The organism is Streptomyces sp. NRRL S-1022, assembly GCF_000720135.1.
Taxonomy (GTDB): domain Bacteria; phylum Actinomycetota; class Actinomycetes; order Streptomycetales; family Streptomycetaceae; genus Streptomyces.
The window spans coordinates 1-56,487 of the sequence record NZ_JOIU01000028.1; the positions used below are offsets into that span (position 1 = coordinate 1).

Annotated in this window: 52 protein-coding genes and 3 pseudogenes (1 of these 55 only partly in view); 19 read left to right on the top strand and 36 right to left on the bottom strand. The window is 73.4% G+C overall.

The genetic code is table 11. The annotated features are described in order from the left end of the window. Positions 1-87 precede the first annotated feature (87 nt). Positions 88-648: pseudogene (locus tag IG05_RS0133280) on the top strand (helix-turn-helix domain-containing protein); the annotation flags it as partial. 10 nt (positions 649-658) lie between these two features. Here IG05_RS0133280 and pyk read toward each other — a convergent pair. Next, positions 659-2,095 (bottom strand): pyruvate kinase, encoded by a 1,437-nt coding sequence (pyk, locus tag IG05_RS0133285; RefSeq protein WP_030347784.1) that lies wholly within the window; start codon positions 2,093-2,095, stop codon positions 659-661. A gap of 218 nt (positions 2,096-2,313) precedes the next feature. Between pyk and IG05_RS0133290 the strand changes: the two genes are divergently transcribed. Further along, positions 2,314-4,119, top strand: a complete 1,806-nt coding sequence (locus IG05_RS0133290) for a bifunctional metallophosphatase/5'-nucleotidase (protein WP_030347785.1) — start codon at positions 2,314-2,316, stop codon at positions 4,117-4,119. Here the strand turns inward: IG05_RS0133290 and IG05_RS0133295 are convergent. The 7 genes and pseudogenes from IG05_RS0133295 to IG05_RS0133325 form a co-directional block, all read right to left on the bottom strand. Continuing rightward, positions 4,116-4,520, bottom strand: a pseudogene (locus IG05_RS0133295) (GDSL-type esterase/lipase family protein); the annotation flags it as partial. The gene IG05_RS0133290 and the pseudogene IG05_RS0133295 overlap by 4 nt on opposite strands. A 25-nt stretch (positions 4,521-4,545) precedes the next feature. Continuing rightward, entirely contained in the window at positions 4,546-5,958 is a 1,413-nt protein-coding gene (locus tag IG05_RS0133300; protein WP_030347787.1) for a lysine N(6)-hydroxylase/L-ornithine N(5)-oxygenase family protein, read from the bottom strand. Next, positions 5,955-7,331 carry a pyridoxal phosphate-dependent decarboxylase family protein gene (locus IG05_RS0133305; protein ID WP_030347788.1) on the bottom strand — a complete coding sequence of 459 codons (1,377 nt, stop codon included), beginning with the start codon at positions 7,329-7,331 and terminating at the stop codon, positions 5,955-5,957. The genes IG05_RS0133300 and IG05_RS0133305 overlap by 4 nt, the downstream gene beginning before the upstream one ends. 166 nt (positions 7,332-7,497) lie before the next feature. Further along, positions 7,498-8,322 carry an NAD(P)H-binding protein gene (locus IG05_RS0133310; protein WP_030347789.1) on the bottom strand — a complete coding sequence of 275 codons (825 nt, stop codon included), beginning with the start codon at positions 8,320-8,322 and terminating at the stop codon, positions 7,498-7,500. Positions 8,323-8,427: 105 nt separating this feature from the next. Then, complete coding sequence (pepN, locus tag IG05_RS0133315; protein WP_030347790.1) at positions 8,428-10,938, bottom strand: aminopeptidase N; 2,511 nt, start codon at positions 10,936-10,938, stop codon at positions 8,428-8,430. A gap of 162 nt (positions 10,939-11,100) precedes the next feature. Continuing rightward, positions 11,101-11,451 (bottom strand): chorismate mutase, encoded by a 351-nt coding sequence (locus IG05_RS0133320; RefSeq protein ID WP_030347791.1) that lies wholly within the window; start codon positions 11,449-11,451, stop codon positions 11,101-11,103. A gap of 34 nt (positions 11,452-11,485) precedes the next feature. Beyond that, complete coding sequence (locus IG05_RS0133325) at positions 11,486-12,376, bottom strand: helix-turn-helix domain-containing protein (RefSeq protein WP_030347792.1); 891 nt, start codon at positions 12,374-12,376, stop codon at positions 11,486-11,488. Positions 12,377-12,501: 125 nt separating this feature from the next. Between IG05_RS0133325 and IG05_RS0133330 the strand changes: the two genes are divergently transcribed. Further along, a complete protein-coding gene (locus IG05_RS0133330; protein ID WP_030347793.1) occupies positions 12,502-14,256 on the top strand; it encodes a glycoside hydrolase family 35 protein in 1,755 nt (584 codons plus the stop codon). A gap of 68 nt (positions 14,257-14,324) precedes the next feature. Further along, a complete protein-coding gene (locus IG05_RS0133335; protein WP_030347794.1) occupies positions 14,325-15,206 on the top strand; it encodes a hypothetical protein in 882 nt (293 codons plus the stop codon). A 49-nt stretch (positions 15,207-15,255) separates the two neighbouring features. Here IG05_RS0133335 and IG05_RS49585 read toward each other — a convergent pair whose 3' ends face one another. The 3 genes from IG05_RS49585 to IG05_RS0133350 form a co-directional block, all read right to left on the bottom strand. Further along, positions 15,256-15,567, bottom strand: a complete 312-nt coding sequence (locus IG05_RS49585) for a hypothetical protein (RefSeq protein ID WP_030347795.1) — start codon at positions 15,565-15,567, stop codon at positions 15,256-15,258. Between the two features lie 103 nt (positions 15,568-15,670). Continuing rightward, positions 15,671-16,594: an SDR family oxidoreductase gene (locus tag IG05_RS0133345; protein ID WP_030347796.1), complete on the bottom strand. Its 924-nt coding sequence runs from the start codon at positions 16,592-16,594 to the stop codon at positions 15,671-15,673. A 1-nt stretch (position 16,595) separates the two neighbouring features. Beyond that, positions 16,596-17,360, bottom strand: coding sequence for an SDR family oxidoreductase (locus IG05_RS0133350; protein ID WP_030347797.1), 765 nt, complete (start codon positions 17,358-17,360; stop codon positions 16,596-16,598). A gap of 172 nt (positions 17,361-17,532) precedes the next feature. On the opposite strand from IG05_RS0133350, the gene IG05_RS0133355 reads away from it, so the two are divergent. From IG05_RS0133355 to IG05_RS0133370, 4 genes are read left to right on the top strand one after another with little or no spacing between them, the layout of a single operon-like run. Continuing rightward, on the top strand, positions 17,533-18,285 hold the full coding sequence (locus IG05_RS0133355) for an enoyl-CoA hydratase family protein (RefSeq protein ID WP_030347798.1): 753 nt from the start codon (positions 17,533-17,535) through the stop codon (positions 18,283-18,285). After that, a complete protein-coding gene (locus tag IG05_RS0133360) occupies positions 18,286-19,137 on the top strand; it encodes a CoA transferase subunit A (protein ID WP_030347799.1) in 852 nt (283 codons plus the stop codon). After that, positions 19,134-19,874, top strand: a complete 741-nt coding sequence (locus IG05_RS0133365; protein WP_030347800.1) for a CoA-transferase subunit beta — start codon at positions 19,134-19,136, stop codon at positions 19,872-19,874. The genes IG05_RS0133360 and IG05_RS0133365 overlap by 4 nt, the downstream gene beginning before the upstream one ends. After that, positions 19,874-20,932: an NAD(P)H-dependent flavin oxidoreductase gene (locus IG05_RS0133370; RefSeq protein ID WP_030347801.1), complete on the top strand. Its 1,059-nt coding sequence runs from the start codon at positions 19,874-19,876 to the stop codon at positions 20,930-20,932. Before IG05_RS0133365 ends, IG05_RS0133370 begins: the two co-directional genes overlap by 1 nt. Here the strand turns inward: IG05_RS0133370 and IG05_RS0133375 are convergent. Genes IG05_RS0133375 through IG05_RS0133385 form a run of 3 tightly spaced genes read right to left on the bottom strand, consistent with a single transcriptional unit; the run spans position 20,916 to position 23,522 of the window. Beyond that, positions 20,916-22,073, bottom strand: a complete 1,158-nt coding sequence (locus IG05_RS0133375) for an acetyl-CoA C-acetyltransferase (RefSeq protein ID WP_030347802.1) — start codon at positions 22,071-22,073, stop codon at positions 20,916-20,918. The two genes, IG05_RS0133370 and IG05_RS0133375, sit on opposite strands and share 17 nt — an antisense overlap. 25 nt (positions 22,074-22,098) lie before the next feature. Beyond that, positions 22,099-22,710, bottom strand: a complete 612-nt coding sequence (locus IG05_RS0133380; RefSeq protein ID WP_030347803.1) for a TetR/AcrR family transcriptional regulator — start codon at positions 22,708-22,710, stop codon at positions 22,099-22,101. Between the two features lie 26 nt (positions 22,711-22,736). Continuing rightward, on the bottom strand, positions 22,737-23,522 hold the full coding sequence (locus tag IG05_RS0133385; protein WP_030347804.1) for an SDR family oxidoreductase: 786 nt from the start codon (positions 23,520-23,522) through the stop codon (positions 22,737-22,739). A 67-nt stretch (positions 23,523-23,589) separates the two neighbouring features. Between IG05_RS0133385 and IG05_RS0133390 the strand changes: the two genes are divergently transcribed. Next, positions 23,590-24,729, top strand: a complete 1,140-nt coding sequence (locus IG05_RS0133390) for an acyl-CoA dehydrogenase family protein (protein ID WP_030347805.1) — start codon at positions 23,590-23,592, stop codon at positions 24,727-24,729. Next, positions 24,729-25,682 carry an acyl-CoA dehydrogenase family protein gene (locus IG05_RS0133395; protein ID WP_030347806.1) on the top strand — a complete coding sequence of 318 codons (954 nt, stop codon included), beginning with the start codon at positions 24,729-24,731 and terminating at the stop codon, positions 25,680-25,682. Before IG05_RS0133390 ends, IG05_RS0133395 begins: the two co-directional genes overlap by 1 nt. Here the strand turns inward: IG05_RS0133395 and IG05_RS0133400 are convergent. The 4 genes from IG05_RS0133400 to IG05_RS0133415 all read right to left on the bottom strand — a co-directional run bounded on the left by IG05_RS0133400 (position 25,679) and on the right by IG05_RS0133415 (position 33,747). Continuing rightward, positions 25,679-26,425 carry a vWA domain-containing protein gene (locus IG05_RS0133400; RefSeq protein WP_030347807.1) on the bottom strand — a complete coding sequence of 249 codons (747 nt, stop codon included), beginning with the start codon at positions 26,423-26,425 and terminating at the stop codon, positions 25,679-25,681. The genes IG05_RS0133395 and IG05_RS0133400 overlap by 4 nt on opposite strands. A 114-nt stretch (positions 26,426-26,539) precedes the next feature. Continuing rightward, positions 26,540-28,003, bottom strand: a complete 1,464-nt coding sequence (locus IG05_RS0133405; protein ID WP_030347808.1) for a glutamate synthase subunit beta — start codon at positions 28,001-28,003, stop codon at positions 26,540-26,542. Further along, entirely contained in the window at positions 27,996-32,543 is a 4,548-nt protein-coding gene (gltB, locus tag IG05_RS0133410; RefSeq protein WP_030347809.1) for a glutamate synthase large subunit, read from the bottom strand. Before gltB ends, IG05_RS0133405 begins: the two co-directional genes overlap by 8 nt. Before the next feature lie 472 nt (positions 32,544-33,015). Further along, the gene (locus IG05_RS0133415) at positions 33,016-33,747 is read right to left on the bottom strand and encodes a VIT1/CCC1 transporter family protein (protein ID WP_030347810.1); all 732 of its coding nucleotides are present in this window, start codon (positions 33,745-33,747) and stop codon (positions 33,016-33,018) included. Between the two features lie 263 nt (positions 33,748-34,010). Here IG05_RS0133415 and IG05_RS50730 point away from each other — a divergent pair. The 7 genes and pseudogenes from IG05_RS50730 to IG05_RS0133450 all read left to right on the top strand — a co-directional run. Continuing rightward, a pseudogene (locus IG05_RS50730) lies at positions 34,011-35,021 on the top strand (ADP-ribosylglycohydrolase family protein); the annotation flags it as partial. 809 nt (positions 35,022-35,830) lie between these two features. After that, on the top strand, positions 35,831-36,949 hold the full coding sequence (locus IG05_RS0133425; RefSeq protein ID WP_030347812.1) for an ADP-ribosylglycohydrolase family protein: 1,119 nt from the start codon (positions 35,831-35,833) through the stop codon (positions 36,947-36,949). A gap of 8 nt (positions 36,950-36,957) precedes the next feature. After that, complete coding sequence (locus tag IG05_RS0133430; protein WP_030347813.1) at positions 36,958-38,187, top strand: ADP-ribosylglycohydrolase family protein; 1,230 nt, start codon at positions 36,958-36,960, stop codon at positions 38,185-38,187. Continuing rightward, positions 38,175-39,536, top strand: coding sequence for an ADP-ribosylglycohydrolase family protein (locus IG05_RS0133435; protein ID WP_030347814.1), 1,362 nt, complete (start codon positions 38,175-38,177; stop codon positions 39,534-39,536). The genes IG05_RS0133430 and IG05_RS0133435 overlap by 13 nt, the downstream gene beginning before the upstream one ends. Next, on the top strand, positions 39,533-40,426 hold the full coding sequence (rbsK, locus tag IG05_RS0133440; RefSeq protein ID WP_030347815.1) for a ribokinase: 894 nt from the start codon (positions 39,533-39,535) through the stop codon (positions 40,424-40,426). Before IG05_RS0133435 ends, rbsK begins: the two co-directional genes overlap by 4 nt. Next, the gene (locus IG05_RS0133445; RefSeq protein ID WP_234336126.1) at positions 40,423-41,646 is read left to right on the top strand and encodes a CaiB/BaiF CoA transferase family protein; all 1,224 of its coding nucleotides are present in this window, start codon (positions 40,423-40,425) and stop codon (positions 41,644-41,646) included. The genes rbsK and IG05_RS0133445 overlap by 4 nt, the downstream gene beginning before the upstream one ends. After that, a complete protein-coding gene (locus IG05_RS0133450; protein WP_030347817.1) occupies positions 41,643-42,455 on the top strand; it encodes an HpcH/HpaI aldolase/citrate lyase family protein in 813 nt (270 codons plus the stop codon). The genes IG05_RS0133445 and IG05_RS0133450 overlap by 4 nt, the downstream gene beginning before the upstream one ends. Positions 42,456-42,519: 64 nt before the next feature. Here the strand turns inward: IG05_RS0133450 and lgt are convergent, their stop codons facing one another. From lgt to hisI, 11 genes are all read right to left on the bottom strand, one after another. Then, a complete protein-coding gene (gene lgt, locus IG05_RS0133455; protein WP_030347818.1) occupies positions 42,520-43,494 on the bottom strand; it encodes a prolipoprotein diacylglyceryl transferase in 975 nt (324 codons plus the stop codon). A gap of 82 nt (positions 43,495-43,576) precedes the next feature. Continuing rightward, positions 43,577-44,350, bottom strand: coding sequence for a DsbA family protein (locus tag IG05_RS0133460; RefSeq protein ID WP_030347819.1), 774 nt, complete (start codon positions 44,348-44,350; stop codon positions 43,577-43,579). Positions 44,351-44,447: 97 nt separating this feature from the next. Continuing rightward, positions 44,448-45,266, bottom strand: a complete 819-nt coding sequence (gene trpA, locus IG05_RS0133465) for a tryptophan synthase subunit alpha (protein ID WP_030347820.1) — start codon at positions 45,264-45,266, stop codon at positions 44,448-44,450. Further along, the gene (trpB, locus tag IG05_RS0133470; protein ID WP_030347821.1) at positions 45,263-46,546 is read right to left on the bottom strand and encodes a tryptophan synthase subunit beta; all 1,284 of its coding nucleotides are present in this window, start codon (positions 46,544-46,546) and stop codon (positions 45,263-45,265) included. The genes trpA and trpB overlap by 4 nt, the downstream gene beginning before the upstream one ends. 96 nt (positions 46,547-46,642) lie before the next feature. Further along, the gene (gene trpM / locus IG05_RS50735) at positions 46,643-46,822 is read right to left on the bottom strand and encodes a tryptophan biosynthesis modulator TrpM (RefSeq protein WP_078894663.1); all 180 of its coding nucleotides are present in this window, start codon (positions 46,820-46,822) and stop codon (positions 46,643-46,645) included. Between the two features lie 20 nt (positions 46,823-46,842). Next, on the bottom strand, positions 46,843-47,652 hold the full coding sequence (gene trpC, locus IG05_RS0133475; protein ID WP_030347822.1) for an indole-3-glycerol phosphate synthase TrpC: 810 nt from the start codon (positions 47,650-47,652) through the stop codon (positions 46,843-46,845). 133 nt (positions 47,653-47,785) lie between these two features. Further along, positions 47,786-48,217 (bottom strand): DUF2752 domain-containing protein, encoded by a 432-nt coding sequence (locus IG05_RS0133480; protein ID WP_030347823.1) that lies wholly within the window; start codon positions 48,215-48,217, stop codon positions 47,786-47,788. Between the two features lie 128 nt (positions 48,218-48,345). Beyond that, a complete protein-coding gene (locus tag IG05_RS0133485) occupies positions 48,346-48,603 on the bottom strand; it encodes an HGxxPAAW family protein (RefSeq protein ID WP_030347824.1) in 258 nt (85 codons plus the stop codon). Between the two features lie 126 nt (positions 48,604-48,729). Continuing rightward, positions 48,730-49,368: a TIGR02234 family membrane protein gene (locus IG05_RS0133490; protein ID WP_030347825.1), complete on the bottom strand. Its 639-nt coding sequence runs from the start codon at positions 49,366-49,368 to the stop codon at positions 48,730-48,732. Between the two features lie 69 nt (positions 49,369-49,437). Next, a complete protein-coding gene (locus tag IG05_RS0133495; protein ID WP_030347826.1) occupies positions 49,438-50,916 on the bottom strand; it encodes an anthranilate synthase component I in 1,479 nt (492 codons plus the stop codon). 11 nt (positions 50,917-50,927) lie between these two features. Continuing rightward, the gene (hisI, locus tag IG05_RS0133500) at positions 50,928-51,329 is read right to left on the bottom strand and encodes a phosphoribosyl-AMP cyclohydrolase (protein ID WP_030347827.1); all 402 of its coding nucleotides are present in this window, start codon (positions 51,327-51,329) and stop codon (positions 50,928-50,930) included. Between the two features lie 77 nt (positions 51,330-51,406). Here hisI and IG05_RS0133505 point away from each other — a divergent pair, with 77 nt between their 5' ends. Together IG05_RS0133505 and IG05_RS0133510 are read left to right on the top strand one after the other, a co-directional pair. Further along, positions 51,407-52,042 (top strand): TIGR03085 family metal-binding protein, encoded by a 636-nt coding sequence (locus IG05_RS0133505; protein ID WP_030347828.1) that lies wholly within the window; start codon positions 51,407-51,409, stop codon positions 52,040-52,042. Between the two features lie 11 nt (positions 52,043-52,053). Then, the gene (locus IG05_RS0133510; RefSeq protein ID WP_030347829.1) at positions 52,054-52,452 is read left to right on the top strand and encodes a VOC family protein; all 399 of its coding nucleotides are present in this window, start codon (positions 52,054-52,056) and stop codon (positions 52,450-52,452) included. Positions 52,453-52,459: 7 nt separating this feature from the next. Here IG05_RS0133510 and IG05_RS0133515 read toward each other — a convergent pair whose 3' ends face one another. The 7 genes from IG05_RS0133515 to hisB form a co-directional block, all read right to left on the bottom strand. Then, positions 52,460-53,698, bottom strand: coding sequence for an MFS transporter (locus IG05_RS0133515; protein WP_030347830.1), 1,239 nt, complete (start codon positions 53,696-53,698; stop codon positions 52,460-52,462). A gap of 82 nt (positions 53,699-53,780) precedes the next feature. Beyond that, complete coding sequence (gene hisF, locus IG05_RS0133520; RefSeq protein ID WP_030347831.1) at positions 53,781-54,536, bottom strand: imidazole glycerol phosphate synthase subunit HisF; 756 nt, start codon at positions 54,534-54,536, stop codon at positions 53,781-53,783. Next, positions 54,533-54,928, bottom strand: a complete 396-nt coding sequence (locus IG05_RS0133525; protein ID WP_030347832.1) for a RidA family protein — start codon at positions 54,926-54,928, stop codon at positions 54,533-54,535. The genes hisF and IG05_RS0133525 overlap by 4 nt, the downstream gene beginning before the upstream one ends. Then, a complete protein-coding gene (gene priA / locus IG05_RS0133530) occupies positions 54,925-55,650 on the bottom strand; it encodes a bifunctional 1-(5-phosphoribosyl)-5-((5-phosphoribosylamino)methylideneamino)imidazole-4-carboxamide isomerase/phosphoribosylanthranilate isomerase PriA (protein WP_030347833.1) in 726 nt (241 codons plus the stop codon). The genes IG05_RS0133525 and priA overlap by 4 nt, the downstream gene beginning before the upstream one ends. A gap of 3 nt (positions 55,651-55,653) precedes the next feature. Then, entirely contained in the window at positions 55,654-56,310 is a 657-nt protein-coding gene (gene hisH / locus IG05_RS0133535) for an imidazole glycerol phosphate synthase subunit HisH (RefSeq protein WP_037815157.1), read from the bottom strand. After that, positions 56,301-56,465, bottom strand: coding sequence for a hypothetical protein (locus IG05_RS48570; RefSeq protein ID WP_030347835.1), 165 nt, complete (start codon positions 56,463-56,465; stop codon positions 56,301-56,303). Before IG05_RS48570 ends, hisH begins: the two co-directional genes overlap by 10 nt. A 2-nt stretch (positions 56,466-56,467) precedes the next feature. Further along, positions 56,468-56,487, bottom strand: partial view of an imidazoleglycerol-phosphate dehydratase HisB gene (gene hisB / locus IG05_RS0133545; RefSeq protein ID WP_030347836.1) — the final stretch only. It continues 574 nt past the right edge of the window; 20 of the gene's 594 nt are visible here — the last part of the coding sequence; its start codon lies beyond the right edge, outside the window — the gene reads right to left on this strand; it ends in the stop codon at positions 56,468-56,470.

Consider the following 56,487-nt stretch of genomic DNA (forward strand, 5'->3'; position numbering starts at 1 on the left):
GTGTGCGGTGCAGCTTAGACACCTCCACCACACCGGAGGTCTTCGCCATGATCAAGACCCCGGCCCTGTTAACAACGCTCGTGATCAATACACCTAGGCGACGGGCACATCAGCCAGTACTCGGAGCACCGCGTCCCCAACCTCATGGTCACCTGCACTGAGTCGTGGCCGGGTCTCATGGACGCCTGTGAGGCAGCGATGCGCGCTGTGTTCCCGGACAACAGGGTCTGCCGAGTCCGCAGGTCCGGCTGCAGCAACGTGAAGGTCTACTCGAAGCACCTGCACTGCCTCTTCCCCCAGCACGGCCCCGGCAAGAAGCACGAGCGGCCCATCGTGCTCGAACCCTGGCAGCAGGCCATCGTCGACGCGCACCCCTGGGAGTTCGTCCGGGGGCTCATCCACTCGGACGGCTGCCGGATCACCAACTGGACGACACGGATGGTCGCCGGCGAGCGCAAGCGGTACGAGTATCCGCGTTACTTCTTCTCGAACAAGTCGGACGACATCCGGAAGCTGTTCACGGGCGCTCTCGACCTGGTCGGCGTCGAGTGGACGACTCTGGCCCGCGGGAGTGACCCGTTCAACATCTCCATAGCCCGCAAGGCATCCGTCGCCCTCATGGATCTGCACGTCGGGGCCAAGTACTGACAGGGACCCGTCACCGAGGGCTGTCGTCCTCGCCGATGTGGTGGACGCGGACCATGTTGGTGGAGCCGGAGACGCCGGGTGGGGAGCCGGCCGTGATCACGACCACGTCGCCCTTCTCGCAGCGGCCGTACTTCAGGAGCAGTTCGTCCACCTGGTCGACCATGGCGTCGGTGGAGTCGACGTGCGGGCCGAGGAAGGTCTCGGTGCCCCAGGTGAGGCTGAGCTGGGAGCGGGTGGCCGGTTCCGGGGTGAAGGCCAGGAGGGGGATCGGGGAGCGGTAGCGGGAGAGGCGGCGGGCGGTGTCTCCGGACTGGGTGAAGGCGACCAGGAACCTGGCGCCGAGGAAGTCGCCCATGTCGGCGGCGGCGCGGGCGACCGCGCCGCCCTGGGTGCGCGGCTTGTTGCGTTCGGTCAGCGGCGGCAGGCCCTTGGCCAGCATGTCCTCCTCGGCCGCGGCGACGATCTTCGCCATGGTGCGTACGGTCTCGACGGGGTATTTGCCGACGCTGGTCTCGCCGGAGAGCATCACGGCGTCGGTGCCGTCGAGGACCGCGTTGGCGACGTCGGAGGCCTCGGCGCGGGTGGGCCGGGAGTTCTCGATCATCGAGTCGAGCATCTGGGTGGCGACGATCACCGGTTTGGCGTTGCGCCTGGCGAGTTCGACGGCGCGCTTCTGGACGATCGGCACCTGTTCCAGCGGCATCTCGACGCCGAGGTCGCCGCGGGCGACCATCAGGCCGTCGAAGGCGGCGACGATGCCGTCGAGGTTCTGCACGGCCTGCGGTTTCTCGATCTTGGCGATGACCGGGAGGCGGCGGCCTTCGTCGGCCATGATCCGGTGGACGTCCGCGGCGTCGTCGCCGCTGCGGACGAAGGAGAGGGCGATGATGTCGAAGCCGGTGCGCAGGGCCCAGCGCAGGTCGTCGCGGTCCTTCTCGGACAGGGCGGGGACGGAGACGGCGACGCCGGGCAGGTTCAGGCCTTTGTGGTCGGAGACGACGCCGCCTTCGCGTACGCGGGTGTGTACGCGGGGGCCGTCGATGCCGGTGACTTCGAGGCAGACCTTGCCGTCGTCGACGAGGATGCGCTCGCCGGGGGTGACGTCGGCGGCGAGGCCGGCGTAGGTGGTGCCGCACTGGTGGCGGTCGCCTTCGGCGCCGTCCTCCACGGTGATGGTGAAGGTGTCGCCGCGTTCGAGGAGTACCGGGCCTTCGGTGAAGCGGCCGAGTCTGATCTTCGGGCCTTGAAGGTCGGCGAGGAGGCCGACGCTGCGACCGGTTTCGTCGGCCGCTTTTCGCACGCGCTGGTAGCGCTCCTCGTGCTCGGCGTGGGTGCCGTGGCTGAGGTTGAAGCGGGCGACGTCCATGCCGGCCTCGACCAGTGCCTTGATCTGGTCGTACGAGTCGGTGGCGGGCCCCAGAGTGCAGACGATTTTCGCTCGGCGCATGAGTCGAGCCTATGGCTTACCTGCGGGTAGAGAATTGGTGTCGTATGACTGCTCAACAGACTTTGGGTGAAGCCTTATTGACAAGTGTTGAATTGTGCGGTGGTTCGCTCCTATGAGCGATGGTCACCAGATCGCAACCTTCCGGACCTGTTGGCGGAAGTCATGCTCAGGTCAGAATCTACGCGCGTTGTTGGACCACCGCCAAGGAGAACCGAGACATGCCGTTGAACCGCCGGAAGTTCCTGAAGAAGTCCGCCGCCACCGGAGCGGGAGTGGCGGTCGCCGGTGCGGCGGCGTCCCCGGCGGCCGAGGCGGCGGAGGTCACGAAGCCCGGGCACCCGGTGAAGCGGTACTCCCTCACCGTCATGGGCACCACCGACCTGCACGGACACGTCTTCAACTGGGACTACTTCAAGGACGCGGAGTACGCCGACAAGGCGGGCAACGCGATGGGCCTGGCCCGGATCTCCACGCTGGTCGAGCAGGTGCGCAAGGAGAAGGGGCACTGCAACACCCTGCTGCTGGACGCCGGTGACACCATCCAGGGCACCCCGCTGGCCTACTACTACGCCAAGGTGGACCCGATCACCGCCAAGGGCGGCCCGGTGCACCCGATGGCGCAGGCGATGAACGCGATCGGGTACGACGCGGCGGCCCTCGGCAACCACGAGTTCAACTACGGCATCGAGACGCTGCGGAAGTTCGAGGACCAGCTCGACTTCCCGCTGCTCGGGGCCAACGCGGTGGACGCGAAGACGCTGAAGCCGGCCTTCCCGCCGTACTTCATGAAGACGTTCCACGTGCCGGGCGCCAAGCCGGTGAAGGTCGCCGTGCTCGGCCTGACCAACCCGGGCATCGCGATCTGGGACAAGGCCTACGTCCAGGGCAAGCTGGCGTTCCCGGGTCTGGAGGAGCAGGCGGCCAAGTGGGTGCCGAAGCTGAGGTCGATGGGCGCGGACGTGGTCGTCGTCTCCGCGCACTCGGGTTCCTCGGGCACGTCGTCGTACGGTGACCAGGTGCCGTACGTGGAGAACGCGGCGGCGAACGTGGCCCGGCAGGTGCCCGGGATCGACGCGATCCTGGTCGGCCACGCGCACCTGGAGATCCCCGAGCTGAAGGTGGTCAACGAGCAGACCGGCAGGACGGTCGTGCTGTCGGAGCCGCTGTGCTACGCCGAGCGCCTGACCCTGTTCGACATCGAGCTGGTGTTCGCCAAGGGTCGCTGGGAGGTGGAGTCGGTCTCCGCGTCGCTGCGCAACTCCAACTCGGTCGCCGACGACCCGAAGATCACGAAGCTGCTCACCGACGAGCACCGGAAGGTCGTCGCGTACGTCAACCAGGTCGTGGGCCGGGCCACGCAGACCCTGACGACCGTCGAGGCCCGTTACCAGGACGCCCCGATCATCGACCTGATCACCAAGGTGCAGGAGGACGTGGTCAAGGCGGCGCTCGCGGGCACCGCGTACGCCTCGCTGCCGGTGATCGCCCAGGCCTCGCCGTTCTCCCGGACCTCGGAGATCCCGGCCGGCGACGTCACCATCCGGGACCTGTCGAGCCTGTACGTCTACGACAACACGCTGGTCGCCAAGTTGCTGACGGGTGCCCAGGTGCGTGCCTATCTGGAGTACTCGGCGGAGTACTACGTGCAGACGGCCGCCGGTGCCCCGGTCGACGTGGAGAAGCTGACCAACGCGGGCGGCCGTCCGGACTACAACTACGACTACGTGTCGGGGCTGTCGTACGACATCGACATCGCCCAGCCGGCCGGGTCGCGGATCAAGAACCTGACGTTCGGCGGGGCCCCCTTGGACGACGACCGGCAGTTCGTGCTCGCGGTGAACAACTACCGGGCCAACGGCGGCGGTGCCTTCCCGTACGTCGCCAACGCCAAGGAGCTGTGGTCGGAGTCGACGGAGATCCGTACCCGGATCGCCGAATGGGTGACGGCGAAGGGTGTTCTGGACCCGAAGGACTTCGCGTCGGTGGACTGGAAGCTGGTGCGCGAGGGCAAGCCGGTCTTCTAGAGCCGCAGGAGTGACAGGTCGACGGCGTCGGCGATCGCCTGCGCGCCGGCGTCGTTGACGTGCAGGCCGTCGCCGCTGTCGAACTCGGGGCGGATACGTTCGGGTTCGGCCGGGTCGGCGACGGCGGCGGCGTCCACGACCGCGTCGAAGGGGTGCGTGTCGCCGAGCAGCCAGGCGTTGACCTCGCGCCGCGCGGCCTGGCCCGCCTCGGTGTCGTAGCCCTCGTAGGCCGTGCCCCGGTAGGGGCCGATGACGGTGAGGCCGGCGGCGTGCAGCCGCTCGGCGAGGGTGGTGAGCCCGGTGCCGAGGTCCGCCGCGGTGGGGCCCTCGGCCGGTTCGGGGTGGGCGCGGAAGCCGGGCATGCCGAGGTCGTTGAGGCCGATGTGGACCAGGACGTGGGGGCGGGCTTGTTCCGGCCCGGGCCGTTCACCTTCCTTCGACGAGCGGGGTGAGTTGTCTGGGTCGTCCGGCCTGCGGGACCCGGGCGGCCGGCTGTTCCAGTCCGAAGGAGGTGAAGGCGGTGCGCTCCGGGAGCGGGTACGGCTCTTTGCCGGTGAGCGAGTTGAGGATGGTGGCGCTGCGCCAGGCGGCCAGGCCGAGGTCGGGGGCGCCGACGCCGTGGGTGTGCAGTTCGGCGTTCTGGACGTAGACGGAGCCGGTGACCGAGGGGTCGAGGTCGAGGCGGAACTCGGAGTCGATGCGTGGGCGTCCGCTGCTGTCGCGGCGGATGTAGGGGTCGAGTCCGGCGAGGAGGCGGCCGAGGGGGCGTTGCCGGTAGCCGGTGGCGAGGACGACGGCGTCGGTGGTGAGCCGGGAGCGGCTGTCCTGCTGGAGGTGTTCCAGGTGCAGTTCGATCGTGGCGGTGGCGATGCGTCCGGCGGTGCGGACGCGGACGCCGGGGGTGAGGACGGTGTCGGGCCAGCCGCCGTCCACGGTGCGCCGGTACAGCTCGTCGTGGATGGCGGCGAGAGTGCCGGCGTCGATGCCCTTGTGGAGTTGCCACTGGGCGGCGGTGAGCCGGTCGCGGACGGGTTCGGCGAGGGCGTGGAAGTAGCGGGTGTAGTCGGGCGTGAAGTGTTCCAGGCCGAGTTTGGAGTACTCCATGGGGGCGAACGCCTCGGTGCGGCCGATCCAGTGCAGCTTCTCCCGGCCGGGCGGGCGGTGCCGGAGCAGGTCCAGGAAGACCTCGGCGCCGGACTGTCCGGAGCCGACGACGGTGACGTGCCGGGCGGCGAGGATGCTGTCGCGGTGGTCGAGGTAGTCGGCGGCGTGGACGACGGGCACGCCGGGTGCGTCCACCAGGGGCCGGAGGGGGTCGGGGACGTAGGGGGCGGTGCCGATGCCGAGGACGATGTTGCGGGTGTGGGTGCGGCCGAGGGAGTGGGCTTCGCCTTCGGCGTCGAGCTGGGTGAAGTCGACCTCGAAGACGTCCCGTTCGGGGTTCCAGCGGACGGCGTCGACCTGGTGGCGGAAGCCGAGTCCGGGGAGGGACTGTGCGACCCAACGGCAGTAGGCGTCGTACTCGGCGCGCTGGGTGTGGAAGCGCTCGGCGAAGTAGAAGGGGAAGAGCCGTTCGCGGGTTTTGAGGTAGTTGAGGAAGGTCCAGGGGCTGGTGGGGTCGGCGAGGGTCACCAGGTCGGCGAGGAAGGGGACCTGGACGGTGGCGCCGTCGATGAGCAGGCCGGGGTGCCAGTCGAAGCGGGGGCGCTGTTCGTAGAAGACGGCGTCGAGTTCGGGGAGCGGGTGGGCGAGGGCGGCGAGGGAGAGGTTGCAGGGGCCGATGCCGATGCCGACCAGGTCGCGGGGGGCGGCGGGGTCGTGGCGTGGGGGGTGGGTCATGCGGGGGTGTTTCCTTCGGCGAGTTCGGCGAGTTCGGCGAGTTTGAGCAGCTGGGCCAGGTCGTCCGGCCGGGTGTGGGGGTTGAGGACGGTGACCTTGAGCCAGAGCCGGCCGTCGGCCTTGGCGCGGCCGAGGACGGCGCGGCCGTCGTGCAGCAGGGTGCGGCGGACGGCGGCCACGTCGGCGTCGTCGGCGTCGGCGGGGCGGAACAGGACGGTGCTGATGACGGGCCGGTCGTACAGCTCGAAGCCGGGGTGTTCGCGGACGAGCGCGGCGAACTCGCGGGCCCGGGTGCAGACCTGGTCGGCGAGGGCGCCGAGTCCGCTGCGGCCCAGTGTCTTGAGGGTGACGGCGATCTTCAGGATGTCGGGGCGGCGGGTGGTGCGCAGGGAGCGGCCGAGCAGGTCGGGGAGTCCGGCTTCGGTGTCGTCGTCGGCGTTCAGGTAGTCGGCGCGCTGGTGGAGGGTGGCGAGTTCGTGCGGGCGGGCGAGGGCGAGGAGTCCGGCGGCGACCGGCTGCCAGCCGAGTTTGTGCAGGTCGAGGGTGAGGGTGTGGGCGGCTTCGAGGCCGGCGAGTTTGTCGCGGTGCCGGTCGCTGAAGAGGAGGCCGCCGCCGTAGGCCGCGTCGATGTGCAGCCGGGCGCCGTGGGCGGTGCACAGGCCGGCGATCTCGGGCAGCGGATCGATGAGGCCGGCGTCGGTGGTGCCGGCGGTGGCGGCGACGAGCAGGGGGCCGGACAGCGCGGTGAGGGCCTGGTCGACGGCGGCCGGGTCCAGGGTGCCGTCGGGGGTGGGGATCACGACCGGGTCGGGCAGGCCGAGCAGCCAGGCGGCGCGGGGCAGGGAGTGATGGGCGTTGGCGCCGCACACGAGGCGCACGCTGCCGCCGTGCGCCTCGCGGGCGAGGAGCAGGGCGAGCTGGTTGGATTCGGTGCCGCCGGTGGTGACGAGGGCGTCGGCGAGGCCGGCGGTGCGGGCGAGGGTGCGGGCGACCGCGGCTTCCAGGGCGGATGCGGAGGGGGCCTGGTCCCAGGAGTCGAGGGAGGGGTTGAGGGCGCTGGCGGCGAGGTCGGCCGCGGCGGCCACGGCGAGCGGCGGGCCGTGCAGGTGGGCGGCGCAGAGGGGGTCGGCGGGGTCGGCGGCGCCCGCGGCGAGGACCTGTACGAGGGTGTGCAGGGCGTCGGGGTCGCCGGTGTCCGGCAGGACGTCGCCGAGGGCGTCGGCGACGCGGGCGGCGACGGCGTCCGGTCCGCCGGCGGGCAGCGGGCCGCCGCGCTCGCGGCCGCCGGCCGCGAGCGCGTCGAGCACGGTGTCGAGGAGGGGCCGCAGGGCGTCGGGGCCGCCGGGACCCGAGGCCAGGGGTGGCGTGCTCATGAACCCTCCTCCGCTCGCGCACCCCGCCTCGGTTCCGGGGCTTCCGGCTCGGGGGTGGAGTTCCAGCTTGTACCGGAAGGGAGCCCTGTGTCCCGAAAGCCCGGCGAACGGAACCCGAAAGTGTGTACTGCCGTGCCCGGCGGAGGTGTTGGGATTCTGCCGGGGGCTAGTCGCGGAAGTCGTCGGCGTGGTCCCGGGCCCACCGGGCGAAGGTGCGGGCCGGGGTGCCGGTGAGTTCGCGTACGGTGCCGGTGATCTCCGGGGGGACGCCGACGGTCTCGGCGAAGGTCCGCAGCAGCCGTTCGAGCATCTGCGGCGGCACGTGCGGGAACAGTTCCGGGCCCGCTTCGGCCGGGTCGGTCTCGACGAAGGCGAGTGTGCGGCCGAGGGCCTCGCCGATCGCCGCGACCTGGTCGGCGTTGCTGGTCGCCTCGGGTCCGGTGAGCCGGTGCACGGCGCCTTCGTGGCCGCTGTCGAGCAGGACGCGTTCGGCGACGGCCGCGATGTCGTCCTCGTGGACGGGTGCGGACAGTGCGTCCGCGAAGACGCCGCGGACGGTGTCGCCGGCGCGGATCTGCGGGGCGTACTGGAGCGCGTTGGTGGCGAAGGCGTTGGGGCGCAGGAACGTCCAGTCGAGTCCGCTGTCGCGGATGTGCCGCTCGGCGGTGGCGTGCATGACGTGGATGGGGTGGGTCTCGTCGGCGCCCTCCTGGACGATGCCGCTGGAGAGAAGCACGACGTGCCGCACGCCGTGCTCGCGGGCCGCCGCCAGCAGCGGGGCCGTGCATGTCTGGGCGTACAGGAAGAGCTGCGTCGCGCCGGCGAACAGGGCGGCGGGGTCGTCCGGCCGGAACGGCACCACCTCGGCCCGCTCGGGCAGTGCGGCCCGCCGCGGGTCGCGGGTCAGTGCCCGGACGGGCCGGTCCGCGGCGAGGAGACGGTCGACAAGGGCACGGCCGACGTTGCCGGTCGCGCCGGTCACTACGATCACGGTGCTGCCTCCGGTGCTCGGTTGATCGCTGACCGCCCGAGCCTAGGAACACGGCCGGTCCGCCGCATCGTCGGCAGGGACCAGCCGCGTCCTACGTCGCGGGACCTACGCCGTCCTGCTCGCCTGCCCGGCCCGCTGTCCGTCGCGCACGGTCAGGGCGCGGGACAGGTCGTCCAGGCGGTCGGCGAGGGTGCGGCGCAGGGCCGGGGTGAGGTCGGCGTCGCGCAGGCAGGCCTCGCCGAGTGCCAGGTTCTCGGTGTCGACGGCGTGGGCCGGGAAGGCCCAGCGGCCGGCGGCGACGGCGATGGCGGGGCCGCGGCGGGCGGCGAGGGCGACGGCGTCCGGGTAGAAGCGCGGTACGTACTCCCGTACCAGCTCGGCCTGTTCGGGCTGCCAGAAGCCCTGGGCGGTGGCGGTGAACAGGTAGTTGGACAGGTCGTCGCCGGCGAACATCGCCTCCCAGGCGGTGCGCTTGGCCGCCGGGTCGGGCAGCGCGGCGCGGCAGCGGGCGGCGCCCTCCTGTCCGCTGGCGCTCGGGTCGCGCGCGAGCTCGGCGGCGATGGCGTTCTCGTCGGTGGCGCCGAGCACGGCGAGCCGGGCGAGGATGCGCCAGCGCAGTTCGGGGTCGAGTTCGGGGCCGCCGGGGACCGTGCCGTCGGCGAGCCAGGCGGCGATGGTCTCGGGGTGGGCGGCGACGGAGATCAGGTGGCGTACGGCGATCAGCCGCAGGCCGGGGTGGTCGCCGTCCTCGGTGCGCCGCAGCAGGTCGCGGCAGAGCGAGGTGAGGGTGGCCAGGGCGGCCGGGCGGTCCTCGGGTGTCAGGTACTGGTCGGTGAGCTGGCCGGCGGCGAAGGCGAGGACGCCCTGGGCGACGGCCAGGTCGGTCTCGTGGGGCAGGTGGGCGCGGGCCGTCTCCAGGTAGGCGGCGGGCGGGAGTTCGCCGTCACGGACGGCGTCCCGCAGGGCGTTCCAGACGACGGCGCGGGTGAGCGGGTCGGGCAGGCCGGCCAGGGTGGTGCGGACGGTGTCGAAGGACGCGGCGTCGAAGCGGACCTTGGCGTAGGTGATGTCGTCGTCGTTGAGGAGGATCACGGCGGGGCGCTTGCCGATGGGCTGCGGGGCGGCCTGCGGGACGTCGAGGTCGATGCGTTCGCGCAGGACCAGCCGGCCTTCGCCGGCGAGGTCGTGGTCGTACAGGCCGGCGCTCAGGCGGTGCGGGCGGCTGCCCGTGCGGTCGGCGGTCAGGGTGCAGGTGCCGCCGGCGGAGTCGATCACGGGGGTGAGGGTGTCGACGCCGGTGGTGCGCAGCCAGCTGTCGGCCCAGGCGGGCACGTCGCGGTCGGTGGCCGAGGCGAGGGAGTCGATGAAGTCGGCGAGGGTGGCGTTGCCGAACCGGTGCCGCTTGAAGTGGGTGTTGATGCCGGCGAGGAAGTCCTTCTCGCCGAGCCAGGCGGCCAGCTGGCGCAGCGCGGCGGCGCCCTTGGCGTAGGAGATGCCGTCGAAGTTGAGCAGGGCGGAGGCGGTGTCGTCGACGTTCTCGGGGGCGACGGGGTGGGTGGTGGGCCGCTGGTCGGCGTCGTAGCCCCAGGACTTGCGGGTGACGCCGAACTCGGTCCAGGGGTCGGTGAAGCGGGTGGCCTCGGCGGTGGTCTGGTAGCCCATGTACTCGGCGAAGGACTCGTTCAGCCAGATGTCGTCCCACCACTTGAGGGTGACGAGGTCGCCGAACCACATGTGGGCCATCTCGTGTGCGATGACCATGGCGCGGGTCTGCCGTTCGGTGTCGGTGACGGCGGAGCGGTAGACGAAGTCGTCGCGGAAGGTGACCAGGCCCGGGTTCTCCATCGCGCCGGCGTTGAACTCGGGGACGAACGCCTGGTCGTAGGAGTCGAAGGGGTAGGGCTCCTCGAACTTCTCGTGGTAGCGGTCGAAGCACGCGCGCGTGATGTCGAGGATCTCGTCGGCGTCGGCGTCGAGGTGCGGTGCGAGCGAGCGGCGGCAGTGGAGGCCGAAGGGCAGTCCGCGGTGCTCGGTGCGCACCGAGTGCCAGGGGCCGGCGGCGACGGCGACCAGGTAGGTGGAGACGGGCGGGGTGGGCGCGGCCTGCCAGAGGCCGTCGCCGCGGTGCTCGGTGACGCCGTTGGCGAGGACGGTCCAGCCTCCGGGCGCCTTGACCGAGACCTCGAAGACGGCCTTGAGGTCGGGCTGGTCGAAGGCGGCGAAGATGCGCTGGACGTCGTCCAGGAACATCTGTGTGTAGACGTAGGTCTCGCCGTCGCTGGGGTCGGTGAAGCGGTGCATGCCCTCGCCGGTGCGGGAGTAGCGCATGACCGCGTCAACGCGCAGTTCGTGGGGGCCGGCGGTGAGGTTCTTCAGCGGCAGCCGGTCCTCGCTCAGCGACTCCGGGTCGAGCGGCTGTCCGTCGAGTGTGACGCTGCGCAGCTCGGCGGGCTTCAGCTCGACGAACGTGTCCCCGTCGGACCGCGCGGTGAACCGGATCGCGGTACGGGAGTCGAAGGTCTCGGCACCGGTGGTGAGGTCCAGTTCGACCGTGTAGCGGTGGACGTCGAGGAACTGTGCTCGGAGCTGCGCTTCGTCGCGCGTGAGTACGGACATGCAGGACATGCTGCCTGATGGGACCGGCAGCGCACAGGGGCGGATCGGTACATGGCTTTTGTCCCCTGTGCGCGCCCCCGTCCGGCCGCCGTGCCGGGACCCGGTCAGGGGCTGGTCGGGGGCTGGCCCGGGCCTGGAGGCAGGGCCTGGGCGGTCGCGGGTTCAGGCGTCGTGCGCCGGTTGCCCGCCGTGGGTGTCCTCGGCGATCCGCTCGTGGTGCCGGATCACCTCGGCGATGATGAAGTTCAGGAACTTCTCGGCGAACGCAGGGTCGAGCTTGGCGTTCTCGGCGAGGCTGCGCAGCCGTTCGATCTGCCGGGCCTCGCGGGCCGGGTCGGCGGGCGGCAGCTGGTGCAGCGCCTTGAGCCGGCCGACCTGCTGGGTGCACTTGAAGCGCTCGGCGAGCATGTGGACGACGGCCGCGTCGATGTTGTCGATGCTGTCGCGCAGCCGGTCCAGTTCCTGACGGACCTCGGGGTCGACGGCACCGTTGCCGGTGTTGCTGGTGGTCATGGGGGCCCACCCTATGCGCTGCGGCGGCCTGTTCCTACGGGATGTCCGGGGAGTGGATCAGGGGCGGATCGGCGGGGTCGGGGACGCGGTCGCTCCAGCCGCCGGGGACGGTACGGCCCTGCTGGGCGCGGAACCGGACGGGGGCGAGGCCCACGCGCCGGGTGAACAGCCGGGAGAAGTAGGCGGGGTCGTCGTAGCCGACGCGGCGGGCGACGGCCGCGACGGGCAGTGTGGTGGCGGCGAGGAGGTCCTTGGCCCGGGCGAGCCGGATGCCGAGCAGGTAGTCCTTCGGGGTGCAGCCGGCCGCCTGGCGGACCGCGGCGCGCAGCTCGGCGGTGGTCATCCCGTGCCGCGCGGCGTGGCCGGCGACGCTCAGCGGTGTGCAGGCGTCCCGGGCGAGGGCGGCCAGGATCTGCTCGCCGTCGGGGGCGAGGCCGGCGCGGGCGCGGCGCAGGGCGACGAGGAGTTCGTGGACGGCGGCGCCGGTCTCCACCTCCAGCATGGGGTTGCCCGGGCGGGCGGCCCGGGCGATGCGGGCGATGACCGCGCGGGGGCCGGCGGCGTCGGAGAGCGGGACGACGGGCCGGTCGGGTTCGATGCAGCCGAGGTCGCGGTAGGCGGCGGTGGCGGGTCCGGCGAAGTCGACGAAGCCCTCGTCCCAGCCGGTGTCCGGGTCGGGCGCGTAGTGGTGGGGCACGCCGGGGGTGAGCCACAGCAGGGCGGGCGCGGTGACGGCCGTACGGCGGCCGTCGGCGCCGCGGTACCAGCCGCGGCCCGCGCTGATCACGACGGCGACGTGGTGGCCGAGGATGCGCGGGCCGACCGTGGGCAGCGCCCCGTGCTGGAGGCCGACGCCGAGGCAGACCAGGCCGAGGCGGTGGTGGGCGGGGCCGGGGCTGAAGAACCGCATCCAGGTCCGGTACATCGGCGCTCCTTGCGTGTGCTGCGCGGCGCGTTTTTGTCCAAGCAGCGCCGATCCTCGTCCATGGCGCCGGCCGCCGGAAGGGGTGAGGGTGGAGGGGACGGGCGGGGTGGTGGCGGGGAGGGTGCGTGGGCGGGTTCGCGGTCGGGGAGTCCGGTTTCCTGCTGGACGGGCGGCCGGTGCGGCTGCTGTCCGGGGCGCTGCACTACTTCCGGGTGCACGAGGCGCAGTGGGGGCACCGGCTGGCGATGCTCCGGGCGATGGGCCTGAACTGCGTGGAGACCTACGTCCCGTGGAACCTGCACCAGCCGCGCCCGGGGGCGGTGCGGGACGTGGGGGCGGTCGGCCGGTTCCTGGACGCGGTCGGGGCGGCGGGGATGTGGGCGATCGTGCGGCCGGGGCCCTACATCTGCGCCGAGTGGGAGAACGGCGGGCTGCCGGCGTGGCTGACGGGCGAGCCGGGCACGCGCGCGCGGACACGGGACGAGCGGTATCTGGGCCACGTCCGGAACTGGTTCCGGCGGCTGCTGCCCGAGATCGTGCCCCGCCAGATCGACCGCGGCGGCCCGGTGGTGCTGGTGCAGGTGGAGAACGAGTACGGCAGCTACGGCAGTGACACCGGCTATCCGGCGGAGCTGGCCGGCCTGCTGCGCGCGGAGGGGGTCACCGTTCCCCTCGTCACCTCGGACGGACCCGAGGACCACATGCTGACCGGGGGCTCGCTGCCCGGGGTGCCGGCCACGGTGAACTTCGGCTCCCACGCGCGCGAGGCGTTCGCCGCACTGCGCCGCCACCGTCCCGTGGGCCCGCTGATGTGCATGGAGTTCTGGTGCGGCTGGTTCGACCACTGGGGCGGCGAGCACACCGTACGGGATCCGGCCGGGGCCGCCGGGGCGCTGCGGGAGATCCTGGAGTGCGGGGCGTCGGTGAACCTCTACATGGCCCACGGGGGCACCAGTTTCGGGGGCTGGGCGGGCGCCAACCGGGGCGGCGCGCTGCACGAGGGGCCACTGGAGCCGGACGTGACCTCGTACGACTACGACGCGCCGGTGGACGAGTACGGCAGGCCCACGGAGAAGTTCCGGCTGTTCCGCGAGGTGCTGTCGGCGTACCACCCCGGTCCGCTGCCGGACCTGCCGCCGCGGCCCGCCGTGCTGGGCGCCCCGGCCGAGGCCCGGCTCACCGGCTGGGCGCCCCTGGCCGGGGTGCTGGAGGCGCTGGGCGGCCCGGAGACGTTCGCCCCGGTGCCGCCGACGTTCGAGGAGCTGGACGTGACCCGGGGATTCGTGCGCTACACGGTGGACGTGCCGGGACCGCGGCAGCCGTACCCGCTGGCCGTGCGCGGGCTGCGGGACCTCGCCGTGGTGTACGTCGACGGGGAGCGGGCGGGGGTGCTCACCGAGGAGGAGCCGGTGCTGCAGGAGCCCGTCGCGGGCCCCGCGCGCGTGGAGCTGTGGGTGGAGTCCCTGGGGCGGGTGAACTACGGGCCGCGGCTCGGCGAGGCGAAGGGCGTCACCGGCGGCGTCCTGCACGAGCGGCAGTACCTGCACGGGGCCCGCGCGCGGGGCCTGGATCTGGACGCGTTCGTCGGCGGGGTGGCCGCGGTGTCCTTCGGTGTGCCGCCCCGGGAGGGGGCGCCGGGGCTGTACCGGGGCTGGGTCACGGTCCGCGGGGCCGGGGACGCCCGGCTGGAGCTGCCGGGCGGGACCCGTGGCTTCGCCTGGGTCAACGGCTTCAACCTGGGCCGCTACTGGTCGGCGGGGCCCCAGCGGTCGCTGTACGTGCCCGGGCCGGTGCTGCGGGAGGGCGTGAACGAGGTGTGGCTGCTGGAGCTGGACGGGGGCGGACCGGGGCCGTCGGCGCCACGCCTGCTGCCCGTGTGACCGGCCGTCCGCCCGGGCCGCCCGCCCCTACAGTGGAGACAGGTTCCGGCGTCTTTGGGGGTGCCGACGTGGTGAACGGCGGAGCGGTCCGGCACGGCTACCCGCACCTGGAGACGGTGCGGGCCGCCGTCACCGCGCTGTACCGGCGGCTGTCCCGTGACACCGTGGAGACGTTCTCCGTCAGCGTGGCCCCCGCCGACGTGGCCTTCTGCGACACCGACGACCTGTACCTGGGGGCGCAGCGGGTGGCGCGGGAGATCGTGCGGCACTTCCGGCTGCCGGACGCGCGGCTGATCGTCGGTTTCCGGGAGATGACCCACGCGGCGAACGTCGAGCTGGCGGCGGGCCCGGAGTACTTCGTCGAGCTGAACGACCGGTTCCGCACGCACCGCGGGGACATCGGCGCGGCCCTCGCCCACGAGGTGGCGCACGTCTACCTGCACCGTCTGGACCTGTCCTTCCCCACCACGGCGGAGAACGAGATCCTGACGGACACGGCGACGGCCTACCTGGGTGCGGGCTGGCTGCTGCTGGACGCCTACCGGGAGGACGGGGTGTCGTCGCAGAAGCTCGGCTACCTCACCCCGGAGGAGTTCGGGTACGTCCTGGCCAAGCGGGCGCTGCTGTTCGGCGAGGACCCGTCCCCGTGGTTCACCAGTCCGCAGGCCTACGTTGCCTACGGCAAGGGCCTGGACCTGGCCCGCCGGGACGGGCGGCAGCCGCCGCTGACCGGGGCCGGCTGGGCGGGCCGCCGCCGCTACGCCCACGACCGCCGGCACGCCGGGACCGCCGCGCCGGCAGCCGGCTACTCCTTCGCCCCCGACAGCGGCGGCCGCCTCCGGGTGAGCTTCCCGTGCCCGACCTGCCACCAGCGGATCAGGGTGCCGGTACAGGGGCGGGTACGGGCGCGGTGCGGGCTGTGCCGGACGGTGCTGGAGTGCGACACGTAACCGGGCCCGCCCCCGGTCCGTCCGGCCCGGCCCGCCGAGGAGGACGGTGTCAGCCCTCGTGCTCCGGCACCGCCCGGCGGGGCAGGACCGCGCACAGCACCGCGAACGCCCTCACGACCCAGGGCATCGCCTCGGACAGCGCCTCGCCCAGCCCCTCCCCCGCGGCCCCGGAGAACACCGTGCCGATCACCGCCGCGCCCAGCGCGCCGCCGAACGGGTCGGCGTCGGTGAGGAGGCCGCCGAGCAGCAGTCCGACCCCCGAGGCGAACCCCGCGACGGCGCCGCACCTCCCGAAGGCGGCGCCGCGCTCCTTGCCCTGGAACAGGGTGCGGAAGGAGCCGATCACCTGCGGGACGCGCACGACCGCCAGGACGCCCTGGACCGCCCGGGCGGCGATCAGCTGGCCCGGTGCTGGCGCCGGTCAGGCGCCAGGGCACCCCGAGGGGGGGCATCCGCGGGGTCGCTCACGCCCCGTACACCCGGCCCGGCGGCTCCGCCTCCGCCAGCAGCCGCCGGGCCGCCTCCCCCGCCTCGGCCGGTGTCCAGCGGGCTCCCCGGTCGGCGGTGGGGCCGGGGCGCCAGCCCTCCATGACGGTGATCCGGCCGCCCTCCGCCTCGAACACCCGCCCGGTCACCCCCGTGCTGCCGGCCGAGCCGAGCCAGACCACGAGCGGGGAGACGTTCTCGGGTGCCATGGCGTCGAAACCGGCGGCCGGTGCCGTCATGGCCGCGGCGAAGACACGTTCCGTCATGCGGGTGCGGGCGGCCGGCGCCACGGCGTTGACCTGCACGCCGTAGCGGGCCAGTTCGGCCGCCGCGACCAGGGTGAGACCGACGATCCCGGCCTTGGCGGCGCTGTAGTTGCCCTGCCCGACCGAGCCGAGCAGGCCGGCCCCGCTGCTGGTGTGGACGACCCGGGCCACCGGGGTGCGGCCGGCCCCGGCCTCGGCGCGCCAGTACGCGGCGGCGTGCTTCAGCGGCAGGAAGTGGCCCCTGAGGTGGACGCGGATCACGGCGTCCCAGTCGTCCTCCCCGAGATTGACCAGCATCCGGTCGCGCAGGAAACCGGCGTTGCTGACGAGGGTGTCGAGCCGGCCGTAGGTCTCCACGGCGGTGCGGACCAGGCCGGCCGCGCCCGCGCCGGTGGCGATGTCGGCGCCGTGGGCGACCGCGTCACCGCCCGCCGCCCGGATCTCCGCCACGACGGCGTCCGCCGGCCGCTCGGCGTCCGGCGCGCCGTCCAGCGCGACGCCCAGGTCGTTGACGACCACCTTCGCACCCTCGGCCGCGAAGGCGAGCGCGTGCGCCCGGCCGAGCCCGCGACCGGCGCCGGTGACGGCCACGACCCGGCCCGAACAGATTCCGTCCGTCCTCGCGCGCACGCTCATCTCAGCTCTCCCTGCCGGTGCTCGGGACTTCGGGGATGTGCGGTCCGGCGGTGGCCGCGTCCAGGAACGCCGGCCGCTCCCCGCCTCCGTGGACGTGCAGGCTCGCCCCGCTGATGTAGGCGGCGGCGCCGGAGGCGAGGAAGACGGCGGCGGCACCGATGTCGGCGGGGAGGGCCAGGCGGCCCAGCGGGACGGTGCGGGCGACGGCGGCGACACCGTCCGGGCCGCCGTAGTGCAGGTGGGTCAGGCCGGTGCGGACCATGCCGACGACCAGCGTGTTGACCCGGACCTCCGGCGCCCACTCCACGGCCATGGAGGCGGCCAGGTTCGCGAGCCCCGCCTTGGCCGCGCCGTAGGCGGCCGAGCCGGGCGAGGGGCGGCTCCCGCTGACGCTGCCGACCATCACGATCGAGCCCCTGCTGCGCCGGAGGTGGTCGTAGGCGGCGAGGGACGCGGTGAGCGGGGTGATCAGGTTCAGCTCGACCACCTTGGCGTGCCGTTCGGCGTCGGCGTCGGCGAGGCGCCGGTAGGGGGTGCCGCCCGCGTTGTTGACGAGCACGTCCAGCCGGGGGAGTGCCGCGAAGAAGGACCGGACGGCGGGCGGGTCGCGCAGGTCGAGCGGTGCGAACTCGACGCCGGGCAAGGGCTGTTCGGGAGGACGGCGGGCGCAGGCCAGGACCCGGGCGCCCGCCTCTGCGAAGGCCCGGGCGATCCCCGCGCCCACCCCTCGGGTGCCGCCGGTGACCACCACGGTGCTGCCGCGCAGTGCAGCGCCGCCAGGCGCGTCGTCCACAGGCGCGTCGTCCACAGGCGCGTCGTCCACAGCCGCGTTGTCCACAGCCGCGTTGTCCACAGGGCCTCCCGCTCGTCTGCGCCGACTGCTAGCTTCGAAGCCTCGCACCTAACAAATGTTTGGTGGAAAGGTAGCTGATGCGCCCATGGGTGTCTCCTGTTCGTCCCCGGAAAAGGGGATTTCCGTAGTGACCGTCGACTACCCGCCGGTCAACGCGCTGCCGGTGCGCGGCTGGTTCGCCCTGGCCGACGGCGTGCGCGCGGCCGGCCGGGACCCGGGGATCCGCTGCGTGGTCCTGGCCGCCGAGGGGCGCGGGTTCAACGCGGGCGTGGACATCAAGGAGATACAGGCGGCCGGCCAGGAGGCGCTGATCGGCGCCAACCGGGGGTGCGCGGAGGCCTTCGCGGCGGTCTACGACTGCGAGACACCGGTGATCGCGGCGGTGCAGGGCTTCTGCCTGGGCGGCGGGATCGGCCTGGTGGGCAACGCGGACGCGGTGGTGGCGAGCGAGGACGCGGCCTTCGGGCTGCCCGAGCTGGACCGGGGCGCGCTCGGCGCGGCGACCCATCTGGCCCGGCTGGTGCCGCAGCACCTGATGCGCGCGCTGTACTACACCGGGCGCACGGCGAGCGCCGCCGAACTGCACGCGCACGGCTCGGTGTGGCGGGTCGTGCCGCGCGCGCAGCTGCCGGGGGCGGCGCTGGAGCTGGCCCGGCAGATCGCCGCGAAGGACGGGGGGCTGCTGCGCATGGCCAAGGCCGCCATCAACGGCATCGATCCGGTCGACGTGCGCCGCAGCTACCGCTTCGAGCAGGGCTTCACCTTCGAGGCCAGCCTCGGCGGAGTGGCCGGCCGGGTCCGCGACACGTTCGGACGTCAGGGGAAGGAGGGAGCGTAGATGGCCGACAAGACGATGACCGCCGACGAGGTGGTGTCCCGGCTGGCGAGCGGGATGACCCTCGGCATCGGCGGCTGGGGCTCACGCCGCAAGCCGATGGCGCTGGTCCGGGCGCTGCTGCGGTCCGGCATCGGCGATCTGACGGTCGTGGCGTACGGCGGCCCGGACGTCGGCATGCTGGCCGCCGCCGGCCGGATCCGCAGGCTGGTCACCGCGTTCGTCACCCTGGACTCCGTTCCGCTGGAACCGCACTACCGGGCCGCGCGCGAGCACGGCGGCCTCGCGCTGACGGAGATCGACGAGGGGATGTTCCAGAGCGGGCTGCGCGCGGCGGCACAGCGCCTGCCCTTCCTGCCGGTGCGGGCGGGGATCGGCTCGGACGTCATGCGGGCCGGCCCGGAGCTGCGGACGGTGACGTCGCCGTACGCGGACGGGGAGACGCTGGTGGCGATGCCCGCGCTGCGGCTGGACGCGGCCCTGGTGCACGTCCACCGCGCCGACCGGCTGGGCAACGGCCAGTACCTGGGCCCGGAGCCGTACTTCGACGACCTGTTCTGCGAGGCGGCGGACGCGGCCTACGTCTCCTGCGAACGGATCGTGGACACGGCCGAGCTGACCCGGGCGGCCGGCCCGCAGTCGCTGCTGCTCAAGCGGCTCGCGGTGACGGGTGTGGTGGAGGCGCCGAGCGGTGCGCACTTCACCTCCTGTGCCCCCGACTACGGCAGGGACGAGGAGTTCCAGCGGTGGTACGCGACCACGCCCTGGCCGGAGTTCGCCGCACGCTTCCTCGGCGCGGACGAGGCCGCCTACCGGGCGGCGGTCGAGGACTGGCGGACGGAGCGGGAGCGATGAGCGCCACCCGCGCCGAGTACTGCGTGATCGCCTGCGCCGAGGCCTGGCGCGACGCCGGGGAGGTGCTGGCGAGCCCGATGGGACTGATCCCGTCGCTGGGCGCGCGGCTGGCCCGGCTGACGTTCGCGCCGGACCTGCTGCTGACCGACGGCGAGGCCCTGCTGGTCCGCCCGGACGGCACCCCGGAGGGCTGGCTGCCCTACCGGCATCACCTGGAGCTGGTGGCGGGCGGCCGGCGGCACGTGATGATGGGCGCGAGCCAGCTCGACCGGCACGGCAACCAGAACATCTCCCGCATCGGCGACCGGGCGCGGCCCCGCAGGCAGCTCCTCGGGGTGCGCGGGGCACCGCTGAACACGCTGAACAACCCGGTGAGTTACTGGGTCCCCAGACACTCCCGGCGGGTGTTCGTGGAGCGGGTGGACATGGTGTGCGGGGTGGGGTACGACCGGGCGGCCGGCCTGGGTGCCGCGGCCCGGTTCCACCGCATCGCCCGGGTCGTCACTGACCTCGCCGTGCTGGACTTCGCGACCCCCGACCACTCGATGCGGCTGGTCTCGGTGCATCCGGGGGCGAGCGTGGAGCAGGTGCGGGAGGCGACGGGGTTCGAGCTGGCCGTGCCGGACGGGGTGCCGTACACCCGGGAGCCCGGGGCGGCGGAACTGCGGCTGATCCGCGAGGTGCTGGACCCGGTGGGGGCGCGCACGCGCGAGGTGCCTCAGGGGGCGGGGGGCTGATGGAGACCGCGCTGACCCGGCTGGTCGGGGTCCGCCATCCGATCGTGCAGACCGGGATGGGCTGGGTGGCCGGGCCCCGTCTGGTCTCGGCGGCGGCGGACGCCGGCGCCCTCGGCATCCTGGCCTCCGCGACGATGACGCTCGACCAGTTGCGCGACGCGATCAGACAGGTACGGTCCCGGACCGGGGCGCCGTTCGGGGTGAACCTGCGGGCCGACGCGGGTGACGCGCCGGACCGGGTGCGGATCCTGGTGGAGGAGGGCGTCCGGGTGGCCTCCTTCGCCCTGGCCCCCTCCCCCGGGCTGATAGCCGAACTGAAGGCGGCGGGCGTGGTGGTGATCCCGTCCGTCGGGGCCCGGCGGCACGCCGAGAAAGTGGCGGCCTGGGGCGCCGACGCGGTGCTCGTGCAGGGCGGCGAGGGCGGCGGGCACACCGGTGAGGTGGCCACGAGTGTGCTGCTGCCGCAGGTGGTGGACGCGGTGCGGATACCGGTGGTCGCGGCGGGCGGCTTCTTCGACGGGCGGGGCCTGGTGGCGGCGCTGGCCTACGGGGCGGCCGGGGTGGCGATGGGCACGCGGTTCCTGCTCACCTCCGACTCGACGGTGCCGGACGCGGTGAAGGCCCGGTATCTGGCGGCGACGGTCCAAGACGTCACCGTGACCCGGGCGGTGGACGGCCTGCCGCACCGGATGCTGCGCACCGATCTGGTGGCGGCGCTGGAGCGGTCGGGCCGGATACGCGCCTTCGCGCACGCGGTGCGGCGGGCGGCCGGTTTCCGGCGGCTGTCGGGGCTGACCTGGCGGCAGCTGGTCCGTGACGGCCTCGCACTGCGGCACGGCAAGGAGCTGTCCTGGAGTCAGGTGCTGCTCGCCGCCAACACGCCGGTGCTGCTGAAGTCGGCGATGGTGGACGGCCGGACGGATGTGGGGGTGATGGCGGCGGGGCAGGTCGCCGGGGTGATCGACGACCTGCCGTCGTGCGCGGAGCTGGTGGAGCGGATCATGGGGGAGGCGCAGGAGGTGCTGGCCGCGCTGGCGGGGCTCAGAGCCGTTCGATGATCGTCACGTTGGCCTGGCCGCCGCCCTCGCACATGGTCTGGAGGCCGTAGCGGCCGCCGGTGCGTTCCAGTTCGTGCAGCAGGGTGGTCATCAGCCGGGCGCCGGTGGCGCCGAGGGGGTGGCCGAGGGCGATCGCGCCGCCGTTGACGTTGACCTTGGCGGGGTCGGCGCCGGTCTCCTTCAGCCAGGCGAGGACGACCGGCGCGAAGGCCTCGTTGATCTCCACGAGGTCGATGGCGTCGAGGGTCAGGCCGGTCTTCTTCAGGGCGTGCGCGGTGGCCGGTATGGGCGCGGTGAGCATGCGGATGGGGTCCTCTCCGCGTGCGGAGAGGTGGTGGACGCGGGCGCGGGGGCGCAGGCCGTGGTCCCGGACCGCCCGTTCGGAGGCGAGCAGCAGGGCCGCGGCCCCGTCGGAGACCTGGGAGGAGCAGGCGGCGGTGACGGTGCCGCCGTCGAGGACGGGCCGCAGCGCGGCCATCTTCTCCAGGGAGGTGTCCCGGCGCGGGCCCTCGTCCACGGTGACCTGGCCGCAGGGGATGGTCTCGCGGTCGAAGCGGCCGGTGTCGATCGCCCAGATCGCGCGCCGGTGCGAGCGCAGGGCGAACTCCTCCTGTGCGGCGCGGCCGATGCCCCACTGCGCGGCGATCGTCTCGGCGCCGGCGAACTGGTCGACGGGCCGGTCGCCGTAACGGGCGCGCCAGCCGGTGCTGCCGAGGAAGGGGCCGTCGGTCAGGCCGAGGGGGACGGCTGCCTGCCGGGAGGCGAAGGCGATGGGGACCTGGGACATGTTCTGCACCCCGCCCGCGACCACCAGGTCCTGGGTGCCGGAGAGCACGGCCTGTGCGGCGAAGTGCACGGCCTGCTGGGAGGAGCCGCACTGGCGGTCGACGGTGACGCCGGGTACCTCCTCGGGGAGGCCGGCGGCCAGCCAGCTGGTGCGGGCGATGTCGCCGGCCTGCGGCCCGACCGTGTCCAGGCAGCCGAAGACCACGTCGTCCACGGCGGCCGGGTCGATCCCGGAGCGCTCCACCAGTGCGGTGAGCACCCGCGCGCCCAGGTCGGCCGGGTGGACCGCGCGCAGTCCTCCCCCGCGCCGCCCGACCGGTGTGCGGACCGCTTCGACGATGTAGGCCTCGGCCATGGCAACTCCCTCTGACGGAAAGGGGCTATTCGCGTACGGCGATCCCGTCCAGCACCATCGACAGGTACTGGCGGGCGATCTCCTCGGGGCTGTGCCGGCCGCCGGGCCGGTACCAGGAGGCGGCGACCCACACGGTGTCGCGCACGAACCGGTAGGTGAGCCGGACGTCGAGGTCGGCGCGGAAGGCCCGCTCGGCGACCCCGCGTCGCAGCGTGTTCAGCCACGCCTTCTCGAACCGGCGCTGGGACTCGGCGAGGAAGGCGAACCGGTCCTGGGCGACGAGCTGTTTGCTCTCCTTCTGGTAGATCGCGACGGCGGCGCGGTGCCGGTCGATCTCCCGGAAGGACTCGGTGACCAGCGCCTCCAGCGTCTCGCGGGGTCCGAGTCCGGAGGCGAGGACGGTGTCGTAGCCGTCCCAGAGCTCGTCGAGGAAGGTCCGCAGGATCTCTTCGAGCATCGACTCCTTGGAGTCGAAGTGGTAGTAGAGGCTGCCCGCGAGCATCCCGGCGTGGTCGGCGATCCGGCGGACGGTGGTGGCGTTGTAGCCGTGCTCGGCGAAGACCTCGGCGGCGGTGTTGAGGAGTTCTCCGCGCCGGGCCGCTGCCGCGGTCACCTGGGGCTTCTTCTTGGTCGGCACGCACCCATTGTGGTCTGCTCCGCTGCTCAGGGGTGCTGGCTGCTGACGGCGACGACCTCGCCGGTCATGTAGGAGGAGTAGCCGGAGGCGAGGAAGACGATCACGTTGGCCACCTCCCAGGGCTGTGCGTACCGCCCGTAGGCCTCCCGTTCGGTCAGTTCGGCGAGGAGTTCGGCGGAGGTGACCTTCGCCAGGTGCGGGTGCATGGCGAGGCTGGGGGCGACCGCGTTTACGCGCACGCCGTAGGCGGCGGCCTCGACGGCCGCGCACCGGGTCAGCGCCATCACGCCGGCCTTGGCGGCGGCGTAGTGGGCCTGTCCGGCCTGGGCGCGCCAGCCGACGACGGAGGCGTTGTTGACGATGACCCCGCCGCCGGTGCCGCGCATGGCGCGCAGGGCGGCCCGGGTGCAGCGGAAGGTGCCGTTCAGGGTGACGTCCAGCACCCGGGACCACTGCTCGTCGGTCATGTCGACGAGGTCCGAAGTGCCGCCGAGCCCGGCGTTGTTGACGACGACGTCCAGCCGCCCGTGCGCGGCCACGGCCGTCTCGAACAGGGCCCGCACCTGGGTCTCGTCGGTGACGTCGCACGGCAGCGCGGTGACCGCGCCGGGGAACCGGCGGCCCAGTTCGGCCTCGTGCTCCTTCAGCCGGCGCGGGTGGGCGTCGCTGAGGAGCACCCGGGCGCCCTCCTCCAGGAAGCGGCGTGCGGTGGCCCCGCCGATGCCGGTGCCGGCCGCCGCGGTGACGACGGCGGTGCGCCCGCGCAGCAGTCCGTGCCCGGGGACGTAGGCCGGGCTCTCGACGCCTGTCATAGGGCCACGCTAACCTACCAAACACTTGTTAGGGAAGGTGACCGGCACGGAAGGAAGGCGGTGCGGCGTGGACCTGACCCACTCTCCGGCCGACGAGGAGTTCCGCGCCGAGGCCCGGGCCTGGCTGCGCGCGCACGTCCCGCGCTCGCCGCTGCCGTCCCTGGAGACGGAGGAGGGCTTCGCGGCCCACCGCGCGTGGGAGGCCGAACTGGCCGCGGACCGCTGGTCGGTGGTGTCGTGGCCGGAGCGGTACGGCGGGCGGGACGCCGGACTGCTGCGCTGGCTGGTGTTCGAGGAGGAGTACTGGGCGGCAGGCGCGCCGGGCCGGGTCGGCCAGAACGGCATCAGCCTGCTCGCGCCGACCCTGTTCGCGTACGGCACGCAGGAGCAACGCGCGCGCGTGCTGCCGCCGACGGCGACCGGCGAGGTGGTCTGGGCGCAGGCCTGGTCCGAGCCGGAGGCGGGCTCGGACCTCGCCGCGCTCACCTCCCGGGCGGTGCGGACGGCCGGTGGCTGGCGGTTGCGCGGGCAGAAGACGTGGTCCTCGCGCGCCGCGTTCGCCGACCGGGCCTTCGGGCTGTTCCGCAGCGACCCGGCGGCACCGAGACCGCACCAGGGGCTGACGTACCTGATGTTCGACCTGCGGGCCCCCGGCGTCACCGTCCGTCCGATCGGCCGCCTGGACGGCAAGCCGGCCTTCGCCGAGCTGTTCCTTGACGACGTGTTCGTCCCGGACGAGGACGTGATCGGCGAGCCGGGCCAGGGCTGGCGGATCGCGATGTCCGCGACGGGCGACGAACGCGGGCTCACCCTGCGCTCCCCCGGCCGTTTCCTCGCCTCCGCCGCGCGGCTGCGCGAACTGTGGCGGGCCCAGGGCTCGCCCGGGCACGCCCGGACGCGGGTGGCCGACGCGCTGATCGCGGCCCGCGCCTATCAGTTGTTCGCCTACGCCGCCGCCTCCCGGGTCCTGGACGGCGACCGGCTCGGCCCCGAGTCCAGCATGAACAAGGTGTTCTGGTCCGAGCTGGACCTCGCGCTGCACGAGACGGCGCTCGACCTGCTGGGCGCGGAGGGCGAACTCGCCGACGGCGCCTGGTCCGAGGGGTACGTGTTCGCCCTGGCCGGCCCCATCTACGCGGGCACGAACGAGATCCAGCGGGACATCGTCGCCGAGCGGCTGCTCGGCCTGCCGAAGGGACGCCGCTGATGCGTTTCCTCCTGGACGCCGAGCAGCGCGCCTTCGCCGGCGCGCTGCACGCGATGCTGAGCGCGGCGGACACCCCGGCGGTGATCCGGGCCTGGGGCCGCGGCGACCACACCCGCGGGCGTGCCCTGTGGTCGCGGCTCGCCGAGGCGGGGGTGTTCGGACTCGCGGTGCCGCGGAAGTACGGCGGACTGGGCCCGCTTCCGGTGGACCTGGCCGTCGCCTTCGTGGAGCTGGGGCGGCACGCGGTGCCCGGCCCGCTCGCGGAGACGGTCGGGGCGGCCGTACTCCTCGAAGAGCCCGCGCCGGCCCGGCGGTTCCTGCCCGGGCTCGCGGCCGGGGCGGTCCTGGCGACCGTGGCGGCGCCCGGCGGCTACGCCGTCGACGGGGACGCCGCCGGCTTGCGCCTGTGCCCGGCCCCCGACGGGCTGTACCTGGCCACGGCGGACCCCGGCCCGGTGCGCCGCTCCCTGGATCCCGCGCGCCGGCTGACCCGGCTCACCCCCACCGGTGAACCGCTCGGCCGGGACGCGCCCTACGACCGGGCGCTGACCTGGATGCGCCTGGCCACCGCCGCCCAGGCCCTCGGTGCCGGCCTCGCCCTGCTCGACCGGACCGTCGCCCATGTCCGCCGGCGCACGCAGTTCGGGGTCCCCATCGGCTCCTTCCAGGCCGTAGGGCACCGCCTGGCCGACGCGAAGACGGCCCTGGAGTTCGCCCGCCCGCTGGTCTTCGGCGCGGCACTGTCGCTGCGCCCGGCGGAGGTGGCCGCCGCCAAGCTCACGGCGTGCGAGGCGGCGTACCGGACGGCCCGTACGGCACTGCATCTGCACGGCGCGATCGGCTACACGGCGGAGTACGACCTGTCGCTGTGGCTCACCAAGGCGCGGGCCCTGCGCTCGGCGTGGGGTACACCCCAGGAGTGCCGGGACCTGGTGCTCGCGGCCGGGCTCTAGGAGGCGGCCGGCACGGTCGGGGCACCGGGTACGACGCCCGCGGCGCGCGCGGCCGACAGCCACGCCGGGAACTCGCCGACGAGCCGGTCGTACAGCTCGGCGTCGGAGACCCGGCGCGGGTCCCGGCCCGCGTGGAAGAAGCCGGCGTTGTCCACGACCCGCTTGCCGGGGACGGCCAGCTCGTCCAGCTTCCGCAGGAACTCGAACTGCCTGCTGTCCGGGTCGCCGAAGCCGACGAACTGCCAGAAGAGGGGGAGCCGGGCCGCCTTGCAGAGATGGCGTTCGGCGGCCGGCTTGCTGGTCGGGCCGCCGTCGGTCTGGAAGACGACGAGGGCGGGGTCGGTGGCGCCGCTGTCCAGGTAGTGGTCGATGACGGCGTCCATGGCCAGGTGATAGCTGGTCCTGCCCATGTGCCCGAGCCCGGCCACGATCCGCTCGATGCGGCCCTCGTGCCCGTCGAGGGCGATGTCGGAGACCGCGTCGACGTCCGTGGAGAAGAACACCACCGGCACGCGCCCGTCGTCGTCCAGGTGCGCGGCGAGCCCCAGCACCCGGTCGGCCAGCGCCTGCACGCTGCCGTCCCGGTAGTACGGCCGCATCGAACCCGAGCGGTCCACCACGAGGTAGACGGCGGCCCGCAGCCCGTCGAGGCCGTGTTTGCGCAGGGACACGCCCGCGGACCGGTACGCGCCGGCGAGCGCGGGCGCGGTCTCCTCCACCTTGCGCAGGCTGATCGCGGCCATGGCTCCCCCTCCGCGTGCGGACATGCAACGACGCCTGCCCGGGTCCGGTCGGGGACGGGGCAGGCGTCGTCAGTGTTCCGTACGCCGTTGTACGGGACGTCCTCAGGGGTGCCGTCAGACCGCCAGGGCGCGGTCCGTCGGGCGGATCGGGGCCGGCAGGTCGCTGGCTCCGGTCAGGAAGCGGTCGACTCCGCGGGCGGCCGAGCGGCCCTCCGCGATCGCCCACACGATCAGGGACTGGCCGCGGCCGGCGTCACCGGCGACGAACACACCCGGCACGTTGGTCTGGAAGTCGGCGTCGCGGGCGATGTTACCGCGTTCGTCGAGGCCCAGGCCGAACTGCTCCACCAGGCCGTTCTCCCGGTCGGTGCCGGTGAAGCCCATGGCGAGGGTGACCAGCTGGGCGGGGATCCTGCGCTCGGTGCCCGGCTTCGGGGTCAGCTTGCCGTCGATGAACTCCACCTCGGTCAGGTGCAGCCACTGGACGTTGCCGTCCTCGTCGCCCTCGAAGTGGGTGGTGGAGACGGAGTAGACCCGCTCGCCGCCCTCCTCGTGCGCGCTGGTGACCTTGTAGAGCATCGGGAAGGTCGGCCAGGGCTGGTTCACCGGGTGCCGCTCGTCGTTCGGGCGGGGCATGATCTCCAGCTGGGTGACGGAGGCCGCGCCCTGGCGGTGGGCGGTGCCCACGCAGTCCGCGCCGGTGTCGCCGCCGCCGATGACGACGACGTGCTTGCCCTCGGCCGAGATCGGCGCGGTGACGTAGTCGCCCTCCTGGACCTTGTTGGCCAGCGGCAGGTACTCCATCGCCTGGTAGATGCCCTTGAGCTCGCGGCCCGGCACCGGCAGGTCCCGCGCGGTCGTGGAACCGGCGGCGATCACGATCGCGTCGTACCGCTTCTTCAGGTCGCGCGCGTTGATGTCGCGGCCCACCTCCACACCGGTGCGGAAGCGGGTGCCCTCCGCGCGCATCTGCTCGATACGGCGGTTGATGTGCCGCTTCTCCATCTTGAACTCGGGGATGCCGTACCGGAGGAGGCCTCCGATGCGGTCCGCGCGCTCGTAGACGGCGACCGTGTGGCCGGCCCGGGTCAGCTGCTGGGCGGCGGCGAGACCCGCCGGGCCCGAGCCGATGACCGCGACCGTCTTGCCGGACAGGCGCTCGGGGATCTGCGGGGCGACGTCCCCGGTCTCCCACGCCTTGTCGATGATGGAGACCTCGACGTTCTTGATGGTCACCGGCGGCTGGTTGATGCCGAGCACGCACGCCGACTCGCAGGGGGCCGGGCAGAGGCGACCGGTGAACTCCGGGAAGTTGTTGGTCGCGTGCAGGCGTTCCTGGGCGGCGGCCCAGTCCTCGCGGTAGGCGTAGTCGTTCCACTCGGGGATCAGGTTCCCCAGCGGACAGCCGTTGTGGCAGAACGGGATGCCGCAGTCCATGCAGCGGCTGGCCTGCTTGCTGATGATCGGCAGCAGGGAGCCGGGGACGTAGACCTCGTTCCAGTCCTTCTTGCGCTCTTCGACGGGACGGGTCCTGGCGACCTCACGGCCGTGGTTCAAGAAGCCCTTCGGGTCAGCCATTGATCGCCGCCTCCATCATCTTCTCGGTGATCTCGGTCTGGGACAGACCGGCTCGCTCGGCGGCGTCCTTGGCGGCGAGCACTGCCTTGTACGTGCTGGGGATGATCTTGCTGAACCGCTGCACGGCCGCTTCCCAGTCGGCGAGCAGCTTCCCGGCGACGGTCGAGCCGGTCTCCTCGGCGTGGCGGCGCACCACGTCGTGCAGCCACTGCTCGTCCGTCTCGTCCAGCGCCTCGACCGACTCGGCGTTGCCGATGTTGACGTTGTCGCGGTCGAGGTCGATGACGTAGGCGATACCGCCGGACATGCCCGCCGCGAAGTTGCGGCCGGTCGGGCCGAGGACGACCGCGTGACCGCCGGTCATGTACTCGCAGCCGTGGTCGCCCACGCCCTCGGAGACAACCAGCGCGCCGGAGTTGCGGACGCAGAACCGCTCACCGGTGCGGCCGCGCAGGAACAGCTCGCCGCCGGTGGCGCCGTAGGCGATGGTGTTGCCCGCGATGGTCGAGTACTCGGCGAGGTGGTCGGCGGCCCGGTCCGGGCGGACGACGATCCGGCCGCCGGACAGGCCCTTGCCGACGTAGTCGTTGGCGTCGCCCTCCAGGCGCAGCGTGACACCGCGCGGCAGGAACGCGCCGAAGGACTGGCCGGCCGAGCCCGTGAAGGTGATGTCGATGGTGTCGTCGGGCAGGCCCGCACCGCCGAACTTCTTCGTCACCTCGTGGCCGAGCATGGTGCCGACCGTGCGGTTGATGTTGCGGATGGCGACCTGGGCGCGCACCGGCTGGGCCTCGGTCGCGTCGTCCGCGGCGAGGGCGTCGGCGGCGAGCTTGATCAGCTCGTTGTCCAGGGCCTTCTCCAGACCGTGGTCCTGGGTGGCGATCTGGTGGCGGACGGCGCCCTCGGGCAGGTCCGGCACGTGGAACAGCGGCTTCAGGTCCAGGCCCTGCGCCTTCCAGTGGTCGACGGCGCGCTCGACGTCCAGCACCTCGGCGTGCCCGACGGCCTCCTCGATGGAGCGGAAGCCCAGCTCCGCGAGCAGTTCGCGGACCTCCTCGGCGATGAACCGGAAGAAGTTCACCACGTGCTCGGCCTTGCCGGCGAAGCGCTCGCGCAGGGCCGGGTTCTGGGTGGCGATGCCGACCGGGCAGGTGTCGAGGTGGCAGACGCGCATCATCACGCAGCCGGAGACGACGAGCGGGGCGGTCGCGAAACCGAACTCCTCGGCGCCGAGCAGCGCGGCGATGACCACGTCACGGCCGGTCTTCAGCTGGCCGTCGGTCTGCACCACGATCCGGTCGCGCAGGCCGTTGAGCAGCAGGGTCTGCTGGGTCTCGGCGAGGCCCAGCTCCCAGGGGCCGCCCGCGTGCTTCAGCGAGGTCAGCGGGGAGGCACCCGTGCCACCGTCGTGGCCGGAGATCAGGACCACGTCCGCGTGCGCCTTGGAGACACCCGCGGCGACCGTGCCGACACCGACCTCGGAGACCAGCTTCACGTGGACCCGCGCCTGCGGGTTCGCGTTCTTCAGGTCGTGGATCAGCTGGGCCAGGTCCTCGATGGAGTAGATGTCGTGGTGCGGCGGCGGGGAGATCAGGCCCACGCCCGGCGTCGAGTGACGCGTCTTCGCGACCCACGGGTAGACCTTGTGGCCGGGCAGCTGACCGCCCTCGCCGGGCTTGGCGCCCTGGGCCATCTTGATCTGGATGTCGTCCGCGTTGACCAGGTACTCGGAGGTCACGCCGAAGCGGCCGGAGGCCACCTGCTTGATCGCCGAGCGGCGCGCCGGGTCGTACAGGCGCTCCGGGTCCTCGCCGCCCTCACCGGTGTTGGACTTGCCGCCCAGCTGGTTCATGGCGATGGCGAGGGTCTCGTGCGCCTCCTTGGAGATGGAGCCGTACGACATCGCGCCCGTGGAGAAGCGCTTGACGATCTCGGAGACCGGCTCGACCTCCTCGACCGGGATCGGGCGGCGGCCTTCCAGACCCGTCTTGAAGCCGAACAGGCCGCGCAGCGTCATCAGGCGCTCGGACTGCTCGTTCACGCGGGAGGTGTACTTCTTGAAGATGTCGTAGCGGCCCGCGCGGGTGGAGTGCTGGAGGCGGAAGACCGTCTCCGGGTCGAACAGGTGCGGCTCGCCCTCGCGGCGCCACTGGTACTCGCCGCCGATCTCCAGCGCGCGGTGCGCGGGAGCGATGCCGGAGGCGGGGTAGGCCTTGGCGTGGCGGGCGGCGACCTCCCGGGCGATGACGTCGATGCCGACGCCGCCGATCTTGGTGGCGGTGCCGTTGAAGTACTTCGTCACGAAGGCCTCGTCCAGGCCGACGGCCTCGAAGACCTGGGCGCCGCGGTAGGAGGCGACGGTGGAGATGCCCATCTTGGACATGACCTTCAGGACGCCCTTGCCGAGGGCGTAGATCAGGTTCTTGATGGCCTTCTCGGGCTCCAGGCCGTTCAGGAAGGTGCCCGCGCGCAGCAGGTCCTCGACGGACTCCATGGCCAGGTACGGGTTGACGGCGGCGGCGCCGTAGCCGATGAGCAGGGCGACGTGGTGGACCTCGCGGACGTCGCCGGCCTCGACCAGCAGGCCCACCTGGGTGCGCTGCTTGGTGCGGATGAGGTGGTGGTGGACGGCCGCGGTGAGCAGCAGCGACGGGATCGGCGCGTGCTCGGCGTCGGAGTGGCGGTCCGACAGGACGATCAGGCGGGCGCCGTTCTCGATCGCCGCGTCGGCCTCGGCGCAGATCTCCTCGATGCGCGCGGCGAGCGCGTCACCGCCGCCGGAGACCCGGTACAGGCCGGACAGGGTCGCGGCCTTGAAGCCGGGCATGTCGCCGTCGGCGTTGATGTGGATGAGCTTGGCCAGCTCGTCGTTGTCGATCACCGGGAACGGCAGGGTGACCGAGCGGCAGGAGGCGGCCGTCGGGTCCAGCAGGTTGCCCTCCGGGCCCAGCGACGAGCGCAGGGAGGTGACCAGCTCCTCGCGGATCGCGTCCAGCGGCGGGTTGGTGACCTGCGCGAACAGCTGGGTGAAGTAGTCGAAGAGCAGCCGCGGGCGCTCGGACAGGGCCGCGATCGGCGAGTCCGTGCCCATGGAGCCGATCGGCTCGGCGCCGCTGCGGGCCATCGGGGCGAGGATGACGCGCAGCTCCTCCTCGGTGTACCCGAAGGTCTGCTGGCGGCGGGTGACCGAGGCGTGCGTGTGGACGATGTGCTCGCGCTCGGGCAGGTCGCCCAGCTCGATCTCGCCGGCCTCCAGCCACTCGGCGTACGGCTTCTCGGCGGCCAGGGACGCCTTGATCTCGTCGTCCTCGACGATGCGGTGCTCGGCGGTGTCGACGAGGAACATGCGGCCGGGCTGCAGGCGGCCCTTGCGAACGACCTTGGCCGGGTCGATGTCGAGGACGCCGACCTCGGAGCCGAGGACGACGAGGCCGTCGTCGGTGACCCAGTAGCGGCCGGGGCGCAGACCGTTGCGGTCGAGCACGGCGCCGACCTGGGTGCCGTCGGTGAAGGTGACGCAGGCGGGGCCGTCCCAGGGCTCCATCATCGTGGAGTGGAACTGGTAGAAGGCGCGCCGGGCCGGGTCCATGGAGGCGTGGTTCTCCCAGGCCTCCGGGATCATCATCAGCACCGAGTGCGGCAGCGAACGGCCGCCCAGGTGGAGCAGCTCCAGCACCTCGTCGAAGGAGGCGGAGTCGGAGGCGTCCGGCGTACAGACCGGGAAGACGCGGTCCAGCTTCTCCTGCGGGCCGAACAGGTCGGAGACCAGCTGCGACTCGCGGGCGACCATCCAGTTGCGGTTGCCCTTGACGGTGTTGATCTCACCGTTGTGCGCGACGAAGCGGTACGGGTGTGCGAGCGGCCACGACGGGAAGGTGTTCGTGGAGAACCGGGAGTGCACGAGCGCGATCGCGGAGGCGAAGCGGCGGTCGGACAGGTCCGGGAAGAAGGGCTCCAGCTGGCCGGTGGTCAGCATGCCCTTGTAGACGATCGTGCGCGCGGACAGGGAGGGGAAGTACACCCCGGCCTCGCGCTCGGCGCGCTTGCGCAGTACGAAGGCCCGGCGGTCCAGCGCGATGCCCTCGCTGGCCCCTCCCCCGGACTCCGTCCGGGAGGCGCCCCCAGTGACGAAGATCTGCCGGAACACCGGCATGGTGGAGCGGGCGGTGGCGCCCAGCAGCTCGGGAGCGACCGGGACCTCGCGCCAGCCGAGGACGGTGAGGCCCTCCTCGGCGGCGATCGTCTCGATACGTGAGACGGCGTCCTCGGCGCCCTGCTCCGGCAGGAAGGCGATGCCCACCGCGTAGGCACCGGCGGCGGGGAGGTCGAATCCGGCCACTTCACGGAAGAAGGCGTCCGGCACCTGGGAGAGGATGCCCGCGCCGTCGCCGGAGTCGGGCTCGGAGCCGGTGGCACCCCGGTGCTCCAGGTTGCGCAGGACGGTGAGGGCCTGCTCGACCAGGGTGTGGGACGCCTCGCCGGTGAGGGTGGCGACGAAACCGACGCCGCACGCGTCGTGTTCGTTGCGGGGGTCGTACATACCCTGCGCAGCAGGGCGAGCATCCATGAACGACCAGTTCTGGCCGTTCTCGGAGTGCTGGGACGGCTGGCGCGGCGTACGCATCGGCTCTCCCGTCGTCGTCATGTGGCATGTGGCAGGTGCCGAGGGACGACGTTGGCCCTCTGCGTGAGATCTGCGATGAGATCAAAATTTCGTGCAGGTTACATGATGGAGCGATTCTCGGGAAGCGGATACACCGTTCCAGCATGCGGACGCCTCGGGGTGCGCGGGCGGGGGTGGCGCGCGGCTCCGTGGCCAAAAGTATGAGGGACCAAATCAGGACAGATCAATACCTGACGGTCCGGAATCCGGGGCGAGCGTCGTCGCTCGCCCGGAGGGGTGCGGCAGGCGTCGTTGCCCACAGCGCTTACGGCTCATGCCCGGTGGTCAAACAATCGAAACCAGCGAGTAACGGGTACTTATACGGCCCATCGCATAGGTACCGGCCGGGCTATCCTACGGCCGTTCCGAACAGGGTGCCCAGGGCGTACGTCACACCGGCCGCCGCACCGCCGAGCGCGAGCTGCCGCAGGCCGCTGAACCACCAGCTGCGCGCCGTCACCCTGGCCACGACGGCACCGCATCCGAAGAGCCCGGCGAGGGCGAGCAGCACGGCGGGCCACAGCGCGGTGGCGCCGAGCAGGTACGGCAGCAGGGGCAGCAGGGCGCCGAGGGCGAACGAGCCGAAGGACGACACGGCGGCGACCAGCGGCGAGGGCAGGTCGCCGGGGTCGATGCCCAGCTCCTCGCGAGCGTGGATCTCCAGGGCCTGCTCGGGGTCCTCGGACAGCTGCCGGGCGACCTGCCGGGCCAGCTCCGGCTCGACCCCGCGCGCCACGTACAGCGCGGCCAGCTCGTCCTCCTCGTCCTGCGGGTGCTTGCGCAGCTCACGGCGCTCGACGTCGAGCTCGGCCTCGACGAGTTCCCGCTGGGAGGCGACGGAGGTGTACTCGCCGGCGGCCATGGAGAACGCGCCGGCGGCGAGCCCCGCGAGGCCGGTGAGGACGATGGTGTGCTGGCCCACGGCTCCGCCGGCCACACCCGTCATCAGGGCGAGGTTGGAGACGAGCCCGTCCATGGCGCCGAAGACGGCGGGCCGCAGCCAGCCCCCGTTCACATCGCGGTGCGTGTGGTTGTCGCGGTGCGCCACGTGCAGCGCGGCCTCGGTTTCGATGATGGCCATGCGGGCCCCCCAGGGAAGCTTAGCCAAAGCTAACTTTGGACGAGTTCTACTTTTCGACAACACTCAATTTACGCTGATCCTTCCGCAGCCGCCAGCAAGGAAAGGCTCGGCTAACCTGCACGTTTCCCCTCGTGCGCTCACATGTGCGATCAATCGCTCAGATGCCGAGCGGGTGACAGGCGTCCGTGCCGCGCTCGCCCCGGTGCCGCCCGTGGGACACATCCGCAGAGGGTCCCGTGCGACCCCGCCGAAGGAGGCCGTCCATGGCATCGATCGCCCGCACCGCCCCGGTTCCGGCGCCCGGGGAGACCGCCGGACTTCGCGAGCGGGCCCGGGGCGCGCTGCTCGGCCTGGCCGTCGGGGACGCGCTGGGGGCGCCCGCGGAGAACCTCAGGCCTTCCGAGATCCGGGCCCGCTGGGGCCGCATCACCGGGTACGTCAGCGAGCAGCCGTGCGGCACGGACGACACCGAGTACGCGATCTTCTCCGGGCTGCTGCTGGCCCGGCACGGCTCGGCCCTCACCCCGGCACACGTGGAAGCGGCCTGGCACGAGTGGATCGCCGACCGGGCCGAGGGCCCCTTCCGCGGTGCGGGATTCAGCGAGCGGGGCACGCTGGAGAACCTGCGCCGCGGCCTCGCCGCCCCCATCTCGGCCCAGCACCGGCACGCCTGGAGCGACGGGCTGGCCATGCGGGCGGCGCCGTTCGGGGTGTTCGCCGCCGGGCGGCCCGCCGAGGCGGCCCGGCTGGTGGCCGTCGACGGCTCGGTCAGCCACGAGGGCGAGGGCATCTACGGCGGCCAGGCGGTCGCGGCGGGCGTCGCGGCGGCGATGACCGGCGCGTCCGTCCCGGTGGTGATCGCCGCGGCCCTGGCGGTCATCCCCGACGACTCCTGGACGGCGCGCTCCCTGCGCCGCGCGGTGGCCGTGGCCCACCGCGGCGAACGCGCGGTCCGCTCCGCGGTCGTCATCGGCGGCTACCCCTGGACCGACCTCGCCCCCGAGGCGGTGGCCCTCGCCTTCGGCGCCTACGCGGCGGCCGACGGCGACTTCCGGGAGGCGGTCCTGACGGCCGTCAACATGGGCCGCGACGCCGACACCACGGCGGCGGTCGCCGGTGCCCTCTCCGGCGCCACCCAGGGCGTCTCCGCCATCCCCTCCCCCTGGGCGACGGCCATCGGCCCGGCCCGTGGACGCTGCCTGCCGTCGGTGGCGGGGCACCACGTACTGGAGATCGCGGAGGTACTGGCGGCCGGGGGCGTCGGGGAGACGGGAGCCGAGGTGCCGGACGGGGCGACGGGGCCGGTGCCGACGGAAACGCTGCCAGGCGCCGTGCCGACCGAGGTGCTGCCGGGCGCCGAGCCTGCGGTGGCGCTGCCGGGCACTGTGCCGACGGAGGTGCTGGCAGGCACCATGCCGGCCGAGGTGCTGCCGGACGCCGAGCCTGCACTGGTGCTACCAGGCACCGTGCCGACCAAGCTGCTGCCAGGCGCCGAGCCTGCGGTGGCGCTGCCGGGGGCCGTGCCGACCGAGGTGCTGCCGGACACCGAGCCTGCGGTGGCGCTGCCGGGCACTGTGCCGACGGAGGTGCTGGCAGGCACCGTGCCGGCCGAGGTGCTGCCGGGCGCCGAGCCTGCACTGGCGCTGCCGGGCACCGAGCCGGCCGAGGTGCTGCCAGGCACCGTGCCGACCGAGCTGCTGTCAGGCGCCGAGCCTGCGGTGGCGCTGCCGGGAGCCGTGCCGGCCGGGGTGCTGCCGGGGGCGGGGACGAAGTCACCCCCACCCCCGGTCCTCGCCTCCCAGCCCACCGAGTCGGGCGGTGGGTGGGCGGAGGAGCGGGGGTCCAGGGGGCGGAGCCCCCTGGTGGGCGCCGGAAACGCCGGGCAACCCGACAGCGGGCAGAGCCACCCCGGCACCGGAAACGCCGGACCACCCCACAGCGGGCAGAGCCACCCCGTGGGCGCCGGAAACGCCGGACCACCCCACAGCGGGCAGAGCCACCCCGGCACCGGACAACCCGACAGCGGGCGGAGCCCCCTCGTGGGTGCCGGGAACGGGGGGCCCGCGGACGGGGAGGGGCGGCCGTGACAGCGCGCCGTATCGAGGGACTCCTCCTCGGCCTGGCCGCAGGAGACGCCGCCGGCTGGCCCGCGGCCCGGCACCGCGCCGCCCGGATGCCCGAGTGGACCCGCCGCCTCACCCGCGAACTGGACACCTTCGCCGAGCAGAACGCCACCACCACCCTCCCGGTGCCGATCGCCCTCAACCAGCCCCCCGGCCCCCTCCGCCTCGGCCCCTCCGACGACGCCGAGTGGGCGGTGTTCGCCGCGGAGGCGGTCCTGCGGGCCGGTGACGACGACGTCCTCGGCGACCTCAGCCGGGCCCGCCGTATGCGCGCCGCCATCGATCTGACCTGGACCACCGTGGCCTCGGAGGTCGCCGCCGCCGCGGACCGCGCCCCGGAGATCGAGTCCGCCGTACTGCCGCTGCGCGCCCGCATCTCCGTCCGCGCCGGCCTCGGCAACCTCGCCGCGGGCCTGCGCCCGCCCGCCACCGGCCACGACAACCCGCACTACTTCGACGACGCGGCCTGCGTCCGCGCCTGCGTCCTCGCCGTGGCCCACCCCGGCGACCCGCACCAGGCCGCCGAGCTCGCCGAGTTCGACGCCCGCTACACCCAGGACGGCGACGGCGTGCACGGCGCCCGGGCCATGGCCGCGGCCCTCTCCCTCGCCCTCACCGGCGCCGCACCGGACACCTGCGTGACCGCCGCGCTCGCCGAACTGCCCGCGGACACGGAGATCGGCCGCAACACCCGCCACGCCCTCGCCCTGGCCGAGGACACCGAGTCCGCCTTCGCCCTCGTCCCCCTCCTGGAACACCAGATCGTCGACCACGTCTACAGCTACGGCATCGCCGCCGCCGAGACCGTCCCCGTCGCGCTCGCCCTGACCACCGCCGCCCGGGGCCGGCTCACCGAGGCCGTGCCGGCCGCCGTCTGCCTGTCCCGGGTCGCCGACTCCGCCCCCGCCCTGGCGGGCGCCCTCACCGGTGCCCTCGGCGGCGGCGCGGCCGTCCCGGGGACCTGGCGGGACGCCTGCCGCACCCTGCCCGGCTGCACCCTGCCCCGCCTCACCGGCACCGACCTGGTGGAACTCGCCGGACTCCTGGAAGCCGCACAACCGGCCCACCCAGGAGGATGATTCGGGGCATGACGCCCGAACACCCCACACAATCCGCAGAACTCACAGAACCCGCAGAAGAACCCGCAGAACGCGCGTCGCGGGCCGGCGGAAGCCCGCTCGCCGACCGCATCACCGCCGCCCTGGTCGGTGCCGCCGTCGGCGACGCCCTCGGCGGCCCGGTCGAGGGCTACTCCCCCGAGCAGATCGCCGAGCGGCACGGCGGCCGCGTCCGCGGCGTCGTCGGCCCCTGGCACGGCGACGCCTGGCGCACCGCCCGCCCCATCGCCCCGTACCACAAGGGCGACGGGCACGTCACCGACGACACCCTGATGACGCACGCGCTGATCCGGGTCTACGACCGCGTCCGCGACCACCTCGACGCGTACGCGATCGCCGAGCACCTGGTCCCGGACCTGATGACCACCCCCCGCTGGATCCCGGAGCTGGAGGCCGAGGCCCTGCCGCTGCACCGCCTCTTCCTCGCCGAGAAGTGGCTGGTGGCCCGGCTGGCCTACGGTCACGCCGACCCCCGGGAGGCGGGCGCCGGCAACATCGTCAACTGCGGCGCGGCGATGTACATGGCCCCGGTCGGCCTGGTCAACGCGGCCCACCCGGCCGCCGCCTACGCCGAGGCCCTGGACGTCGCGGGCGCGCACCAGTCGTCGTACGGCCGCGAGGCGGCCGGGGTCCTCGCCGCCGCGGTGGCCGCCGCGGCCGCCCCCGGCGCGACCCCGGACTCGGTGGTGGGCACCTGCCTGTCGCTGGCGAAGGACGGCACCCGCACGGCGATCGAGAAGGTCTGCGAAGTCGCCGCCCGGCACCGGGACTTCGAGTCGGCGCTCGGTCCGCTGCGCGCGGCGGTGGCCCCGTACGACACCGTCGGCCCGGACTACCGCGCCCCCTCCCTCGCCGCCCGCCGCCCCTCCCGGCTGCACTCCGTCGAGGAACTCCCCGTCGCCCTGGGCATGCTGGTCGTGTCCGGCGGCGACTACCGGCAGGCCGTGCTCGGCTCGGTCAACTACGGCCGGGACTGCGACTCGATCGCCACGATGGCCGGCGCCCTCGCGGGCGCGCTCGGCTCGCCGGCGCCGGAGGGATGGGCGAAGATGGTCGCGGACGCCAGCCGCCTCGACCTGTGGGCGCCGGCCCGGACGCTCACCGAGGTGGCACACGAGGTCTTCGACCGGGACGTGCGCCGCCGGCGCGCCCACGAGGAGGCCTTCGCCGCGCTCGGAGGCCGGCCGTGCTCCGACTGACCTGGGTCCAGCCGGAGGACCTGCTGGGCCACGAGCTGCGCCAGGCCCGGCTGGACGGGCGGGAGCCGGCGGCGATCGAGGCGCGCTGGCGGGCGGCGGGCGGCCCGGACGCCCCGGAGCGGGCGGGGGCGTCCGCGTGCCGGGCGTCCCGCTACCTGCGGCTGCTGGCCGAGGACCTGCTGGACGAACTCGCCGATCTGCCCGGCCGGTTCGCCGAGGACGAGCCGACGGAGCTGGAACGGATCAGGTCCCGGTGCCCCGACTGGCCCACCGGAGGGTCCGCCACCGTACCGGACCCCCGTGCCCTGGAGGCGGCCTGGCTCGGCCGGGCCATCGGCTGCCTGCTGGGCAAACCCGTCGAGAAACTCTCGCGCGACGGCATCCGCGCCCTCGCCGAAGCGGCCGGGAACTGGCCTCTCACCGGCTACTTCACCGCCCGCGGCGTCCCGGAGGACCTCCTTCGCACCCACCCCTGGAACCGCCGCTCGGCCGCCACCTCGCTCGCCGAGAACATCGACGGCATGCCCGAGGACGACGACCTCGACTACCCGCTGCTCAACCTCCTGCTGCTCCAGCGCCACGGCAGGAACTTCACCACCGACGACGTGGCCCGGCTCTGGCTGGAGGAACTCCCGCCCGGCCGCACCTTCACCGCCGAGCGCCTCGCCCACCGCAACCTGCTCGCCGGCATCGAACCCCCGCACACGGCCCGCCACCGCAACCCGTTCCGCGAGTGGATCGGGGCGCTGATCCGCGCCGACGTGCACGGCTGGAGCAACCCGGGCGACCCGGCGGCCGCCGCCGCGCAGGCGCACCGGGACGCGGTCCTCACCCACACCGCCAACGGCGTCTACGCGGCGATGTTCACCGCCGCCGCCATCGCCACGGCCGCCACCGGCAGCCACGACGTGCACGCCTGTCTGGCCGCCGGCCGCGCGGTGGTCCCGGCGCGCTCCCGGCTGGCGCGGGCGATCGACCACGCCGTCCGGCTGGCCGGGCGGACACCCGACTTCGACGAGGTCGTGGACCGGCTGAACGCCCGCTACGCCCACGACCACCACTGGGTGCACGCCATCCCCAACACCGCTCTGATCGCGGCCGCCCTCACGCACGCCGACGGCGACTTCGGCGGCTCGGTCTGCCGTGCCGTGATGGGCGGCTGGGACACCGACTCGGCCGGCGCGACCGCGGGCAGCATCGCCGGGCTCCTCGCCGGCGGTCCCGACGCGCTCCCCGACCACTGGCGGGCCCCGCTGAAGAACCGGCTCGCCAGCTCCGTCGCCGACTTCGACGGCACCGGCTTCGACACCCTCGCCCACCTCACCCGCCTGGAGGCGACCCGCCCATGACCCATATCGTCGTGCTCGGCAGCACGAACATGGACCTCGTCACCTATGTCGGCAGGGCCCCGCAGCGCGGGGAGACCGTGACCGGCCGGGAGTTCCGCACCGTCCCCGGCGGCAAGGGCGCCAACCAGGCGATCGCCGCGGCCCGCGCCGGCGCCACCGTCTCGATGATCGGCGCGGTCGGCAACGACGCCTACGGCGTGCGGCTGCGCGAGACCCTCGAACACTCCGGTGTGGACACCGACTTCCTGCGCACGGTCGAGGGCCCCTCGGGCACCGCGCACATCGTGGTGGACGACGAGGGCGGCAACGCGATCGTCGTCATCCCCGGCGCCAACGGCACGGTCGACCACCTCTCCCCCGGCGACGAGAGCGTGATCGCCACCGCCGACGCCCTGCTGCTGCAACTGGAGATCCCGCAGGCGGCCGTCGTCGCGGGCGCCCAGGCGGCCCGCCGGCACGGCGTCCGTACGGTCCTCACCCCGTCCCCGGTCCGGCCGCTGCCCCCCGAACTCCTGCGTGTGACCGACCTGTTGGTGCCCAACGAGTACGAGGCCGTCACCCTCACCGACCGCACCGACCCGCGCGAGGCCGCGGCGGCCCTGCTGGACCTGGTGCCGGAGGTCGTCGTCACCCTGGGGGCCACGGGCTGCCTGTACCTGGCCCGGGGCGCCGAACCGCTGGTGATCCCCGCGCCGCACGTGCGAGCCGTCGACTCCACCGGCGCCGGCGACACCTTCGCCGGCGCGCTCGCGGTGGCCCTCGCCGAGGAGAGACCGGTACGCGAGGCCCTGTCCTGGGCGGCGGCCGCGGCGGCTATCTCCGTCCAGCGGGAAGGGGCGTCGGCGTCGATGCCGTACCGCCCGGAGATCGAGGCCCAGTACAGCGCATGAGGACGACGAGCACACCGAGTACGACGACACGCACGACCCCGGCCCTGGACGGCCTGCGGGTGCTGGACCTGGCGACCCTCTTCGCCGGGCCGATGGCCGCCACCCTGCTCGGTGACTTCGGCGCCGAGGTGATCAAGGTCGAGCATCCCGGGCGGCCCGACCCGTCCCGGGGCCACGGCCCGGCCAAGGACGGCGTCGGCCTGTGGTGGAAGGTGCTCGGCCGCAACAAGCGGACCGTCACCCTCGATCTGTCCACGCCCGGCGGCCGGACCACCCTGCTGCGGCTCGCCGCCACCGCCGACGTGGTGATCGAGAACTTCCGCCCCGGCACGCTGGAGAAATGGGACCTGGGCTGGCCGGAGCTGTCGGCGGCCAACCCGCGGCTGGTGCTCGCCCGGGTCACCGCCTTCGGCCAGTTCGGCCCGTACGCCCGCCGCCCCGGCTTCGGCACGCTCGCCGAGGCGATGAGCGGCTTCGCCGCGGTCACCGGCGAACCGGACGCGCCCCCGACGCTGCCGCCGTTCGGTCTCGCCGACTCGGTCGCGGGTCTGGCGACCGCGTACGCCGTGCTGACGGCGCTGGCCGCGCGCGAGCGCACCGGCGCGGGCCAGCTGATCGACATGGCGATCATCGAACCGATCCTGTCCGTCCTCGGACCCCATCCGACCTGGTACGACCAGCTCGGCTACGTCCAGGAACGCACCGGGAACCGGTCCGCGAACAACGCCCCGCGCAACACCTACCGCACCGCCGACGGCACCTGGGTCGCCGTCTCCACCTCCGCGCAGTCGGTCGCCGAACGCGTGCTGCGCCTGGTGGGCCGCCCGGAGCTGACCGGGGAGCCGTGGTTCGCCACCGGCACGGGCCGGGCCGCCCACGCCGACGTCCTGGACGAGGCGGTCGGCTCCTGGATCGCCGGCCGCACCCGCGCCGAGGTGCTCGCCGCCTTCGCGGAGGCGGAGGCCGCGGCGGCACCCGTGCAGGACGTCCGGGACGTCCTCGCCGACCCCCAGTACCAGGCCCTGGGCACGGTCACCACCGTCGAGGACCCGGAGCTGGGTCCGCTGCGCATGCAGAACGTCCTCTTCCGGCTCTCCGCCACGCCCGGTGCGATCCGCTGGGCCGGCCGGCCGCACGGCGCCGACACGGACGCCGTCCTCACGGAACTGGGCCTCGCCCCGGCCGACATCGCGGCCCTGCGCGCGGAGGGCGCCCTGTGACCCGCACCCCGCTCACCTGGCTCTACGCCCCCGGCGACCGCCCGCATGTGGTGGCCAAGGCCCTCGCGGCGGGCGCCGACGTGGTCGTCGTCGACCTGGAGGACGCGGTCGCACCGGAGCGCAAGGAGTACGCCCGCGCGGCCACCGCGGAACTCCTCGCACAGCCGCAACCGGTGCCGGTGCACGTCCGCGTCAACGCCCTGGACGGACCCTGGGCCGCCACCGACCTCGCGGCCCTGGCCGGCCTGCCGGGCCTGGCCGGGCTGCGGCTCCCGAAGGTGACGGCACCGGACGAGGTGCGGCAGGTCGCCGTGGCCACCCCGGTTCCCCTGTACGCGCTCCTGGAGTCGGCCCTCGGCATCGAGCGCGCCTACGCCATCGCCGCCGCCCACCCCGCCGTGCGGGGCATCGCCCTGGGCGAGGCCGACCTCCGCGCCGACCTGGGGGTGCGGGCCGACGCGGGCCTGGACTGGCCGCGCTCCCGGGTGATCGTCGCCGCCCGGGCGGCGGGCCTGCCCCCGCCGACGCAGACCGTCCATCCGGACATCCGCGACCTCGACGGGCTGGCCGCGTCCTGCGCCCACGGCCGCGCGCTGGGGTTCCTGGGGCGCGCCGCGATCCATCCCCGGCAGCTGCCGGTGATCGAGCGGGCCTACCAGCCCACGGAGGCCGAGATCGACCACGCGGAGACGGTCGTCGAGGCGGCGGCGGCGAACGCGGGCGCGCAGGCCCTGCCCGACGGCCGCTTCATCGACGCGGCGGTGGTGGCGATGGCCCGGCGCACCCTGTCGCTGGCGGGCCGGACCTGACCCCCGGCACGCATCGAGGGCGCCCGGAAAGCTCCGGGCGCCCTCGGTGTCGCAGGACCGGTGGTCAGCTCTTCCCGGCCGACTCCGCCTCGTCCGTCGTGGTGTCCTCCGCCGCGTTCTTCGCTGTGTCCGTCGGCTCGTGCTCCGGGGAGGGCTCCTCGGCGGCGTCGGTCTTCCCCTCGCCCTCGGCGGGGGCTTCCCCACCCGCGGCGGCACCGTCGGAGGCGCCCGGCTCGACGACGGCTTCCCGCCCGGGCCGCTTCTTCGCCGACACCACCATGTACACCACGGCCAGCAGGAAGACGATCAGCGCCGTCCAGACGTTGAGGCGGACGCCCAGGATGTGGTGGGCGTCGTCCACCCGCAGGTACTCGATCCAGGCGCGGCCCGCGCAGTACGCGGCGACGTACAGGGCGAACGCCCGGCCATGGCCCAGCTTGAAGCGGCGGTCCGCCCAGAGGACCAGCAGGCCCACGCCGATGCACCACAGGGACTCGTAGAGGAAGGTCGGGTGGTAGTAGCCCGGGACCCGGCCGCCCTCGGAGGAGGTGATGTGCAGCGCCCACGGCAGGTGCGTCTCGTGGCCGTACAGCTCCTGGTTGAACCAGTTGCCCCAGCGGCCGATGGCCTGCGCGAAGGCGATGCCGGGCGCGACGGCGTCGGCGTAGGCGGGCAGCGGGACGCCCCGGCGCCGTGCGCCGATCCACGCGCCGAGCGCGCCGAGCGCGATCGCGCCCCAGATGCCCAGGCCGCCCTCCCACACCTTGAAGGCGTCCACCCAGTCACGGCCCTCGCTGAAGTACAGCTCGTAGTCCGTGATCACGTGGTAGAGCCGGCCGCCGACGAGGCCGAACGGCACGGCCCAGACGGCGATGTCGGCGACCGTGCCGGACTGCCCGCCGCGGGCGATCCAGCGCTTGTTGCCGAGCCAGACGGCGACGAAGACGCCGATGATGATGCAGAAGGCGTAGCCGCGCAGCGGGATGGGGCCGAGGTACAGCACCCCGTGCGACGGGCTGGGGATGTAGGCAAGGTTCATGGCAGGTCCGACGCTACCGTGCCGGGCCGTGGGGACGGCAAGCAGCCCGGCTACGGGTCCGTAACAGGGGCGTGAGAAACGCTTACCCGCGGTCGGCGGCCTCCACCATCTGCTTGAGCTTGGCCGGGGTCATCGTCTGGTCCTGGTAGATGTTCTTGCCGCCGAGCAGGACCGTGGGCGTACCGGTGAAGCCGCCGGTGCGGAAGGCCTGCTGGGACTTGTTCACCCAGGTGTCGTGCGTGCCGGCGGTGACGCACTTGCGGAAGGCGGGCGTGTCGAGGCCCTTCACCTTGCCCGCCAGCCCGATCAGCTTGCCGTTGTCGGCGAAGGCGTCGTCGGTCTCCTTGGGCTGGTTCGCGTACAACACGTCGTGGTAGTCGCGGAACCTGCCCGCGTCCTGGGCGCAGGCCGCGGCGTTGGCGGCGCGCAGCGAGCCGCTGCCGCCCAGGTTGCCGTCGATCAGCCGGACCAGGTGGTAGTCGATTCTGAGCTTGCCGGCGTCGGCCAGTTCGTGGAGCACCGGCCGGTACGCCATCTCGAAGGCCTGGCAGGCCGGGCAGCGGAAGTCCTCCCAGACGCTGAGCGTCGACCTGGCGCCGTCCTTGCCGACCGGGATCGCGAGGCCGTCCTTGCCCTGCGCGCCCGAGGGGGCGACGGCCGGGCCGGCGCTGCTCTTCTCCCCCTTGCCGGCGTTCGCGGCGAGCACGCCGACCACCGCCGCGAGGCCCAGGACGCAGACGACGCTCGCGCCCACGATCAGCGTGCGCCGCCGCTTGTCCGCGGCCTTCTGCTTCTCGCGCTCGACCGCCAGCCGCTCCCGGGCGGTGCGCTTTCCGTCACGGTTCTTCTCGCTCACACCCCCAGAACGAACCGGGGAGGCGCAGCGCGCCTCCCCGGACCGAGGTCCACTCGTTCGAGTGACCGGATGTTCTGATAAGGAAAGTGACCTGCGGTTACGCCTGTCCGCGCACGCCCTTGGCCAGCTCCCCGGCCAGCTCGCGGACCGCCGCGAGACCGGAGGCGTCGTCCGGTGCGTCCAGCATCCGCTTCACGAACGCCGAACCCACGATCACCCCGTCGGCGAAGCCGGCGACCTCGGCGGCCTGGGCCCGGCTGGAGACGCCGAGCCCGACGCAGACGGGCAGTCCGGTGCCGGTGGCGCGGGTGCGCCGGACCAGGTCCTGGGCCTGCGCGCCGACGGACTCCCGGGTGCCGGTGACGCCCATCAGGGAGGCCGCGTAGACGAAGCCGCTGCCCGCCGCGGTGATCTCGGCGAGCCGCTGGTCCCTGCTGCTCGGCGCCACGACGAAGACCGTCGCCAGGCCGTGCTTCTCGGCGTGCTCCCGCCACAGCGCCGATTCCTGCACGGGCAGGTCGGGCAGGATGCAGCCCGCGCCGCCGGCCTCGGCCAGCTCGGCGGTGAAGCGCTCCACGCCGTAGCGGTCGATGGGGTTCCAGTACGTCATGACGAGCACCGGCTTGCCCGTGGCCGCGTGGGCCTCCCGGACCGTGCGCATCACGTCGGCGATCTTCACCCCGCCGCGCAGGGCGATGTCGTCGGCGGTCTGGATGACCGGGCCGTCGAGGACCGGGTCGCTGTGCGGCAGACCGACCTCGACGATGTCGGCGCCGCCGTCGAAGACGGCCCTGACCGCGTCGATGCCGCCGTCCACGGTCGGGAAGCCGGCCGGGAGGTAGGCGATGAGCGCGGAGCGGCCCTCGGCCCTGGCGGCGGCGAGGGTGTCGGTCAGCAGCTGCACGTTCCCGCTCACTTGGCGTCCCCCTCGATCTCGGCGGTGTCGGCTTCGTTCGCGGCCACCTCGGCGTCGGTGTCGTAGAGGCCGAAGTAGCGGGCGGCGGTGTCCATGTCCTTGTCGCCGCGGCCGGACAGGTTGACGACGATCAGTCCGTCCCTGCCCAGTTCCCTGCCGACCTCCAGGGCACCGGCCAGCGCGTGGGCGCTCTCGATGGCCGGGATGATGCCCTCGGTCCGCGACAGCAGGCGCAGGGCCTGCATGGCGGCGTCGTCGGTGACCGCGCGGTACTCGCCGCGGCCGGAGTCCTTCAGGTAGGCGTGCTCGGGTCCGATGCCCGGGTAGTCCAGGCCGGCGGAGATCGAGTACGGCTCGGTGATCTGGCCCTCCTCGTCCTGCAGGACGTAGGACCGGGAGCCGTGCAGGATGCCGGGTTCGCCGGCGGTGAGGGTGGCCGCGTGCTCGCCGGTCTCGATGCCGTGCCCGGCGGGTTCGCAGCCGATGAGGCGGACGCCCTCGTCGGGGATGAAGGCGTGGAAGAGGCCGATGGCGTTGGAGCCGCCGCCGACGCAGGCGACGGCCGCGTCCGGGAGGCGGCCGGCGCGCTCCAGGAGCTGGCGGCGGGCCTCGACGCCGATGACCCGGTGGAAGTCGCGGACCATGGCCGGGAAGGGGTGCGGGCCGGCGACCGTGCCGAACAGGTAGTGGGTGCGGTCGACGTTGGCCACCCAGTCGCGGAACGCCTCGTTGATGGCGTCCTTGAGGGTGCGGCTGCCGGACTTCACGGCGACGACCTCGGCACCGAGCATGCGCATGCGGGCCACGTTGAGGGCCTGCCGCTCGGTGTCGATCTCGCCCATGTAGATGGTGCAGTCGAGGCCGAACAGCGCGCAGGCGGTGGCCGTGGCGACACCGTGCTGGCCGGCGCCGGTCTCGGCGATGACCCGGGTCTTGCCCATGCGCTTGGTGAGCAGGGCCTGGCCGAGCACGTTGTTGATCTTGTGCGAGCCGGTGTGGTTGAGGTCCTCGCGCTTGAGGAACACCCGCGCGCCGCCGGCGTGTTCGGCGAAGCGGGGCACCTCGGTGAGCGCCGACGGACGGCCGGTGTAGTTGACCAGCAGGTCGTCGAGCTCGCGGGCGAACTCGGGGTCGTGCTTGGCCTTGTCGTACTCGACGGCGACCTCGTCCACGGCGGCGACGAGGGCCTCCGGGATGAACTTGCCGCCGAACGCGCCGAAGTAGCCCTCGGCGCTGGGCACCTGGCCGGTGGGGTCAGGGATGAAGAAATCGCTGGGCATGCCGGTACCTCACGGTGAGTGCGGTGAAAGAACACTGATCGCCGTGGGGGCGGGGCTGGTCGTTCGGCCTCAGGTCCTCTGTGGCTGATCGCGCAGTTACCCGCGCCCCTGAGGGGGGCGCTGCCATCGCATGCCGTTGACCTGGCCCGGTTCGTCACCGATGACGTACCGCACGCGGCGGCCGTGTACGCGGCGCGCGGGAGCGCGGCAGCCGCGCGGGCGGCAGCCGCGCGCCAGGCGCGCGTGCCGGTCCACGGTCGTCACGAAGCAGGTCATCGGCGCCAAGCCTAGCGGGATCAGCCGCGGCCGTGCCGCAGCGCCGGGTGCTCGCCCGCCGCCACCAGGTCGGCCACCGCCGCCTTGGGGTCGCGGCCGGTCACCAGGGACTCGCCGACCAGTACGGCGTCGGCGCCGGCGTTGGCGTAGGCGATGAGGTCGTGCGGGCCGCGGACGCCGGACTCGGCGACCTTGACGATGTCGTCGGGGATCTCCGGGGCGACCCGCTCGAACGTGCCGCGGTCGACCTCCAGCGTCTTCAGGTTGCGCGCGTTGACGCCGATGATCTTGGCGCCCGCGTCCACCGCACGCTCGGCCTCGTCCTCGTCGTGCACCTCGACGAGCGGGGTCAGGCCGATGGACACGGCCCGCTCGATCAGCGACTCCAGGGCCGGCTGGTCCAGGGCGGCCACGATCAGCAGGGCGAGGTCGGCGCCGTACGCACGGGCCTCCCACAGCTGGTACGACGTGACGATGAAGTCCTTGCGCAGGACGGGGATGTCGACCCGGGAGCGCACGGCCTCCAGGTCGGCGAGCGAGCCGCCGAAGCGGCGCTGTTCGGTGAGTACGGAGATGACGGCCGCACCGCCCGCCTCGTAGTCCGCGGCGAGTCCGGCCGGGTCGGCGATCGCCGCCAACGCGCCCTTGGAGGGGCTGGAGCGCTTGACCTCGCAGATCACCTTGACGCCGTCGCCCTTGAGCGCGGCCACCCCGTCCTTGGCGGCGTGGGCCTTGGCCGCGCGCTCCTTGAGCTCGTCGAGGGTGACGCGTGCCTGCCGCTCCGCGAGGTCGGCACGGACTCCGTCGATGATCTCGTCGAGCACACTCACGCGAGCGGCCCCCTTCCAGACGGTGGTTCCTTCGAGGTTCTGAAAACCTGTGGTCAATGCGATGGTATCCGCAGGACGGCCGAGGCCCCGCATCCGTCCGACCGCGGTCCCACTACCTGGACATTTCACTCGATCAGGGGTGGAGCCAGCCGCCGAACGGCAGGTTCCGGACGACGGTGAACACCAGCAGGACCGCGCCGAGGGCCCACAGCGGGGCCGGTCCGAGGTCGATCCGCAGCGGCCGGCCGCGCGCCGCGCGGGCCACCCAGACGGCCCACAGCACGGCGAAGCCCAGGTAGGCGGCCACGCCGAGCGCGTTGTCGCGCAGCGCGGCGAGCAGATCGCCGTGCACGAAGGCGTGCGCGCTGCGCAGCCCGCCGCAGCCCGGGCAGTACAGCCCGGTGAGCCGGTACAGCGGGCAGACGGGGTAGTGACCGGGTTCGCCCGGGTCGACGGCGCCGACGTACCCGAAGGCCCCCGCGACGGCCCCGAGCACGGCCGCCGGGACGGCGACCCGCCGCCAGGCGGACGGGAGGGACGGGGCCGGACGGCTACAGGCGTTCACGCGGGCATTCTGCCCCGGCGGACACGGGCCCGCCCGCCCGGCCGCGCGGCCGGCCCGGTGCCGGCGCACGCAAAAGGCGGCCCGCATCCCCGGGGGATGCCGGACCGCCCGCGCGGGAAACCCGTGGCTCAGCTCTCCGCGGCGGCCGGCTCCCGCCTGGCCGCCGGCGCAGCGTGCGGCAGGGCCCGTGACTGCTTCGGCTGGCCGAGGCCCATGGCGCGCATGATGGCACCGACCACACCACCGAGGACCGTGATGACCATGCCGGCCCAGAAGCCGACGGGCTGGGCCATCACCATGAAGGCACCCGCGACGCAGAAACCGATGAAGGCGATGATGACACCGGTCCAGGCGGCCGGGGTGTGACCGTGGCTGCTGCCCGCCATGACTTGCTCCTCGTTGCTGTCTGTGTGTCCTACGAGCCGGACGCTCGTCGTCCATTGTCCCGTACGCGCACGTGTGCCGGACGCGGGGGTGGCGTCTGTTTCACCACACCGGTCCCGCCCCGCCGGTCAGGCGCCCGTCGGGTCCTCGCCGCGGTCCAGGGCCTTCCAGATCTCCTCGGGACGCTCCGGGTCGGCCGGCCGGGCCGTGCGCCGCGGGCGGGCGGTACCGCGTTCGTAGCGCCCGGACATCGCGGGCCACCGGCTGCCGTAGCGCAGGGCGAGCAGGCCGGCGAGCAGGATCAGCAGTCCGCCGGCGGCCGCGACGTAGGGCCAGCCGGTGTGGGTGAGCGCGGCGACCGTGGCGGAGGTGTCGCCGCTCGCCTTGGCGGCCTCGTCGTCCAGGGCGGAGCCGTCGGAGGCGGCCGCCAGGGCCGCGGTGACGATCCCGGCGCCGGACAGCGCGAGCAGCCCGGAGACGAGGAACCGGCCGGTGCCGCGGACGGCGAAGACGGCGACGAGGGCGGCGAGACCCACTATGGCGAGGGCCGCGGGCACGCCCGTGACGTCGCTGCCCTTGGCGGTCAGCGGGAACGCGCCGCCGGCCACCGTGGCGGTGCCCTCCGCCCAGCGCTGCCGGCTCGCGAGCAGTGCCACGGCCGCGCCGAGCGCGCCGCACAGGAGGGCCACGGCGAGGCTCCGCCGGCCGGACCGGGCGGGCGCGGCGGCTTCGGAAGAGGGGTGAGGTACGGCAGTCACGTACTCCACTATCGCCTGAACCCCGGGTGAACCGTCACCCGGGGTTCCTGTGAGAAGCGCCCTGTCGCCGGCGAGCGCCTATCGCCCGAGGCGGTTCGCCGTGTGCACCGCCCGCAGCACCGCGGCCGCCTTGTTGCGGCACTCCTGGTCCTCCGCGACCGGATCGGAGTCGGCGACGATGCCGGCGCCCGCCTGGACGTAGGCCGTGCCGTCGCGGAGCAGGGCCGTACGGATGGCGATGGCGGTGTCGGAGTCGCCGGCGAAGTCCAGGTAGCCGACGCAGCCGCCGTACAGGCCGCGCCGGGACGGCTCCAGCTCGTCGATGATCTGCATCGCGCGGGGCTTCGGCGCGCCCGAGAGGGTGCCTGCCGGGAAGCACGCGGTGAGCACGTCGAAGGCCGTGCGGCCGGGCGCCACCGTGCCGGTGACGGTGGAGACGATGTGCATCACGTGCGAGTACCGCTCGACGGACATGAAGTCGACCACCTCGACCGAACCGGGCTCGCAGACCCGGCCGAGGTCGTTGCGCCCGAGGTCGACCAGCATCAGGTGCTCGGCGCGCTCCTTGGGGTCGGCGAGCAGTTCCTCGGCGAGGGCCTGGTCCTCCTGCGGGGTGGCGCCGCGGTGCCGGGTGCCGGCGATGGGGTGCACCATCGCGCGCCCGTCCTCGACCTTCACCAGCGCTTCCGGGGAGGAGCCGACGACGTCGAACCCGTCGAAGCGGAACAGGTACATGTACGGCGAGGGGTTGGTGGCCCGCAGCACCCGGTAGACGTCCAGGGCGCTCGCCGTGCACGGGGTCTCGAAGCGCTGGGAGGGCACGACCTGGAAGGCCTCGCCCGCGCGGATGCGTTCCTTGACGTCCTCGACGGCCCGCTGGAAGTCGGGGCCGCCCCACAGGGCGGTGTATTCGGGCAGCTCGGAGGGCGGCAGGTGGGCCGGGGGCTGGGCGACCGGGCGGGACAGGTCCGCCTCCATGGCGTCCAGGCGGGCCACGGCGTCCGCGTACGCCTCGTCGACGCCGGTGTCCAGGTCGTTGTGGTTGATCGCGTTGGCGATCAGCAGGACGGAGCCCTCCCAGTGGTCCATCACCGCGAGGTCGCTGGTGAGCAGCATGGTCAGCTCGGGCAGCTTCAGGTCGTCGCGCTCGCCGGGGCCGATCTTCTCCAGGCGGCGGACGATGTCGTAGCCCAGGTAGCCGACCATGCCGCCGGTGAAGGGCGGCAGGCCCTCCTGGTGCGGGGTGTGCAGCGCCTCGAGGGTGGCGCGCAGGGCCGCGAGGGGGTCGCCGTCGGTGGGGACGCCGACGGGCGGGGTGCCGAGCCAGTGGGCCTGCCCGTCCCGGGCGGTGAGCGTGGCGGCGCTGCGGACGCCGACGAAGGAGTAGCGGGACCAGGAACGGCCGTTCTCCGCGGACTCCAGCAGGAAGGTGCCGGGTCGCTCGGCGGCCAGCTTGCGGTAGAGCGCGACCGGGGTGTCGCCGTCGGCGAGGAGCTTGCGCGTGACCGGGATGACACGCCGGTCGGTGGCCAGCTTGCGGAAAGTCTCCAGTTCCATGGCCGCTGACCTTACTGACCGGAGCCGGGTGCGCCGGGACCGGCGTCCTTGAGCAGCACGTCCTCGTCGAAGCAGGTGCGGGCGCCGGTGTGGCAGGCGGCGCCCACCTGGTCGACCTTGACCAGCAGGGTGTCGGCGTCGCAGTCCAGCGCGACCGACCTCACCCACTGGACGTGGCCGGAGGTGTCGCCCTTGACCCAGTACTCCCGGCGGCTGCGGGACCAGTAGGTGCAGCGGCCGGTGGTGAGCGTCCGGTGCAGTGCCTCGTCGTCCATCCAGCCGAGCATGAGCACCTCGCCGGTGTCGTACTGCTGGGCGATGGCGGGGACGAGCCCGTCGGCGCTGCGCTTGAGCCGCGCGGCGATCTCCGGGTCGAGGCTGCTGGGCCGGGGGCTGCCGGTCGTACTGGTCATGAGTGCCATTGTGCCGCGCGGCACCGGCGGCACGGTCATGGCGTCCATTGACCGGACCACCGTCGTAGGCTGGCAGCATGTCGACCTTCGCCAAGCGTGAACGGCTCCTTCTCGCCGACCTCTTGGAAACCGTCGGTCCGGACGCCGGAACCCTCTGCGAGGGCTGGCGGGCCCGGGACCTGGCCGCGCACGTGATCGTCCGTGAGCGGCGCCCGGACGCGGCCGGGGGCACGCTGATCAAGCAGCTCGCGCCGCGCCTGGAGAAGGTGATGGCCGAGTACGCCGCGAAGCCGTACGAGGAGCTGATCCAGCTGATCCGTACCGGCCCGCCGCGGTTCTCGCCCTTCCAGCTCAAGCAGGTGGACGAGGCGGCCAACATCGTGGAGTTCTACGTCCACACGGAGGACGTCCGCCGCGCCCAGCCGGACTGGACGCCGCGCGAGCTGGACCCCGTCTTCCAGGACACGCTGTGGGCCCGGCTGGAGCGGACGGCGCGGCTGATGGGCCGGGGTGTGCCGACGGGTCTGGTGCTGCGCCGGCCGGACGGCCAGACGGCGGTGGCGCACCGGGGCACCCCGGTGGTCACGGTGACCGGGGAGCCGTCGGAGCTGCTGATGTTCGCCTACGGCCGGCAGCAGGCGGCCAGAGTGGACCTGGACGGCGACGCGGAGGCGATCGACCGGCTGCACGAGTCCAGGCAGCTGGGCATCTGAAGGGCCGGCCCGTGATCAAGGTGGCGATGACCGGCGTGTTCGTGGACGACGTGGCCACGGCGCACGCCTTCTACACCGGTGTCCTGGGCTTCGAGACCCGCACCCACATGGACCTGGGCGACGGCACCCTGTTCGTGACGGTCGGCGCGCCGGACGGGGCCCAGCGGGATCTCCAGTTGCTGCTGGAGCCCGGGCAGGGCCCGATCGCGGAGCCGTACCGCCGGGCGCTGTACGAGGCGGGGCTGCCGTGCATCGTCTTCTCGGTGGACGACATCCGGGCCGAGTACGAGCGGCTGCGCGGTCTCGGTGTCCGCTTCACGCATCCGCCGCGGGAGCAGGGCCCGGTGCTGGCGGCGGTGTTCGACGACTCGGTGGGCAATCTGGTGCAGCTGGTGCAGCCCCGGGGGTGAGGCGCGGTCAGTCGGGGAGTTCGGCGCGGCGCAGGCCCGGTACGGCGAGGGCGACGACCCCGCCGAGGCCGCAGACGGCGGCGCTGACGGCGTAGACCGGGCCGAGTCCCCAGGTGCCGGCCGCGGCGGCGGCCAGCGGCATGCTGAGCGGGGTGAGGCCGAGGCTGACCAGGCTGGAGACGGAGGTGACCCGGCCGAGGTAGGCGGGGTCGGCCTGGGTCTGGAGCAGGGCGCCGCACAGGGCGCCGCTCAGGCCGGTGAGCAGGCCGACGAGTGCGGCCGTACCCACGGCGGCCGGGAGGGCCGGGACGTGGGCGAGGGCGCCGACGGCCACCGAACCCGCGAGGATGGCGCACCCGGCGAGGAGTCCGGCCCGCGGCAGCCGGCCCCGGACGGCGAGCAGCAGGGAGGCGGCTCCCGCGCCGGTGCCGAACCCGGCCAGCACCCAGCCCATGCCGGGGGCGCCCCAGCCGCGGCGGTCGGCGAGCAGGGTGAGTCCCACGTTCAGGGGGCCGACGAAACCCAGGTCGCCGAGGGCGATGGCGAGCATCAGCGGGCCGAGGACCCGGTGCCGGCGGACGTACCGCAGGCCCGCCCTGAGGTCGCTCCGGGCGGTGCGTGCCGCGCGGGGGGTGTCGTCCCGCGGCAGGTCCCGTACGCGTACGGAGACCAGCAGCGGCACCGAGACGGCGATGAGCGCCCCGGCGAGGGCGAAGGCGGCCGGGGCGCCGCCAAGTGCCACGCCGAGTCCGCCGAGCGGGGCGCCCACGACGTTCGCGGAGCGGAGGGCGAGGCCGCGCATGCCCTGGACCCGGGCGAGCTGGTCCTTGCCGGTGATGCGGGGCGGCAGCGCGCCCACGGCGGGCAGGAAAACGGCGTCGACGGCGCCGAACACCCCCGCGAGCAGGGCCAGCGGCCACAGCCCGGGGCTGGTGAGGAACAGCAGCGCCGCCACGGCGAGCACGGCGCCGCACCGTACGGCGTCACTCCCGATCACGACCCGTCTCGGCCCCAGCCGGTCCGCGATCACACCCCCGCCGAGCATCAGCAGGGCCCTGGGCAGGGCACTCGCCGACATCACCAGCCCGGCCTGCGCGGGCGTACCGGCCTGGACGGCGGCCCAGGACAGCGCGAGGTAGTAGACGCCGTCCCCCAGCATCGAGGCGGTGTAGGCCCCGAGCCACCGCAGCACGTTCGGATCACGATGGGCCTGCCCGACAGCCGACGGCACGAGCGTGGCGGTCACGGAAGCCCCTTGCGCAGTCTTTCTTCGGTGTTCGTCGGCAGAGTGCGGCCCCGGCCGCTCGGCCGGGGCCTCAGGAGGTGGGCTACCGGACGGGGTGGCCCGCGTTGCGGAGGGTCTGTTTCACCTCGGCGATGCGGAGATCGCCGAAGTGGAAGACCGAGGCGGCCAGGACCGCGTCCGCGCCGGACTCGATGGCCGGGGGGAAGTCGGTGAGCCGGCCGGCGCCGCCGGAGGCGATCACCGGGACGGTGACGTGCTTGCGGACCGCCGCGATCATCTCCAGGTCGTAGCCGTCCTTCGTGCCGTCCGCGTCCATGGAGTTCAGCAGGATCTCCCCCGCGCCCAGTTCGGCCGCCCGGTGCGCCCACTCCACCGCGTCGATGCCGGTGCCGCGCCGGCCGCCGTGGGTGGTGACCTCGAAGGTGCCGCCGGGGGTGCGGCGGGCGTCGACCGACAGGACCAGGACCTGGCGGCCGAAGCGCTCGGCGATCTCGCGGATCAGTTCGGGGCGGGCGATCGCGGCGGTGTTCACGCCCACCTTGTCGGCGCCCGCCCGCAGCAGCTTGTCCACGTCCTCGGCCGTGCGGACGCCGCCGCCCACGGTCAGCGGGATGAACACCTGTTCGGCGGTGCGGCGCACCACGTCATAGGTCGTCTCCCGGTTGCCGGAGGACGCGGTGATGTCCAGGAACGTCAGCTCGTCGGCGCCCTCGGCGTCGTACACCTTGGCCATCTCGACGGGGTCGCCCGCGTCACGCAGGTTCTGGAAGTTGACGCCCTTGACGACCCGGCCGTTGTCCACGTCCAGGCAGGGGATGACTCGTACGGCCAAGGTCATGCGGACACTCCTCGGAACGCCTCCACCTCGACCTCGACGACGAGACTGGGGTCGACGAGACCGGAGACGATGATCATGGACGCGGCGGGCCGGACGGTGTCGAACAGCTCCTTGTGGGCACGGCCGACCTCCTCCACGTCCCGGGCGTGCGTGAGGTACATGCGCGTCCGCACGACGTCGTCCCGGCCGAGCCCCAGCCGCCCCAGCGCCGCCAACGCGACGTTGAAGGAGTTGATCGCCTGCTCGTACGGGCCGCCTCCGGCGATCTGCCCGTCGATGATGGACGTGCAGCCCGAGACCAGCACCAGTCCGTTCGGCAGCTCCACCGCGCGGGAGTAGCCGAACTCCTCCTCCCAGGGCGCGCCGGTGTTCACACGTCGTACGTCGCTCACCGGGCCACCGCCTCCAGGGCCTCTTCCAGGGTGAACGCCTTCGCGTACAGGGCCTTCCCGACGATGGCGCCCTCGACACCGAGGGGCACCAGGTCGGCGAGGGCGCGCAGGTCGTCGAGCGAGGACACGCCGCCCGACGCCACGACCGGGCGGTCCGTCGCCGCGCACACGTTCTTCAGCAGCTCCAGGTTCGGGCCCTGGAGCGTGCCGTCCTTGGCGATGTCGGTGACGACGTAGCGGGCGCAGCCCTCCTTGTCGAGGCGCGCCAGCGTCTCGTACAGGTCGCCGCCGTCGCGGGTCCAGCCGCGTCCGCGCAGGGTGGTGCCGCGTACGTCCAGGCCGACGGCGATCTTGTCGCCGTGCTCGGCGATGACCTTGGCGACCCACTCGGGGGTCTCCAGGGCCGCCGTGCCGAGGTTCACCCGGGTGCAGCCGGTGGCGAGTGCCGCCGCGAGGGTGTCGTCGTCGCGGATGCCGCCGGACAGCTCCACCTTGATGTCCATCGCGCCCGCGACCTCGGCGATCAGCGCGCGGTTGTCCCCGGTGCCGAACGCGGCGTCCAGGTCGACCAGGTGCAGCCACTCGGCGCCGGAGCGCTGCCAGGCGAGGGCGGCCTCCAGCGGGGAGCCGTAGGAGGTCTCGGTCCCGGACTCGCCGTGCACGAGGCGGACGGCCTGGCCGTCGCGGACGTCGACGGCGGGGAGGAGTTCGAGCTTGGCCATGGTCTACAGGGTTCCGATCCAGTTGGTGAGGAGCTGGGCACCGGCGTCGCCGGACTTCTCGGGGTGGAACTGGGTGGCCCACAGGGCGCCGTTCTCCACGGCGGCCACGAACGGCTTGCCGTGCGTCGTCCAGGTGACCTTGGGGGCCTCGATCACCGGGTTGTGCGACTCCATGCGCCACTCGTGGACGGCGTAGGAGTGCACGAAGTAGAAGCGGGCGTCGGCGTCCAGGCCGGCGAACAGCTGCGAGCCGGCGGGGGCGTCGACGGTGTTCCAGCCCATGTGGGGCACGACGCCGGCCTGGAGGGGCTCGACCGTGCCGGGCCACTCGTCCAGGCCCTCGGCCTCCACACCGTGCTCGATGCCGCGCGCGAAGAGGATCTGCATGCCGACGCAGATGCCCATGACCGGGCGGCCGCCGGACAGCCGGCGGTCCACGACCCAGTCGCCGCGGGCGGCGCGCAGGCCCTGCATGCAGGCGGCGAACGCACCGACGCCCGGCACCAGCAGACCGTCGGCGTTCATCGCCTTGTCGAAGTCACGCGTGATCTCGACGTCGGCGCCCACGCGCGCCAGGGCCCGCTCGGCGGAGCGGACGTTGCCGAAGCCGTAGTCGAAGACGACGACCTTCTTGGGGGTGGACGCGGTGCTCAATTCCACACCTCCAGCCGCATGACGCCCGCCACCAGGCACAGGCCCGCGCCGATCGAGAGCAGCACGATCAGGCTGGTGGGCATCTTCTGCTTGACGAAGGAGACGATGCCGCCGACCAGGAAGAGGCCGACGACGATCAGGAGGGTCGACAGACCGGTCATGCTTACAGCGCGCCCTTCGTCG

Bases quoted from the DNA above. Each gene is read 5' to 3' on its own strand.
- pyk (WP_030347784.1), bottom strand. From the start codon at position 2,095: ATGCGCCGAGCGAAAATCGTCTGCACTCTGGGGCCCGCCACCGACTCG.
- IG05_RS0133290 (WP_030347785.1), top strand. From the start codon at position 2,314: ATGCCGTTGAACCGCCGGAAGTTCCTGAAGAAGTCCGCCGCCACCGGA.
- IG05_RS0133300 (WP_030347787.1), bottom strand. From the start codon at position 5,958: ATGACCCACCCCCCACGCCACGACCCCGCCGCCCCCCGCGACCTGGTC.
- IG05_RS0133305 (WP_030347788.1), bottom strand. From the start codon at position 7,331: ATGAGCACGCCACCCCTGGCCTCGGGTCCCGGCGGCCCCGACGCCCTG.
- pepN (WP_030347790.1), bottom strand. From the start codon at position 10,938: ATGTCCGTACTCACGCGCGACGAAGCGCAGCTCCGAGCACAGTTCCTC.
- IG05_RS0133320 (WP_030347791.1), bottom strand. From the start codon at position 11,451: ATGACCACCAGCAACACCGGCAACGGTGCCGTCGACCCCGAGGTCCGT.
- IG05_RS0133325 (WP_030347792.1), bottom strand. From the start codon at position 12,376: ATGTACCGGACCTGGATGCGGTTCTTCAGCCCCGGCCCCGCCCACCAC.
- IG05_RS0133345 (WP_030347796.1), bottom strand. From the start codon at position 16,594: ATGAGCGTGCGCGCGAGGACGGACGGAATCTGTTCGGGCCGGGTCGTG.
- IG05_RS0133355 (WP_030347798.1), top strand. From the start codon at position 17,533: ATGGGTGTCTCCTGTTCGTCCCCGGAAAAGGGGATTTCCGTAGTGACC.
- IG05_RS0133360 (WP_030347799.1), top strand. From the start codon at position 18,286: ATGGCCGACAAGACGATGACCGCCGACGAGGTGGTGTCCCGGCTGGCG.
- IG05_RS0133365 (WP_030347800.1), top strand. From the start codon at position 19,134: ATGAGCGCCACCCGCGCCGAGTACTGCGTGATCGCCTGCGCCGAGGCC.
- IG05_RS0133370 (WP_030347801.1), top strand. From the start codon at position 19,874: ATGGAGACCGCGCTGACCCGGCTGGTCGGGGTCCGCCATCCGATCGTG.
- IG05_RS0133375 (WP_030347802.1), bottom strand. From the start codon at position 22,073: ATGGCCGAGGCCTACATCGTCGAAGCGGTCCGCACACCGGTCGGGCGG.
- IG05_RS0133385 (WP_030347804.1), bottom strand. From the start codon at position 23,522: ATGACAGGCGTCGAGAGCCCGGCCTACGTCCCCGGGCACGGACTGCTG.
- IG05_RS0133395 (WP_030347806.1), top strand. From the start codon at position 24,729: ATGCGTTTCCTCCTGGACGCCGAGCAGCGCGCCTTCGCCGGCGCGCTG.
- IG05_RS0133400 (WP_030347807.1), bottom strand. From the start codon at position 26,425: ATGGCCGCGATCAGCCTGCGCAAGGTGGAGGAGACCGCGCCCGCGCTC.
- IG05_RS0133405 (WP_030347808.1), bottom strand. From the start codon at position 28,003: ATGGCTGACCCGAAGGGCTTCTTGAACCACGGCCGTGAGGTCGCCAGG.
- gltB (WP_030347809.1), bottom strand. From the start codon at position 32,543: ATGTACGACCCCCGCAACGAACACGACGCGTGCGGCGTCGGTTTCGTC.
- IG05_RS0133415 (WP_030347810.1), bottom strand. From the start codon at position 33,747: ATGGCCATCATCGAAACCGAGGCCGCGCTGCACGTGGCGCACCGCGAC.
- IG05_RS0133430 (WP_030347813.1), top strand. From the start codon at position 36,958: ATGACGCCCGAACACCCCACACAATCCGCAGAACTCACAGAACCCGCA.
- rbsK (WP_030347815.1), top strand. From the start codon at position 39,533: ATGACCCATATCGTCGTGCTCGGCAGCACGAACATGGACCTCGTCACC.
- IG05_RS0133445 (WP_234336126.1), top strand. From the start codon at position 40,423: ATGAGGACGACGAGCACACCGAGTACGACGACACGCACGACCCCGGCC.
- lgt (WP_030347818.1), bottom strand. From the start codon at position 43,494: ATGAACCTTGCCTACATCCCCAGCCCGTCGCACGGGGTGCTGTACCTC.
- trpB (WP_030347821.1), bottom strand. From the start codon at position 46,546: ATGCCCAGCGATTTCTTCATCCCTGACCCCACCGGCCAGGTGCCCAGC.
- trpM (WP_078894663.1), bottom strand. From the start codon at position 46,822: ATGACCTGCTTCGTGACGACCGTGGACCGGCACGCGCGCCTGGCGCGC.
- IG05_RS0133485 (WP_030347824.1), bottom strand. From the start codon at position 48,603: ATGGCGGGCAGCAGCCACGGTCACACCCCGGCCGCCTGGACCGGTGTC.
- IG05_RS0133495 (WP_030347826.1), bottom strand. From the start codon at position 50,916: ATGGAACTGGAGACTTTCCGCAAGCTGGCCACCGACCGGCGTGTCATC.
- hisI (WP_030347827.1), bottom strand. From the start codon at position 51,329: ATGACCAGTACGACCGGCAGCCCCCGGCCCAGCAGCCTCGACCCGGAG.
- IG05_RS0133505 (WP_030347828.1), top strand. From the start codon at position 51,407: ATGTCGACCTTCGCCAAGCGTGAACGGCTCCTTCTCGCCGACCTCTTG.
- hisF (WP_030347831.1), bottom strand. From the start codon at position 54,536: ATGACCTTGGCCGTACGAGTCATCCCCTGCCTGGACGTGGACAACGGC.
- priA (WP_030347833.1), bottom strand. From the start codon at position 55,650: ATGGCCAAGCTCGAACTCCTCCCCGCCGTCGACGTCCGCGACGGCCAG.
- IG05_RS48570 (WP_030347835.1), bottom strand. From the start codon at position 56,465: ATGACCGGTCTGTCGACCCTCCTGATCGTCGTCGGCCTCTTCCTGGTC.